The 57,671-nt window shown below is 67.4% G+C and carries 48 protein-coding genes and 2 tRNA genes (2 of these 50 running past the window's edge); 40 read left to right on the forward strand and 10 right to left on the reverse strand.

Features of this window, described 5'->3' with window-relative positions:
- On the reverse strand, window positions 1-768 hold the 5' portion of the coding sequence (gene ccsA, locus Q0863_RS10765) for a cytochrome c biogenesis protein CcsA (protein WP_298577869.1). Its footprint begins 21 nt before the window's first position; the window shows 768 of its 789 coding nt (coding positions 1-768); its start codon is at window positions 766-768; the stop codon falls past the left edge of the window.
- Between the two features lie 112 nt (window positions 769-880).
- On the opposite strand from ccsA, the gene ffh reads away from it, so the two are divergent.
- From ffh to Q0863_RS10800, 7 genes are all read left to right on the forward strand, one after another.
- Window positions 881-2,251: a signal recognition particle protein gene (gene ffh, locus Q0863_RS10770; RefSeq protein WP_298577870.1), complete on the forward strand. Its 1,371-nt coding sequence runs from the start codon at window positions 881-883 to the stop codon at window positions 2,249-2,251.
- A 4-nt stretch (window positions 2,252-2,255) separates the two neighbouring features.
- Entirely contained in the window at window positions 2,256-3,059 is an 804-nt protein-coding gene (locus tag Q0863_RS10775) for an aminotransferase class IV (RefSeq protein WP_298577871.1), read from the forward strand.
- Between the two features lie 94 nt (window positions 3,060-3,153).
- Complete coding sequence (gene rpsP, locus Q0863_RS10780; RefSeq protein ID WP_298577872.1) at window positions 3,154-3,411, forward strand: 30S ribosomal protein S16; 258 nt, start codon at window positions 3,154-3,156, stop codon at window positions 3,409-3,411.
- Between the two features lie 35 nt (window positions 3,412-3,446).
- Window positions 3,447-3,959: a ribosome maturation factor RimM gene (gene rimM, locus Q0863_RS10785; protein ID WP_298577873.1), complete on the forward strand. Its 513-nt coding sequence runs from the start codon at window positions 3,447-3,449 to the stop codon at window positions 3,957-3,959.
- A gap of 217 nt (window positions 3,960-4,176) precedes the next feature.
- Complete coding sequence (gene trmD, locus Q0863_RS10790; RefSeq protein ID WP_298577874.1) at window positions 4,177-4,923, forward strand: tRNA (guanosine(37)-N1)-methyltransferase TrmD; 747 nt, start codon at window positions 4,177-4,179, stop codon at window positions 4,921-4,923.
- 141 nt (window positions 4,924-5,064) lie between these two features.
- Complete coding sequence (rplS, locus tag Q0863_RS10795) at window positions 5,065-5,484, forward strand: 50S ribosomal protein L19 (protein ID WP_298577875.1); 420 nt, start codon at window positions 5,065-5,067, stop codon at window positions 5,482-5,484.
- Between the two features lie 212 nt (window positions 5,485-5,696).
- On the forward strand, window positions 5,697-6,083 hold the full coding sequence (locus Q0863_RS10800; protein ID WP_298578222.1) for an RNA-binding S4 domain-containing protein: 387 nt from the start codon (window positions 5,697-5,699) through the stop codon (window positions 6,081-6,083).
- A gap of 139 nt (window positions 6,084-6,222) precedes the next feature.
- Here Q0863_RS10800 and Q0863_RS10805 read toward each other — a convergent pair whose 3' ends face one another.
- Window positions 6,223-8,877, reverse strand: a complete 2,655-nt coding sequence (locus Q0863_RS10805) for a TonB-dependent receptor (RefSeq protein WP_298577876.1) — start codon at window positions 8,875-8,877, stop codon at window positions 6,223-6,225.
- A 606-nt stretch (window positions 8,878-9,483) separates the two neighbouring features.
- Between Q0863_RS10805 and Q0863_RS10810 the strand changes: the two genes are divergently transcribed.
- The 3 genes from Q0863_RS10810 (at window position 9,484) to Q0863_RS10820 (ending at window position 11,340) form a co-directional block, all read left to right on the forward strand.
- Window positions 9,484-10,173, forward strand: coding sequence for a hypothetical protein (locus tag Q0863_RS10810; protein WP_298577877.1), 690 nt, complete (start codon window positions 9,484-9,486; stop codon window positions 10,171-10,173).
- A 75-nt stretch (window positions 10,174-10,248) separates the two neighbouring features.
- Window positions 10,249-10,818 carry a hypothetical protein gene (locus tag Q0863_RS10815; RefSeq protein ID WP_298577879.1) on the forward strand — a complete coding sequence of 190 codons (570 nt, stop codon included), beginning with the start codon at window positions 10,249-10,251 and terminating at the stop codon, window positions 10,816-10,818.
- Window positions 10,819-10,821: 3 nt separating this feature from the next.
- On the forward strand, window positions 10,822-11,340 hold the full coding sequence (locus Q0863_RS10820; protein WP_298577880.1) for a hypothetical protein: 519 nt from the start codon (window positions 10,822-10,824) through the stop codon (window positions 11,338-11,340).
- 215 nt (window positions 11,341-11,555) lie between these two features.
- On the opposite strand, the gene Q0863_RS10825 is transcribed toward Q0863_RS10820, so the two are convergent.
- Window positions 11,556-12,365, reverse strand: a complete 810-nt coding sequence (locus tag Q0863_RS10825) for a hypothetical protein (protein WP_298577881.1) — start codon at window positions 12,363-12,365, stop codon at window positions 11,556-11,558.
- Between the two features lie 1,270 nt (window positions 12,366-13,635).
- Here Q0863_RS10825 and Q0863_RS10830 point away from each other — a divergent pair.
- From Q0863_RS10830 to Q0863_RS10860, 7 genes are read left to right on the forward strand one after another with little or no spacing between them, the layout of a single operon-like run.
- Window positions 13,636-14,601, forward strand: a complete 966-nt coding sequence (locus Q0863_RS10830) for a site-specific DNA-methyltransferase (protein WP_298577882.1) — start codon at window positions 13,636-13,638, stop codon at window positions 14,599-14,601.
- Window positions 14,598-15,062 (forward strand): hypothetical protein, encoded by a 465-nt coding sequence (locus tag Q0863_RS10835; RefSeq protein WP_298577884.1) that lies wholly within the window; start codon window positions 14,598-14,600, stop codon window positions 15,060-15,062. Before Q0863_RS10830 ends, Q0863_RS10835 begins: the two co-directional genes overlap by 4 nt.
- The gene (locus Q0863_RS10840) at window positions 15,059-16,363 is read left to right on the forward strand and encodes a hypothetical protein (RefSeq protein ID WP_298577885.1); all 1,305 of its coding nucleotides are present in this window, start codon (window positions 15,059-15,061) and stop codon (window positions 16,361-16,363) included. Before Q0863_RS10835 ends, Q0863_RS10840 begins: the two co-directional genes overlap by 4 nt.
- Window positions 16,350-18,176 carry a DEAD/DEAH box helicase gene (locus Q0863_RS10845; RefSeq protein WP_298577886.1) on the forward strand — a complete coding sequence of 609 codons (1,827 nt, stop codon included), beginning with the start codon at window positions 16,350-16,352 and terminating at the stop codon, window positions 18,174-18,176. Before Q0863_RS10840 ends, Q0863_RS10845 begins: the two co-directional genes overlap by 14 nt.
- Window positions 18,173-19,021 carry a DUF3883 domain-containing protein gene (locus Q0863_RS10850; protein WP_298577887.1) on the forward strand — a complete coding sequence of 283 codons (849 nt, stop codon included), beginning with the start codon at window positions 18,173-18,175 and terminating at the stop codon, window positions 19,019-19,021. Before Q0863_RS10845 ends, Q0863_RS10850 begins: the two co-directional genes overlap by 4 nt.
- 9 nt (window positions 19,022-19,030) lie before the next feature.
- Window positions 19,031-19,525, forward strand: coding sequence for a hypothetical protein (locus tag Q0863_RS10855; protein ID WP_298577888.1), 495 nt, complete (start codon window positions 19,031-19,033; stop codon window positions 19,523-19,525).
- A gap of 42 nt (window positions 19,526-19,567) precedes the next feature.
- A complete protein-coding gene (locus Q0863_RS10860) occupies window positions 19,568-19,885 on the forward strand; it encodes a helix-turn-helix transcriptional regulator (RefSeq protein ID WP_298578224.1) in 318 nt (105 codons plus the stop codon).
- A 2-nt stretch (window positions 19,886-19,887) separates the two neighbouring features.
- Here Q0863_RS10860 and mobF read toward each other — a convergent pair whose 3' ends face one another.
- Entirely contained in the window at window positions 19,888-23,721 is a 3,834-nt protein-coding gene (mobF, locus tag Q0863_RS10865) for a MobF family relaxase (protein WP_298577889.1), read from the reverse strand.
- 15 nt (window positions 23,722-23,736) lie between these two features.
- A complete protein-coding gene (locus Q0863_RS10870) occupies window positions 23,737-24,111 on the reverse strand; it encodes a hypothetical protein (protein WP_298577890.1) in 375 nt (124 codons plus the stop codon).
- A gap of 439 nt (window positions 24,112-24,550) precedes the next feature.
- On the opposite strand from Q0863_RS10870, the gene Q0863_RS10875 reads away from it, so the two are divergent.
- Window positions 24,551-25,066, forward strand: coding sequence for a hypothetical protein (locus tag Q0863_RS10875; RefSeq protein WP_298577891.1), 516 nt, complete (start codon window positions 24,551-24,553; stop codon window positions 25,064-25,066).
- Entirely contained in the window at window positions 25,063-25,380 is a 318-nt protein-coding gene (locus tag Q0863_RS10880) for a hypothetical protein (RefSeq protein WP_298577892.1), read from the forward strand. Before Q0863_RS10875 ends, Q0863_RS10880 begins: the two co-directional genes overlap by 4 nt.
- A gap of 459 nt (window positions 25,381-25,839) precedes the next feature.
- Here the strand turns inward: Q0863_RS10880 and Q0863_RS10885 are convergent, their stop codons facing one another.
- Both Q0863_RS10885 and Q0863_RS10890 read right to left on the reverse strand, forming a co-directional pair.
- Window positions 25,840-26,340: a hypothetical protein gene (locus tag Q0863_RS10885; protein WP_298577893.1), complete on the reverse strand. Its 501-nt coding sequence runs from the start codon at window positions 26,338-26,340 to the stop codon at window positions 25,840-25,842.
- Window positions 26,282-28,195, reverse strand: coding sequence for an integrase (locus Q0863_RS10890; RefSeq protein WP_298577894.1), 1,914 nt, complete (start codon window positions 28,193-28,195; stop codon window positions 26,282-26,284). Before Q0863_RS10890 ends, Q0863_RS10885 begins: the two co-directional genes overlap by 59 nt.
- 179 nt (window positions 28,196-28,374) lie before the next feature.
- On the opposite strand from Q0863_RS10890, the gene mutS reads away from it, so the two are divergent.
- The 17 genes from mutS (at window position 28,375) to Q0863_RS10975 (ending at window position 47,679) form a co-directional block, all read left to right on the forward strand.
- A complete protein-coding gene (mutS, locus tag Q0863_RS10895; protein ID WP_298577895.1) occupies window positions 28,375-30,942 on the forward strand; it encodes a DNA mismatch repair protein MutS in 2,568 nt (855 codons plus the stop codon).
- A 31-nt stretch (window positions 30,943-30,973) separates the two neighbouring features.
- Window positions 30,974-31,615, forward strand: coding sequence for a DUF937 domain-containing protein (locus tag Q0863_RS10900; protein ID WP_298577896.1), 642 nt, complete (start codon window positions 30,974-30,976; stop codon window positions 31,613-31,615).
- Window positions 31,616-31,819: 204 nt separating this feature from the next.
- On the forward strand, window positions 31,820-33,037 hold the full coding sequence (locus tag Q0863_RS10905) for an NAD(P)/FAD-dependent oxidoreductase (protein ID WP_298578226.1): 1,218 nt from the start codon (window positions 31,820-31,822) through the stop codon (window positions 33,035-33,037).
- A 106-nt stretch (window positions 33,038-33,143) separates the two neighbouring features.
- Window positions 33,144-35,402, forward strand: a complete 2,259-nt coding sequence (gene katG / locus Q0863_RS10910) for a catalase/peroxidase HPI (protein WP_298577897.1) — start codon at window positions 33,144-33,146, stop codon at window positions 35,400-35,402.
- A gap of 195 nt (window positions 35,403-35,597) precedes the next feature.
- Window positions 35,598-36,101: a CinA family protein gene (locus tag Q0863_RS10915; protein ID WP_298577898.1), complete on the forward strand. Its 504-nt coding sequence runs from the start codon at window positions 35,598-35,600 to the stop codon at window positions 36,099-36,101.
- Between the two features lie 31 nt (window positions 36,102-36,132).
- Complete coding sequence (locus Q0863_RS10920; protein ID WP_298577899.1) at window positions 36,133-37,812, forward strand: AarF/UbiB family protein; 1,680 nt, start codon at window positions 36,133-36,135, stop codon at window positions 37,810-37,812.
- A gap of 76 nt (window positions 37,813-37,888) precedes the next feature.
- Window positions 37,889-38,533 (forward strand): transcriptional repressor LexA, encoded by a 645-nt coding sequence (gene lexA / locus Q0863_RS10925; RefSeq protein ID WP_298577900.1) that lies wholly within the window; start codon window positions 37,889-37,891, stop codon window positions 38,531-38,533.
- Window positions 38,534-38,693: 160 nt separating this feature from the next.
- Window positions 38,694-39,734, forward strand: a complete 1,041-nt coding sequence (gene recA / locus Q0863_RS10930; RefSeq protein WP_298578228.1) for a recombinase RecA — start codon at window positions 38,694-38,696, stop codon at window positions 39,732-39,734.
- Between the two features lie 82 nt (window positions 39,735-39,816).
- On the forward strand, window positions 39,817-40,410 hold the full coding sequence (locus Q0863_RS10935; protein WP_298577901.1) for a DUF3224 domain-containing protein: 594 nt from the start codon (window positions 39,817-39,819) through the stop codon (window positions 40,408-40,410).
- A 13-nt stretch (window positions 40,411-40,423) separates the two neighbouring features.
- Entirely contained in the window at window positions 40,424-40,807 is a 384-nt protein-coding gene (locus tag Q0863_RS10940) for a TfoX/Sxy family protein (protein ID WP_298577902.1), read from the forward strand.
- Window positions 40,804-41,367, forward strand: coding sequence for an O-acetyl-ADP-ribose deacetylase (locus Q0863_RS10945; protein ID WP_298577903.1), 564 nt, complete (start codon window positions 40,804-40,806; stop codon window positions 41,365-41,367). The genes Q0863_RS10940 and Q0863_RS10945 overlap by 4 nt, the downstream gene beginning before the upstream one ends.
- Window positions 41,364-41,855: a recombination regulator RecX gene (gene recX, locus Q0863_RS10950; protein WP_298577904.1), complete on the forward strand. Its 492-nt coding sequence runs from the start codon at window positions 41,364-41,366 to the stop codon at window positions 41,853-41,855. The genes Q0863_RS10945 and recX overlap by 4 nt, the downstream gene beginning before the upstream one ends.
- A 115-nt stretch (window positions 41,856-41,970) precedes the next feature.
- Complete coding sequence (alaS, locus tag Q0863_RS10955) at window positions 41,971-44,622, forward strand: alanine--tRNA ligase (protein ID WP_298577905.1); 2,652 nt, start codon at window positions 41,971-41,973, stop codon at window positions 44,620-44,622.
- 156 nt (window positions 44,623-44,778) lie between these two features.
- Entirely contained in the window at window positions 44,779-44,985 is a 207-nt protein-coding gene (gene csrA, locus Q0863_RS10960) for a carbon storage regulator CsrA (protein WP_298577906.1), read from the forward strand.
- 77 nt (window positions 44,986-45,062) lie between these two features.
- A tRNA-Ser gene (locus tag Q0863_RS10965) sits at window positions 45,063-45,155 on the forward strand.
- Between the two features lie 60 nt (window positions 45,156-45,215).
- Window positions 45,216-45,292: transfer RNA gene (locus Q0863_RS10970), tRNA-Arg, on the forward strand.
- 740 nt (window positions 45,293-46,032) lie between these two features.
- Window positions 46,033-47,679, forward strand: a complete 1,647-nt coding sequence (locus Q0863_RS10975) for a hypothetical protein (protein WP_298577907.1) — start codon at window positions 46,033-46,035, stop codon at window positions 47,677-47,679.
- Between the two features lie 37 nt (window positions 47,680-47,716).
- Here the strand turns inward: Q0863_RS10975 and Q0863_RS10980 are convergent, their stop codons facing one another.
- Window positions 47,717-48,418, reverse strand: a complete 702-nt coding sequence (locus Q0863_RS10980; RefSeq protein WP_298577908.1) for a class I SAM-dependent methyltransferase — start codon at window positions 48,416-48,418, stop codon at window positions 47,717-47,719.
- Between the two features lie 556 nt (window positions 48,419-48,974).
- Here Q0863_RS10980 and Q0863_RS10985 point away from each other — a divergent pair.
- Window positions 48,975-50,087 carry a glycosyltransferase family 4 protein gene (locus tag Q0863_RS10985; RefSeq protein WP_298577909.1) on the forward strand — a complete coding sequence of 371 codons (1,113 nt, stop codon included), beginning with the start codon at window positions 48,975-48,977 and terminating at the stop codon, window positions 50,085-50,087.
- Between the two features lie 13 nt (window positions 50,088-50,100).
- On the opposite strand, the gene Q0863_RS10990 is transcribed toward Q0863_RS10985, so the two are convergent.
- Window positions 50,101-51,360: a pyridoxal-dependent decarboxylase, exosortase A system-associated gene (locus tag Q0863_RS10990; RefSeq protein ID WP_298577910.1), complete on the reverse strand. Its 1,260-nt coding sequence runs from the start codon at window positions 51,358-51,360 to the stop codon at window positions 50,101-50,103.
- 266 nt (window positions 51,361-51,626) lie between these two features.
- Here Q0863_RS10990 and Q0863_RS10995 point away from each other — a divergent pair, with 266 nt between their 5' ends.
- The gene (locus Q0863_RS10995) at window positions 51,627-53,240 is read left to right on the forward strand and encodes a hypothetical protein (RefSeq protein WP_298577911.1); all 1,614 of its coding nucleotides are present in this window, start codon (window positions 51,627-51,629) and stop codon (window positions 53,238-53,240) included.
- The gene (locus tag Q0863_RS11000; protein WP_298577913.1) at window positions 53,237-55,051 is read left to right on the forward strand and encodes a VCBS repeat-containing protein; all 1,815 of its coding nucleotides are present in this window, start codon (window positions 53,237-53,239) and stop codon (window positions 55,049-55,051) included. Before Q0863_RS10995 ends, Q0863_RS11000 begins: the two co-directional genes overlap by 4 nt.
- A gap of 106 nt (window positions 55,052-55,157) precedes the next feature.
- Here the strand turns inward: Q0863_RS11000 and Q0863_RS11005 are convergent, their stop codons facing one another.
- A complete protein-coding gene (locus tag Q0863_RS11005; protein ID WP_298577914.1) occupies window positions 55,158-56,303 on the reverse strand; it encodes a hypothetical protein in 1,146 nt (381 codons plus the stop codon).
- 351 nt (window positions 56,304-56,654) lie between these two features.
- On the opposite strand from Q0863_RS11005, the gene Q0863_RS11010 reads away from it, so the two are divergent.
- Window positions 56,655-57,671 carry the 5' portion of a glycosyltransferase family 2 protein gene (locus Q0863_RS11010; protein WP_298577916.1) on the forward strand. The gene runs 108 nt beyond the window's last position, so the window shows 1,017 of its 1,125 coding nt (coding positions 1-1,017); the start codon lies at window positions 56,655-56,657; its stop codon lies off the right edge, out of view.

Genomic DNA, 57,671 nt, shown 5'->3' on the forward strand with positions numbered 1-57,671 from the left:
CTCCAGCACGAACTTGCTGCCGAAGAACGCCAGGACCAGCAGCGCCATGGCCACCAGGGTCAGGCGCACGGCCTTGGCGCCACGCCAGCCGCGGCGCCAGCGCCCGACCAGCAGCGCGCCGAACACCAGCCACGACAGCATGCTGAGCACAGACTTGTGGATCAGGTGCTGGGCGAAGAAGTCGTGCACGAACAGCACGCCGGTCAGGAGCGTGGCCGTGAGCAGCACGAAGCCAACCCAGATCGTGCGGAACAGCAGCGTTTCCAGTTCGGTCAGCGGCGGCAGCACCCGCAGCCAGGCGTGGAATTCGCGCCGCCGCAGGGCGCGTTCCTGCATCCACAGCATGATCGCCAGCACCGCGGCGATCGCCAGCGTGGCGTAGGCCAGCAGCGCCAGCCAGGCGTGCAGTTCCAGGCGCCAGTCGAGATCGCGCGCGACCCGACCGGCCGCAAGCGTGTAGCCGGCCAGCGACGCCGCCGCCACCGGGAACACCACCACGCCCAGCGCGCCCATGCGCCCGCTCGCCGCATACAGCGTGGTCAGCGCCGCCATGCCCAGCGCGACCAGCGACAGCGCTGAGAAGAAGTGCAGGTCCACGCCGCCGGCGGCCCGCCAGGCCAGGAAATGGACCAGGCCGTGCAGGGCGACCGCACTCACCGCGGTCAGCTGCCAGAAGCCGGTGCCGGCCCCGCGCTGCGCCTGCAGCCGGCGCACCACCAGCCAGGCGGCCAGCAGGTAGAACGCGGCGGCGATGAGAACGATTGGCATCGCGAAAGTGTCGCACGAACCCGTCGCCCCGGGCAGCCGTCGCGACCGCATCGACAGGCCGGCGGCGGCCGCCCGCTATAATCGGCAGCCCTGTTTCCACGATGTTTCCGCCATGTTCGAATCGCTCACCCAGCGCCTGTCCGGCACCATCGACCGCCTGCGCGGCCGCGGCCGGCTGACCGAGGAGAACATCCGCGAGGCCACCCGCGAGGTGCGCATCGCGCTGCTCGAGGCCGACGTCGCCCTGCCGGTGGTGCAGGCCCTGATCGAGCGCATCAAGGTGCGCGCGGTCGGCCAGGAGGTGCTCAAGTCGCTGACCCCGGGCCAGGCGCTGATCAAGGTGGTGCGCGACGAGCTGACCGCGGTGATGGGCGCGCAGGCCAGCGAGCTGAACCTCAACGTGCCCGCACCGGCGGTGATCCTGATGGCCGGTCTGCAGGGCGCCGGCAAGACCACCACGGTCGGCAAGCTGGCCCGCCTGCTCAAGGAAAAGCGCAAGAAGAAGGTGATGGTGGTCAGCGCCGACGTCTACCGGCCGGCCGCGATCGAACAGCTCAGGACGCTGGCCGGGCAGACCGGCGTGCTGTTCTTCCCGTCCGAAGCCGGGCAGAAGCCCGAGGACATCGTCCGCGCCGCGATCGCCGATGCCAAGAAGTCCTTCGCCGACGTGCTGATCGTCGACACCGCCGGCCGCCTCGCCATCGACGAGGCGATGATGGCCGAGATCAAGGCGCTGCACGCCGCGGTCAATCCGGTCGAGACGCTGTTCGTGGTCGACTCGATGACCGGCCAGGACGCGGCCAACACCGCCAAGGCCTTCGGCGAGGCGCTGCCGCTCACCGGCGTGGTGCTGACCAAGACCGACGGCGACGCCCGCGGCGGCGCGGCGCTGAGCGTGCGCTACATCACCGGCCGGCCGATCAAGTTCATCGGTACCAGCGAGAAGACCGACGGCCTGGACGTGTTCCATCCCGAGCGCGTGGCCAGCCGCATCCTCGACATGGGCGACGTGCTGTCGCTGGTCGAGCAGGTCGAGCAGCAGGTCGACAAGGACAAGGCCCAGAAGCTGGCCGAGAAGGTCGCCAAGGGCAAGAAGTTCGACCTCAACGACATGCGCGACCAGCTCGAGCAGATGCAGAGCATGGGCGGCATCGGCAGCCTGATGGAGAAGCTGCCCGGCATGGGCCAGGTGCCCGAGCACCTCAAGCAGCAGGTGCAGCAGAGCAGGGAAGTGCCGCGGATGATCGCCATCATCGGTTCGATGACCAAGAAGGAACGTCGCAACCCGGCCCTGCTCAACGGTTCGCGCCGCGCGCGCATCGCCGCCGGGTCCGGCACCCATCCGTCCGACGTCAACAAGCTGATGAAGCAGTACCAGCAGATGGAAAAGATGATGGGCAAGATGGCTCGCGGCGGCATGAAGGGCATGATGCGCGGCCTGCAGGGGATGATGGGCGGCATGGGGCGGATGCCGTTCCGTTGAGCGCATGAGCCTGGCCTTCCTCGACGGCCGGCCGGCCAGCGCCGACGACCTGCGCGCGCTGGCGCTGGCCAACTACGGCCACTTCACCTCGATGCAGGTGCGCGGGCGTGCGGTGCAAGGACTCGAACTGCACCTGCACCGGCTGAAAGCCGCGACCCGCGAACTGTTCGACGCCCGCCTCGACGACGCCCGCATCCGCGAGGCGATCCTGGCTGCACTGGATGCGGCAGTCGCCGACGACGCCAGCGTGCGCGTCACGGCCTATGCGCGCGACTTCGACTACGCCCGGCCCGACCGGACGCTGCCGGTCGACCTGCTGGTTTCGCTCAACCCGCCGCGCCAGGCGCAGGCCGGGCCCGCCTGGGTCAAGACCTACGCGTTCCAGCGCCCGCTGCCGCATCTCAAGCACGTTGGCACCTTCCCGCTGTTCCAGCACCGGCGGCAGGCACTGCGCGAAGGCGTGGACGACGCGCTGTTCGTCGACGCCAGGGGCCGGATCAGCGAGGGGTCGGTGTGGAACATCGGCTTCTGGGACGGGCGCCAGGTGGTCTGGCCGCAGGCCGAAGCCCTGCGCGGCACCGCCGAGCGCCTGCTGCAGGCCGGCCTGGCGGAAACCGGCGTCGCCCAGCGGCATGCGCCGGTGGAGGCGCGGGCGCTGGCGGGGATGCGCGCGGCGTTCGCGGCCAATGCGACCGGGATCTGGCCCATCGCGGGGATCGACGAGACGACGCTGCGGCCGGATCCGGCCCTGATCGAGGCGCTGGCGGCGGCCCTGCGCACCCAGCCCTGGCGGCCGCTGGCGGGCTGACGGCCGACCCCGGGGTTCCGCGCGCCGGGCCGATGCCCTACAATTGCCGGCTTACCTCGCCATCCTGGCGACTGGGCAATACCGAGAACGCACCATGGTCAAGATCCGCCTTACCCGCGGCGGCGCGAAGAAGCGCCCCTTCTACCACATCATCGTCACCGACTCGCGCAGCGCGCGCGACGGCCGCAACATCGAGCGCGTGGGCTACTACAACCCCGTTGCCCAGGGCGCCGAGCAGCGCGTGGTGCTGGACACCGCCCGCGTCGACCATTGGGTCAAGCAGGGTGCGCAGCTGACCGACAAGGTCCGCAACCTGTACCGCGACGCCGTCAAGGCCGCTCCGGCCGCGTGATGGCCGGATTGCGCGCCGCGCAATCCACGCAAGCAATGAACGACCAGGCGCGCCGCATCCTCATGGGCAGGATCCACGGCGCGTTTGGCGTGCGTGGCGAAATGAAGCTCGAGTCCTTCAGCGAACCGCCCGAGGCGATCTTCCGCTACCTGCCGCTGACCATGCGCACCGCGCAGGGCGTGGAGCGCGAACTCGAGGGCGCCCGCGGCCGCACCACTACCAAGGGCATCGTCATGCGCCTGCCGGAGGTGGAGGACCGCGACGCGGCCGAAGCGCTGCGCGGCGCGGAGATCTTCGTCCCGCGCACCGCGCTGCCGCCGCCCAGCCCCGGCGAGTACTACTGGGTGGACCTGGAAGGCCTGCGCGTGGTGAATACCGACGGCGTCGATTTCGGCGTGGTCTCGCACCTGTTCTCCACCGGCGCCAACGACGTGCTGGTGGCGCGCGGGGATCGCGAACGGATGATCCCCTTCCTCCAGCCCGACTACATCGTCTCGGTCGACTTCGACGCAGGTTGCATCACCGTCGACTGGGACGCGGAATTCTGACATCGCGCCCGCGGCCGGGCGACCGGGCAGGGCTTCGGACCGGGACGACGACTTGCGTCGTGGGCGGGGCGGCGGCCAGGCTGTCACCCGAGCTTCAACCCGGTGCGGTCGACGCGATTGCCGCGACCGGATTGACCGCCGCGGCGGAACGTCGAACTCCGCGTCCGCCTCGACACCTGCCGCGACTCCCGATCCCCCCGATCCAGCCGCCAATCCCATGCGCATCGACCTGATCAGCCTGTTCCCCGAGTTCGTCGCCCAGTGCGCCGGCTTCGGCGTGGTCGGGCGCGCGCAGGAGCGCGGGCTGCTGTCGATCCAGGGCTGGAATCCACGCGACTACGCCGAAGGCAACTACCGCCGCGTCGACGACCGGCCTTTCGGCGGCGGCCCCGGCATGGTGATGCTGATCGACCCGCTGCGCGCCGCGATCCGCGCCGCGCGCGCGGCCGACCCGGCATCGGCCAGGGTCATCTACCTCAGCCCGCAGGGGCGGCCGCTGACCCAGGCGGTGGTCCGGGAACTGGCCGGGCGCGAGCGGCTGATCCTGCTGTGCGGGCGCTACGAGGGCGTGGACGAGCGCCTGGTGGCGGCCGAGGTCGACGAGGAGCTGTCGATCGGCGACTACGTGCTTTCGGGCGGGGAACTGGCCGCCGCCGTTGTCATCGACGCGGTCGCGCGGCTGCAGGAGGGCGCGCTGAACGACGCCGACTCCGCCGCCCAGGACAGCTTCGAGGCCGACGGCCTGCTCGACTGCCCGCACTACACCCGGCCGGTGCAGCATGAGCTGGGCGCCGTGCCGGAGGTACTGCTGTCGGGCAACCACGCCGAGATCGCGCGCTGGCGCCGCCGCCAGTCCCTGCTGCGCACCCGCGAGCGGCGTCCGGACCTGCTTGCCCACGCCGGGCTCAGTGCCGCCGATCGCCGCTGGCTGGACGGGGCCGGGGAGCCGGGCTCGTCCGACTGAACGGCCCCTTGGCCCCGCGCCCGGGAATGCGGCTATAATACGCGGCTGACCCGTCCCAAGGCGGGCAGCCATAGCCAAGAGCGTGCGTCCACGTGCACCACGCCTGACAACGACTCCAACAGGCTTTATCGAGATCCCGCCATGACCACCAAGCCCTCCCTGAATACCCTGCTGCAGCAGTTCGAAACCGAACAGGTGCAGCGCCAGCTTCCCGATTTCGGCCCCGGCGACACCGTCGTCGTCAACGTCAAGGTCAAGGAAGGCAACCGCGAGCGCGTCCAGGCCTATGAAGGCGTGGTCATCGGCAAGAAGAACGCCGGCCTCAACTCCTCGTTCACCGTGCGCAAGATCTCGCACGGCTTCGGCGTGGAGCGCGTGTTCCAGACCCACAGCGCGACCATCGACTCGGTCGAGGTGAAGCGCCGCGGCAAGGTGCGCGCCGGCAAGCTGTACTACCTGCGTGGCCTGGAAGGCAAGAAGGCGCGCATCAAGGAAGACCTGTCGCACCACGCCAAGGCCAAGGCCGCGGCCGCGGCTGCGGCGGCCGAATCCGCCGAGTAACTCCGGCGCTTCGCTTCCGGTTCGCAGACGGCCGCCGCAGGGCGGCCGTTCGCGTTTCCGGGCCGCGGACCGGTATCCCGCGCGCGCGACCGGCCGACGCCGGGCGCGTTCGGGACGAGGCCCTGCGGGTTTTCGCGGCGACGCGGCGTCTTGCCGGCGCCTTCGCGCGCCGCCGATACAATCGCGCCGTGGAACAGACGCACGACGACACGATGCAACCGGTCCGCCTCGATCTGTGGCTGTGGGCCGCGCGCTTCTTCAGGACGCGCGCGCTGGCCAGGCAGGCCATCGACACTGGCAAGGTCCAGCTCGGCGGCCAGCGGGCCAAGGCTTCGCGCGCGGTGCGCGTGGGCGACGCCCTGAGCGTGGAGCGGGCTGGCGAGCTCTTCGAGATCGAGGTCGCCGGGCTGTCGGATACGCGCGGCCCGGCCCCGGTGGCGCAGGCGCTGTATGTCGAACACGAGACCTCGCGCGCCCGGCGCGAGGCGCAGCGCGAACAGGCGCGCGCCGAGCGCAACGGCTACCGTCCGCCGGAGTCCCGCCCCGACAAGCGCGCGCGCCGGCTGATCCGTGCGCTGGGCGACATCGACGCGACCTGAGCCGGGGCTCGCGCCGTGCCGAACCGCGCCAGCCAGGCCCGTGTGGAGGGAAGGGCAGGCGCCGCCGCGCTGCGGCCAACCCGACAGACAAAAAAAGCCCGCGCATCCTGCGATGCGCGGGCCGGTCGCCTGGCGTGGTTCAGTAGCGCACGCGCAGCGTCACCCCGTACATCCGCGGCGCGGCCGGGAAGGCGTTGAAGGTGTTGAGCGGATTGCCCGGATCCGGGAACAGGCCCTGGAGTGGCGCATCGAAGCCCACCTGCACGTACTCGGTGTCGGTGATGTTGGTGCCCCACAGCTCGACCATCCAGCGGCTGTCGCTGGCACCGATGCCGAAGCGGGCGTTGACCACCGTGTAGGACGACTGGTGCTTCTCCACGTCGAGGTCCGAACCGGTGTTGTAGTCGCCCATGTACTTGGCGCCGATGTTGAAGCGGCCGACCATGGCGTTGCTGAAATCCCACTCGTAGGTCACCGCCATCGAGCCGGACCATTCCGGTGCGAACGGCATGGTCGCCCCGGGCAGCTTGTACAGCGCGCCCGACGTGCTCAGCGGGGTGCGCTGCTCGAAGTCCACGCCCGGGATGTCGCTGCCGAACGTGGTGTCGGCATACATCAGGCCGCCCTGCAGCATCAGGCCCTGCACCGCCTGTGGTTGCCACAGGATCTCCGCGTCCAGGCCGGTCGAGGTCACCTTCGGGATCGAGCGCACCACGAAGCTGGTGCCCAGGAAGCTGTTGAGCTGGAAGTCCTCGTATTCCTGGTGGAACACGGTGGCGTTGAGCAGCAGCGAGCCGTCCGCCCAGGTGGTCTTGGCGCCCAGCTCGTAGCTGTCGACGAACTCGGCCGCGAACGAGGTGTCCAGCACCGGCGTGATGCCCGCGCCGCTGGCCGAATCGCCGTCGGCCGACTGCACCCGGTCGAGGTTGAAGCCGCCGCCCTTGTAGCCGCGCGCGGCCGACAGGTAGGTCATGACGTTTTCGTTCCAGCGGTAGGCCGCCTTCAGCGTGCCCGACCACTCCTTCTCCTCGCTTTCCTGGTAGCTGTCGCGGGCCGGCGAGTTGTGCAGCGCATTGGCCCAGGGCAGGCACATGTAGCCGGCGATCTGCGGACCCGCCGAGGCCATGATCGCGTCCTGTACCGGACCGGGCAGCCCGGCGAAGGCGCTGCTGCGCGAACTCAGCGCGGCACGCAGTCGCGCGTAGCGCGCCGGATTGAGCGGATTCTGGTCGGCCAGGGTGCCCGTGCAGGCCAGGCTGCCATTGGGGTTGCTGTAGTTGGAGGTCAGCTCCTTGTCTTCGCGGGTATAGCGCAGGCCCAGGGTGATATCGAGCGCGTCGGTCGCGTGCCAGGTGTTGTTGGTGAACAGCGCCAGGCTCCTGGCGTTCTGCTGGTAGCGGTCGAGCGCGCCCAGGCCGGCGAAACCGGTGCCGTAAGGCGTGCCGCCCACCTGCGACAGGAATGCCGCGGCCGGAATGCCCATCGGGTTGTCCAGCGGCACGCCGGCCGCGGCCAGGCTCTGTCCGACCAGTTGGTAGACCAGGGTGGAGACGTAGGGCTCGTAGTGCGGGCCGATGCGGTAGCTCTCGTTGCGGTCGAGGTCCTCGTCGGAATAGAACATGCCGACCATCCAGTCGAGCCGGTCGGTCGAACCGGTCAGGCGCAGTTCCTGGCTGAAGGTTTCGAAGCCGGTGAACGACTCGTCCTCGTTGGCGTTGCGGTAGATCAGGTCGGCGGTGCTGAAGTCGTAGTCCAGGCCGTTGATGGCCTGCCATTCGCGCGAGGCGGTGATCGAGGTCAGGGTGGCGCCGCCGAAGGCGCCGATGTCCCAGTTGACCTCGGCCGAGACGCCGTTTTCCTTGATGTCCTGGCTGGTCGGGCGGTTGCTGTAGGCGACGCGGTCGAACGGGTCGTCGCCGGGCGCGGCCACGGCCTGGCCGCCGGCCAGCGCGTTGAGGATCGGGGCGGTGCCGCCGACGGTGGTCTGCACCGCCGTGCAGCAGTTCTCCTCGCGGCTGGTGAAGTCGGCCGACAGCAGGATCTCGAGTTCGTCGGACGGCTCGAACAGCAGCTTGCCGCGCACGGTGTGGAAGTTCTGGTCGTAGTCCTCGTCCTCGGTACGCGGGCCGTTGCCCGTTTCCACGTCCATCCAGCCGTCGCGCTTGCGCTTGGCGGCGTAGATGCTGAACGCGGCGCTGTCGCTGAAGGCGTCGTTGTAGCTGCCGGCCACGCCCAGCGCGCCGTAGTTGCCGGCGGTGACCTCGGCCTCGGCGCTCTGCGTGTAGCCCGGGCGGCGGGTGATCACGTTGATCACGCCGGCCGAGGTGTTCTTCCCGAACACCGTGCCCTGCGGACCCTTGAGCACCTCGATGCGCTCGAGCTGGCCCAGGTCGCCGAAGCCGACGCTGTTGCGCGGCCGGTATACGCCGTCGATCACCACGCCGACCGAGGATTCCAGGCCGACGTTGTCGCCCACCGTACCGATGCCGCGGATGCGCGCGGTGGTGATGGCCTCGTTCTGGGTGCTGGTGACCGTGAGGCCCGGCACCAGGATCTGCATGTCCTTGATGTCGCGCACGCTGGCGTCGCGCAGCAGCTGTTCGTCGAGCGCGGTGACCGAGATCGGCACGTCCTGCAGCGCTTCCTCGCGCTTCTGGGCGGTGACGGTGAGGGTGGCCAGCGTCCTGGTTTCCTCGGGCGCGGGCTCCTGGGCGGCCGCCGGCGCGGCCGTGGAAACGATCGCCGAGAACAGGGCGATGGCGAGTGTCGTGCGCTGCGGATGGCGTGCTGCCATGGAACTCCCCCAAATGGATTGAATGGCGATGCGGTGACGCGTAGTGGGTGCTGCGACAACGATGCGCGGCCCGGCGCCGGGAAGCCGGCGGCGGACTCCGGGAGGGGTCGGCCCGCGTGGGGGACTGGCCGAGGTCCGGAAGAGTGGAGCGAACGAAAACCTAACATACTTCGCGGCCTTGGGAAGCCGTCCGTGCTTTTCCGTATGGAGGACGGCGTCCGGGCGGCTTCCCGCCAGGCGGGACCGGAAAGAACATTGCGCCGTCACGGCCCGATCCTGGCCGGCGCGGCGTGCTGGTTCCCTCCGGCGCCGCGTGCTGCGGTACAGGGGGCCGCGCGGGCCCGGATACAATCCGCTGCCGACGCGCCGTCGCGCGTCCCGCTCCGGATCGAATGAAGCTGGACAAGTCCCCCGAACATACCCCGCTCATGAAGCAACAGGCAAGTAAGAACTAATATCGTGTCTAATGTACTGTTTTATATGCTGTTTTCTTCATATTGAACGCGTCCGACACCTCATGGTCCCTCTGTGGTCCATCCCTACCCGGTGCCTGCGTTTCGTTTCGCCCAGTTGGTCGTGGCCATAGCGGCTCGCTATGCTCCGGGCATGACCATGCGCGCTACCAGGGACGAGTACTACCTCGACGGAAAGAAGCAGGCCAAGAAGCTGTTCGACGAGCTGCACCCCCGCCGTAACCATGGCGTGGATCTAACCACCGACACCAAGACAGTCAGCCAGAGGATTGACCCGCTGCCCGGCGACACACTCATGCAGGCTGCCTTGGCGGATCTCTGGCTCCAACTGGACCAGAAGGAAGGCATGGACCGGCGCAAGCTGGCCCCACCTCCCAGCCCGTTTCGAAAGATCGTAGGCCGCGGGAACGCCAAGTGGGCAACCAAGGACGAGATCAAGGACTGGGACGCTGCCTGGCAACTCCGGGACGCAGCCTCAGCCATACGACAGCGAATGATGAGGTCCGGTGCCTCGAAGGTGGCCACGGCCTCGGCGATCCTCCACCGCAAACTTATGTGGCTGGTGGAAAACGGTGATGTGCTGGGCTGGATTGAAGACGTCGACGTGGAGGCTTTCCAGCGGGCCGAGATCGAACACCTGGACATCCAGGCCTGGACCGTCCAGCAAGCGCTCCACCGGCCGTGGAAGGACCCGCAGGAACAGCGCTTGTGGGCCAATCGCTACCGGGCTGGCAACCGCCTGCTGGAAGCTGAGGTCGAGAAGCTCGCACTGACAGCGCTTGCCCGACCCCGCGCGGATGAGACCAAGCTTCCGCCCCTTTAGTAGGGTTCCGGTTACGGGAAAGTCTGCCCTTTCGAAATCCACTGTAGCGGCTCCCAACAACAAAGGAGCTAGCTCATGGGTCTCGATATGTACGCTTTCTCGCTCGAACATTCGCCTGCCTTCACCCGACCGCACGACATCCTCAACTACCGCATCCCGGCCGAAGGCAAGGGATTGCCGGCCGGCAGGATCGTGCTCGGCATGGATGACGAAATGTACGCTCTAATGGCTAGGGCGTTGCCGCCCGAAGCGATCGCCCTGCTCGGTCCGCCGTCTGCCTTTTCGAGCAGTCTCGATGTCGGAAGCCAGTTTCTCGATAGCAAGTTCGTACTGCCTGGCTCGACCCTGATCCACCGCTGGCGTAAGCATCCCAATCTGCACGGCTGGATGGAATGCCGTTGGCGTGGCATGCCCTGGCACAGGGGAGCGAACAAAGCTTTCAACTACGCCACGCGCCTTCCGCTGGATGAGCAGGCTTTGGACGCATTGGAGCATGCGGTCCGGCAAGGACAGCTCCCGCCCACGGCCGGCCCTCAGTTCGGAGAAAGCTGGGCGTCGGAGCAGGAAAGCGACCTGGAATTTATCGCCAAGGCCCGCGAGGCACTGGCAGCTGGCAAGTACGTCTACTACACCAGCTGGTGGTGAGCCATGGGAGCCCAACTGCCAAAACAGGTCCGATGTTTCTTTGCTTACGCCAAGACTCTTCACCCGGGGTCCTACTCATCGCTTACGGACGAGGCTCGCTCCGATCTCACCGATTTGGTGCAAGAGGCTATCAAGGGCACGCTGGCCCATCGCCCTAAGGCCCGTATCAGCACCATCGTCAAGCTCCTGACCGAACAGATCCAGGAGGAAGTGGACGAGATCATGGTTCGGGATCAGGACGGTCAGCACATCGCCAGGATCATCGACGCGGCGATGGCTACGTTTCTGGCTACCTGCAATCTGGCCAACGCGGACGAAGCTACCGTCGACAAAGTTGCCTACGTGGTCCGCGGCCACATGGAAGATGTCGCGCGGGACTGGAACCTCACGGCCTGCACGTCCCAACGATTGGTGCTAGACGACCTCATCCAGGAGGCGTCTCACCGTGCTGAAACGAAGATCGAGGCTCTGCTGCGAGGCGCAGTGGCAAACGAAGACGAGAAGGAGGATTGCGATGCGTAAGCGCAAGAAACGTAGAAGAAGAAGACCAACAGCGCCCAAGGGCGCCGTTGGTCTTCCTTGTGCAGCCTAGTCTTGCTTAGACGGCGAACTTCACGGCACCCCAGACTGACGTCGATGGTGTTGTTCCGATCTGGATTGCAGGCGGCATCGCCATCTTTCCAGTTGCCGCCAAGGGAGACCATCGGAGCGTCATGGCGCTGCTTATAAGACTACCCCTACAAAGCAACCTGGGCCCGCCTGGCAGCCGCCTGAGCAGCCTTGTCTGATACCCCCTTGCGGGCCTTCGCTTCGTTGACGTGTGCGGGAAGCAGCTTCACTTGGGTGGGGATCTTCTTTACGCGGACCATGTCATTGGCGTCGATCTCCCAGTGGGTTAGCAACGGGCGCACGCCGGACTTCAAGCGGTCCAACGCGGTGCGCAACCGCTGCCTAAAGCGAGGAAGATCAAGCTTGGTTCCGCAAAGGCGCTGAAGCTCCTTCACCGAGATGGCCGGAGGAGTCTTATGGCTCGCGTAGTAGTTGTGCAGCCAGATAGCTATCTGGTTCCGGCCCAGTCCCAGCACGCGCAACATGTCGTTCTGCAGGACCTCATCGGAGAGCAACTGGGCCAAGTCCGGGTTCAAACGGAGGGCCATCTTCCCGCTGGCTTCCTCATGCAGGACCGAGAACACTAGTGCGCCCCTGTATCGACTCCGGTTCGAGCTCAGATAAACACTCGCCTGAGAAAGGTCTTCAAGCAGCCGCCAAGCTCGCAGTCGTTGGTCATGGTCCCGATAGGTCTGTCCCATGGCCCGCATGACATCAGTAGCAGAGACCACGAATTGCTCGCCGCTCAAACCATCCTCCTGCTTGGCCAGATGGATGACGGCTTGCCAGGCCTTGAAATGCTCTTGGTTCAAATGTGGCCCGCTGTACTGGACATCGATGCCAAGGGGGCCGTTCTCAACAGCAACCTGTCGGCGGTCGGACCGTTCACCTTTCTCCGCAACGCTGAAAAGGTCGCCTCGGATCATCGCCAGCGGCATGCTGACTTGGATCACAGGGATAGCTGCGGGATTTGTTTTTTTGGGGTGCGATCGACTGGTCATTTACCACGGTACGGGCGGCGTGCGATCTGTCAACTTGAGGCGGTTAGCGGCTACCTATCTAGCGCCCGGCCGCTGATCGAACGGGGCGGTTATCTGCTACGGACGGGGCGGTTAGCTGCTACCAACGGGGCGGTTATCTGCTACCACCGGGGCGGTTAGCTGCTACCGAAAGGGCGGTTATCTGCTACGAAGGGGGCGGTTATCTGCTACCGCCGATCTCCGTAAGTTATTGTTTTCACAATAGAAGCCGCGGGTTTCGCCGCCTACAGGCTTTAGGCTTTAGAGGCTATAGGTTGAGGGCGCTGGCCGCGCCCGATCTTTCGATCTGAGGGAGGAGCAACAGCAACAGCAACAGCGCCGGGGCCGGTGGCCCGCCGGCCTGTCGGGTGAGAGCTTTTCCTGATCTACTCGCGACCTTCGGTCGCGGTGTTTCTGGCCGGAGGCCAGGCTCTGGCCACCTGCGGTGGCCTGCCTATCGGCCAGAAGCCGTCAGGAACGCTCTCCGCGGCCGCACACGGCCCGTTCGCCCCGGAAGCCTGCACCGACTGCCACAGCGCGGAGCGGCGGCGCGACAGCGCCGCATAGCCTGGCCCACGGCCAGAGACACCGGACGCCGCACGGCGTCCGCCCGGCGCGTCAGCGCCGGCCTCTGGTCCAACGCTAGTTCATAACGATGGCACGCCTTCGCCTGGGCCCCGTGCTGGTAGCCGGTTTCGGCTGCGCCCGAAGCGGTGGAGTTGGCGCCTGCGGCTCCAACACCTCGACCAGATCAGGCAGCGGCATCATCCAGCGGCCCAGAACCCGCCTCGCCCCAGGGAGCCTTCCCGCCTTGATCCAATCGCGGATGGTGTCCGGTTGCCGGTTGAGCACCTTGGCGATCTGGGCGACATCCAGACAGACTTGGCCGGGGTACTGCCTCAGCAGTAGATCGAGCATGCGCGCTGACATCGATGGGCCTCGCGGTACATGTACCAAGCCCAGGGCTCGTCGCAGACGTCGAGACTCACCCATGATGGGATAGCCCCGGGGCTGGATCTTCAGATCGGTTAACGATAGGATCAGGCAACTAACGGCTGCCAATGGGCCTTTACAGGCCAATGGCGCCGACTACGCTGCCTTTGTGGAGTCTTACATGTTTCGAGAAAATATTCTGCCGCAAGAAACAGGTGAGGGAGTCTCCGCGCCCCCTATCAACGAGTTCCGAGCAATGCCAACACCGAAGTCCCCCACAGTTCATCGCACCAAGCTTGCAAAGTCGACGAAATCACCCGCCTTGCTGAAACATGATTACGTCATGGTTGAGGGAGATTGTGAGGCATTGCTTGCCAGTCTTCCCAAGGAACCACTGTTCGATCTGATCGTAACCTCGCCCCCCTACAACATTGGCAAGAGCTACGAAAAGAAAACCGGCCTGGATATCTACCTGGGATGGCAGGAGCGCATCATCGCCGAACTAATTCCCAGGCTCAAAGATGGGGGCAGCATCTGCTGGCAGGTGGGCAACTACGTCCACAACAATGAAGTCTTCCCTTTGGATATCGAGTTTGCGCCGATATTCAAGCAGCACGGTTTGCGCCTGCGTAATCGCATCGTTTGGCAGTTCGGCCATGGGCTGCACAACAAGCGCCGCTTCTCGGGTCGGTATGAAGTCGTGATGTGGTACACGAAGTCCGGTGCAAAGGATGAGGTTTACACCTTCAACCTCGACGCAGTGCGGGTGCCGTCCAAGTATCCAGGAAAGCGCCACTTCAAAGGGCCAAACGCCGGCAACCTCTCCGGAAACCCACTAGGGAAGAACCCAGAAGACGTCTGGGGCATTCCGAACGTGAAGAGCAACCACGTTGAGAAGACGGACCACCCTTGCCAGTTCCCGGTGGGGCTGATCGAAAGATTAGTTCTAGCCCTGACCAACCCCGGCGACCTGGTGTTTGACCCCTTCGCTGGCGTAGCGTCGGCAGGCGTTGCAGCCGCCATTCACGGCCGCCGCTTCCTGGGGGCCGAGCTGAACCCTTCTTACGTTCAGACGGGAGTTCAGCGGATCAACGACGCGCTCAATGGCACCGCACGCTACCGGCCCCACGACAAGCCTTTGCACGATCACACGAGCTCGCCACTTGCCGTTGCTCCGAAGGGCTTCAAGCGCGGCCAGTCCATCCAAGGGGAAGATGAGTGATCTTTCTAGGCACTGAACACTGCGAGGGCCGCAAGCTTCTTCCCCCGGCGCATAAAAAGGAGATTGAGGCCGCCATTGCCGCTATCACCCCCCCCACGAGCAAGGGCGGCTCTGCGAAGATGCGCTTTGCTTTTCTCAGCAGCCTGAAAATTTCAGGATGGACCGATGAGCTTATCGTTGCCCCAAACTCGGGCATGACCATCACGTCGTACCGCGATGGGGTGGGCCTGTGCTTCCAGACTGGAAACATGGCACGCATGTATGCAGACCTGATGAAGCTGCAGACAATGTATCTGAATGGCGCCATCAATGTAGCAGCGATCGTCCTTCCCAGCTCCACAACTGCCAAGCTTCTCGGCAGCAACATCGCGGCTGCGGAAAGACTGGAGCGCGAGCTTGTCGTGTTCCGGAAGACGTATCACGTACCAACCGCCATCTACTCACTTGAGGTATCTGAATGACAGTCGCAGCTCCAGCCGCCCAGTCGCGATTTGGCCGCCCGCATCCCACTCGGGTAGCTGAGTTCGACACACTGCTCAAGAAACACGATGGCCGCACTTTTCCCGTCGAGTTCCAAGGTGCCCCAAGGTATCTGAACGTCATCCGCGTGCCTATCGACCTCCCCAAGTATCGCTTAGGCAATGGCAGGACCGTCTCTCTTCAGGAAGAGCATCTGGCGCGCAACACAAGCCTTCGCGGCGACTTGTTCTCGGGCGATCCGGAACTGCTCGACGCACAGGAGGCTCAGCACGAAATTCTCGTGGAGCTCGGAGGATTGTCTGGGCTGCGCAAGCACTTTGAGAACACGCGAAACATCCAGGAAGCGCCCCTCGTTCTCGATGAAAGTGGCTTCGTTATCAATGGAAACCGTCGTCTCTCTACCTGGCGTGATCTGTACGCGTCAGATCAGACGAAGTACGCCCACTTTCGCTACATCGACGTTGTAATTCTGCCGCATTGCGATGAGCGCGAGATCGACCGACTCGAAGCCCGTCTCCAGATTGCCAAGGACATCAAGGCTGACTACAGCTGGGACACGTTTGCCAACATGCTCCACCAGAAGCGTGAGAAAGATGGTTTTTCCAACGCCGATCTTGCCTTGCTGTACGACATCAAGGAGTCCCATGTTACCGAGCTCCTGGACATGCGTCAGAACGCGATTGAGTACCTCAAGTCTCGGGGCAAGGCGAACATGTGGTCCGAGGTTTCTGATAAGGACTTCGCTTTCAGAAAGCTTGTTGGCACGCGCGAGAAGATGCCCGATGTCGGAAGCAAGGCCTTGTTCACAGAGGCGGCCTATGTGCTCATTGAGCGCCCTGAGGACGCGGGCGGCCGGCTCTATGATGCTATTCCTGCAATTGGCGAGTACCTCGATCAAGTGCGCGAGAGGCTGCTATCTGAGTTCCCCGTCGAGGCCCCAAAGGCCGACGATGCACTTGAGGGGCTGTTCGGTGGCGCTCCCGCAAAGGGCGAGGCCCGCGACACACCTTTGGCAGTAGAGATACAGAAGCCGGAGAACGCGGATCGTGCCCGGCAGATCATCGTCGACGTGATTGAGAGCCAGAAGCAGCTCAAGCGAGACAGCAAACAGGCCAACTACCTCCTTGACGCGTGCGCGAAGGCGAACACTCTCCTGGCTGGTGCTGCGAAGGATGGACTGCGCCCAGAGTGCCAGCGCGCCGGCGTTGAAGCCCAACTCAAGGGCATCGAGAGCCAGGTATCCAAGATCAGAAGCTACCTCGAACAACATGCTCAGGATTGACTATCGTCCATCCGACCGTCGCGCAGTGCTTTCCTGGGATAGCCAGGATGCTGAGCTTCCGTGGATCACGCTACTGAATCGGATTGTCTCCGATCACACGGATGACGCTACTCAGGAGATGTCGACAGTTCTTACTTTGCCCTGGTACAACTTTTCCGCCTTGCGCGGCGACGTTCTCAAGCTCCTTTCTGCTCATAGCTTGACGCTCGGCAAAGACGTCGATGTCAGCGCCCCAGCGGCTGCGCTTCTTCGCCAATCACACCAGACTCTCAGCAGCTATCAAAGTGCCGTCGACTCCGTCTCTGTCGACGCAACAGTGTTGCAAAACACCCTCACGGAGCGCGGCTTCCTGCGTACTCTTTCGGATGAGCAGTTGCGCAATGTAGGCCGCATGGCGCCCCTGCCTGCTGCAGCCACCTTCTCCGTACCAGGTGCGGGAAAGACCACTGAGGCGCTGGCGTACTTCATCTATCGCGCGACGGAAGGCGAGCGCTTGCTCGTTATCGCACCAAAAAATGCGTTCGCGTCGTGGGATGAGCAACTGGCCAAGTGCGCTCCGCACTTGGCCGATGAGTTTGTTCGCCTCAAGGGTGGTCGCGACAGGATCGAAGCGCTTCTCCGGCCCGACCCGCGCTGCATGATTATCACTTATCAGCAGCTCGTCCGCGTAACCGATCTAATTGCCGCCCACTGCGCAGAACACCCGTGCTTCATCTATCTCGACGAGAGTCATCGCATCAAGAGCGGCGTAGCAAAGCAGACTGCACGCGCAACGTTGAGTCTGTCGCATCTGCCTACGGGCAAGCTGGTGATGTCGGGCACCCCGATGCCTCAATCCACCGATGACCTCATTCCGCAGTTCGCCTTCTTGTACCCAGAAGTGCCAACTCGCGCTGATAACGTCGTAGACCTAATTCGCCCTGTCTACGTTCGAACGACCAAGGGAGAGCTTGGCTTAAAGCCAGTTGACCGCACGTTTGTTCCGTTGCGGATGGCACCTTTCCAGCACGAGCTGTATCAACTCATGAAACAGGAAGTAGCGCGCGACGCCGCGTCGGCGCTGTCCATCCCAGGCAAGCAAGTATTCCGATCCCTTGGCCGTTCTGTTGCTCGGCTCCTTCAGTTTGTATCCAACCCTGCGCTGCTGGCATCGGAGATCGGCTTCGCCCACGCCGATATGCTTGCAGGCGTACTGGCGGAGGGTGATGGTCCGAAGATCAATTATGTTTTGAGCCGAACAAGGAGTTTGGCACGCGAGGGGAAAAAGGTACTCATCTGGTCATCATTCGTGCGAAACGTCGAATATCTGGCCGATCGGCTTTCCGACGTGGGCGCCGTCTACATTCACGGTGGCGTCGATGCCGGCGACGAAGAAGTCGACGGGACGCGGGAAGCCAAGATCAAGCAATTCAGGGACAACCCGAACACCTGCGTGCTGGTGGCCAATCCTGCTGCTGCCAGTGAGGGTGTCAGCCTTCACGACGTCTGCCACCATGCGATTTACTTGGACCGCACCTTCAACGCAGCCCATTATTTACAGTCAGAAGACCGTATCCACCGCTTCGGATTAGCTGCAGATCAGGATACACGCGTAGAGATAGTCGAGTGTGTCGACACGGTAGACGAGACCGTACGCACGAGGCTGGACTTCAAGATCACCCAGATGGCAGACGCACTGAATGACTCTTCTTTGCGCCCGGATCCGATCGCGCTGGACCCTTCCGACATTGATGACTATGAAGAGTACAGCACGGGCTTGGCCACCGATGACATCCGTGCGCTCCTTTACGATTTTCGGAAATCCTTCGCGTGATTCCGCTATCCCCAGGTCTTCTCATCGGGGCTTTTGATCTGCTGCGCTTGGCAGAACTCACCCCGCTGGCCTTGCGTGAGGTACCAGGTTCATTCGGCAAGCTAGGCGGCATGCCAGTGAAGGACGTTCTCTCTGTCGTTCAAGGATTGAATTGGATCGAAGCCAACCCGTCCGGGGCTGCTGTGCTAACGCTTTCAGGGGCACGGATACGCGGACTGGCCGACCACCAGGCTCGAACGCGTGCGGCAGTCTTGGATTACATCGACATCGTTCGACCAGCTTGGCTGCAGGCCGCGGCGTCGGGTCGAAGCCGCGTTCTGTTGTTTGCTGGATCAGCTATTGCTCAGGTCTTCGATGAAGCCGGTCTTGTGAGTGGAACCGACGGAGCCACCGTGGCGTTCTGGGATGCCCTGGCCGCTCGTGCTCGTGGCCTAAAAGATGACCGTCTTACTGCGATAGGCCGCATCGGCGAACGTGCTTCGATTGAGTTCGAACAGAACAGGACGGGCCACAAGCCCCTGTGGGTGGCGCTAGAGAGCAACGCCGACGGGTACGACGTGTTATCGATTGTAGACAAGACCGATCCACGGCAACTGTCGATTGAGGTGAAAGCAACGACGCAGTCAAACGGTGGGTATTTTTACCTCACCCAGAATGAGTGGCGCCGCGCCCAGGAAACGGACCACCATGTCTTTCACCTGTGGCGGGTGGACGATGAAAGCCCCGTCTATCCCCCCGTCGTGGTAACCACCGCCGCCATGAGCGAACATGTTCCAGCCAATATGGGCGAAGGAGAGTGGCAAGGCGTGATGATCCCATTTGCTGCATTTCCGAACGCGGCTTAGATTGAAAGCATGACCTATACCGAACTCATCACTGCGGCGACGGCCATCTTGGCGCTGATCATCAGTGCTGTCGCACTACGCCGAGCTGGACGGGCCAACGAGATCGCCCAGGAGGCAAACGAGCTTGCGCAAGCGCCGGCCAACTTGGCCAAGTTGCAACTAGAACAGGAGCAGGCGAGGCGCAACAGGACAAGCGTTTCGCTGAGCTTAGTCAAGAAACAGAGCATCGGTGCCAATGGGCGTCCTCAGACGACGTATCGTTTTCGCTTGGTCAACGACGGGGAAACGCCAGCCTGCGATGCCGCGTTCGAAATCTTGACCAACGATAGCCCGCTCATGGAGCAGGACTATCGCTCCAAGTTGCCGGCCACGCTCCGGCCTAAGCAGGCGGTGGAAGTGTTGGCTGCGGTCCATATGGGTACGCCTTCACGACTGGACGCTGTCGTTTCTTGGACGAACGTAGATGGCACCGAGGAGCGCCATGAGTGCGTGGTTACGATGTAGCCCTTGCGCAGCGCCGATCCGTCGCTAACCTGGCTAGGTCGGTTGTGGCCCAGTAGACCTTACACCTCCGACAACGGCGCCCCAGGTGGGCGCCGATTTTTATTTCGTATCGGCTCGCACTGTCAGCAGCCTTCGATTCGACAGTTTCCGTCAGCCGTCCGTATCAGTCGCTACGAGAATGGGCAGCACATGCCCGACGGACCCACAGCCGACGCCTTAGCCAACGCGTTGGGCCTGCCTCAGGCCTGGTTTTTCGCCGAGACAGACGCGATTGCCGAGTCCATCTTGATCTTGTCGAAAATGTCCAAGGTCAGGCAGGAGGCGCTTCTGGTTGCCTTGAAGGCTGCAGCCGGCCGCTGACGCTACATCTCCATATCCCAGCCCTTAGGCCGCGGCGGCCTGGGCATCGTTGGCAGGCCGGGCTGGGTAGGCAGCATGCCCGGTCGGCGACGCGGAGGCGGTGCAGGGTTTCGGCCGGGCGAGCCCATGGCCGCGGGATCAATGCGCGTTGTACGCTCCGGAAAGCGGGATGTCTCCCAGTCGATCTCTTCGGGCGATGTGTCAGTGTCCTGACCCAGAACCACGGTCTTGGCCCGCGCCTTGACCGCCTCCACCAAGGCTAGGTCAGCCTGGACTTGCGCCACCCCTCCTTGGTAGTGCTGCTCGATCCAGGCCAGCTTCTCCTGCCGCTGCTGTGCCCGGTGCGCTGGAGTGGCTCCATCCAGTACGGCCAGCCGTTCGCGGAGCTGCTCCCGACGCTTGCCGCCAACCCGCCCGAGTTCCTGCTGGATCCGCTGCCGCTCCTCCACCAAGGTCATGTTCCACATTTTCGACGCGTCCTCATAGCGACGCTGGGATTCCCGCTCCTGACGCTGCCTGCTGCGCATAGTGATGTTGTCCAGCTCAGCATGTAGCCGGGCCACTCTCTCATCGCGCGACGCGGACGTACCCGCGACAGGGGATTTTTGCGCCTGCTTCCGCTCTCTGATCCTGTTCACCAGCACCTGCTCATCGGATTTTGCGGCGCTTGCGTGGCGGATTCCCACTGGCATTTGTTGACCTTGAGTCTTGGCCAGCGCGGCCTTCCGCCGAGCGAGCATGACCTGGCGGAAGCTGACCACATTGGGCTTCTCATGCCTCAGGTGCCGATCCGTGCGTGCCGCCTGCGCACCACCGACGTAAAAGGTCTCCAGCCAAGCCTCCAGCTCAGCCTTCGCCTTTTTCTTGTCGGCGTCGGTCCTTGGGTTGAGCACCGCCAGCCGTTGCTCGATCTGTTTTTGGCGGCGAACAGCCTTGTCGTGCTTCTTGCCCAAGGCCGCCCGCATGTAGGGATCTTCGTCGTCGGACAGCGCCTGGAAGCGGGCGATATCGCCGTCAGGATGAGTCAGCTGTTCCAGCTGAGACCACGCGACGTTGCGCTCCTCATCGCACTTGGCCTTCCACTGCTCCATGGCCTGGGCGAGATCCTGCCCAGCACGCTTGATCTGCTGTGCCTGAGCTTGTGCCTGAGCCTCCTGCTGCTCTCGCACCTTCTGCGCCTTGTCAGTAGCCAGTGGAGCGTCCGGCCCCGGGGCAACCAGCGGCTGGCCCAGCTTCTTGGCGACAGCGGGCTTGTTCCGCCTCCTGGCCAGCTCCATGACGGTTTCCTTCTTACCCCACTCATCCAGTGCGCTGGCCAGCTTTTCGACTTCCTCAGGGGATGCGAAGGCATGGAAGTTGCTCTTCGTGCGGGTCATGGCCACCAAGCCGGCGTTGCGGTCGATCATCCCGCCCCGGGCCAGCCAGTACACGCTCTCGGCACCTAGGCCTTGGGCACTGTGGGCGGTGCGGGCGTAGGCGTAGCCGAACCGCTGGAACTGTTCGGTATCCACGTCTACGGTTCGCCCATCGTCCAGCTTCACCACCAGCGTCAGGCCGCGCTTGCTCGTGGCCCGCTTGAAGCTGACCACCGTGCCAATATCGTTGTTGTTCCATCGCCGCTTGCCGTCCTTGTCTTTTCGGTCGTTCTTCTGGAAGCGGATCCGCTCGCCGATACAGACCTCCAGCTCACGGCGGTACTCGCCACTGCCCAGGGCCAGAGTCTTCGCTGAGCCTTCGGCTAGCTGACCACGTTCCTTCAAGCCCTTGCGGACGTAGCCATCCACCGCGGAGGCGTCGGCGTGGGTATGGACAACAATGAGCTTGTCCTGGACTGCGCGCTCGTCGTCCAGGTATGCCTTGGCCAGTGCCTTGACCTGGTGTTTCTCTTTCCGAAGCATGCCCTTGGCCAGCATCTCCTCGACGATGTTTGCGCCAGTCTTGTTCTCGTCGTAGAACGCCTCGGCTAGCTCGCGCTCCTGGGCGTTTCTCTGCCTCATGATCTGCGTGATGGAGGCTGCGCCGAACTTCTCGCACAGCTGGGCGAATGGGCCGCCAGCTTCGATTGCTTCCAGCTGTTTGGGGTCGCCTACGGCGATGAGCTTGGCCCCGGCCTTGTCCACATGCTTCTGGATCCGGCGGAAGGTCTTCGCGCCCACCATTCCAGCCTCGTCCAGCACGACGACATCGTTGGCTGTCAGGGTGAGCTTTCCCTTGTCCAGGGCGTACAGCAGCTCGGCCGTGTTTTTTCCCTCGATCTCTGCTTCCTTGCGCAGGTTATCCGTGGCCGCCTGGCTGGTAGAGGTGCCAATGACTCGCCGGCCGGCAGCCTTGAAAGCACGGACATAGGCGCCAGCACTTGCGCTCTTGCCGGTGCCGGCCTGCCCGATGATGCAGGCCAGCCCGCCCGTCTCGCTGGCCACATGGAGCACGCTGGCCTTCTGTTCGTCCGACAGCTGAACCGGCTTGCCCAGCTTTTCCGACATGGCGGCCTCATGCTCCTCAATGGCTTTGAGCACGGCTTCCCGGTCGAGCCGGATGTCCTGCTCCTCGGCCCGCTTCTTCGCCGCGGGCAACACAGTCAGCTCCAGGAACCACTGATCGCGGGAACACCATCGTGCCTGCTTGAGGCTCTCGTCGTCTCGCAGCCGGATGATCGTGCCGTTCTCCTCCCACTCCGCCAGCAGGCGATCTGCTTCGGCAGGGATGTCTATGCCGGTGCCCAACGGCAGCTCACGGGCCAGCTTGGCGATCAACGCAGAGCGGTTCCAGTGGCTGTCCATGGCGTGGAGCTCATCGAACCACGCCAGCGGGCTCTTCTGCTTCTCCAGCTCCACACTGTCCTTGCCCTTCAAGTCTGCGGCCTTCATGAAGTGCCCAGGCGTCAGGGCGGCCAGCTCTTCTAGTCGCTGCCGGGCTTCGACGATGATCTCGCTGGCGCTCATGTGCTTGGCGGCCCGGGTGGCCTTGGCCACGGTGGTGGCGTCTGTGATCCTGCCTTCCGCCTCGGCCTGGGCCATGCCTTCCTTGATCTGTGCTCTGCGCGTGGAGAACGCCTCGCAGGTGGACTGATCTATGCCGGCAATTTTGTTGGCCACCTTGCCCGTGTCGCGCTCGTCCTCGTCCAGCACCCGCTGCCGCTCAATGCCGAATCCCATGGCCATGAAGCCCTCGGCCAACTCGCGGGCGAACACCTCCTGGGCGGCCTCCTGCAGGCTCCCAGTGGTACGCATGAGATCGCGGAAATCCACGCTGCGGAACTGTCCGTCCTTGTCCAAGGCAACGTTGGCCACCACGGCGTGGCAGTGCCATTGCGGGTCCCCAGCCCTGCTGTCGATGTGGTCCACAGACCGCACCAACAATCCCTCGATCCCCACATGCCGCTGACCGCCCTTGCCGGCTCGCGTGTTCAGTCCGCCTGTGATCAGCTCCAGGGCCTTATCCCGGGCGCGGTGAAAGGCTTGGGTCATCTGCTCACGCTCGGCTGGGGAAGCGGCGATGAAGGCCAGGCTGTACTCCTTCCGGGGTGAGAACGTCAGGTCGACGGCCATGCACCGGCCGGCCTCACCAGCGTTTTGCACCAGCGCCTTGCCAGTCTTGGGGTGGTAGCCGGCCAGCAGCTTGGCGAAATCCTCGTCCTGGTTTCGCCCTGGCTTGTTCAAGCCCAGCTTCGCCGCCGCCGGGCTGTCCAGCCATTCGGCGTCGGGCAGGATTGGCTTGCCGTCCAGGCTCAGTCCTTCCTGGGCGTAGTACTCCCGAGTGGTGCTCAAGTACTTGCGGACAGCGTCAACGCTGCCGTCTTTTTTCAGGTGGAGCCGGGTGGATTTCAGGACGGCCATGGCTTCACCGTCCGATTAGTTCGACCTGTCAGGCGGTGCCTGACTGTTCTGCTCCGGCAGCGTTTCAGCGTCCAGCAGGGTCAGTATGGCGTTGAAGCCTCGCATGACTTCCCAGCGGACCTCCCGCACGAGATCGTCAACTTCGATGCCCTGGATCACGGTGGCAGGCGTGGCAGTAGCGCCGGGACGGCTCTCAGCCAGCTCTGTGATTTTGCTCTCCAGCGCTTCCAGTCGCTTATCCAGCTCAGGTGGAATGGTTGCCCCTGGCTCCACCGGTGTCAGCGCCCGGACGCGCGCATAGGCGTCGGCCGACAGCCCAGCGTGGCGTGCGGCAGACAGGAAGGTGGCCTCGTCGTTGCCGCTGAGGCGGAAGCGGATCTGGGTGCTCATTTCGATAGTGCTGAGGACTCTTACTTCAGCATGCGACACGGCCGCATATTGGCAAGCTTTTGGGGGGTGAGCAACGCGAGTTTCCTTTGATTTCGCGGTTTCCGTTCGCAAAACGGAACACGATTGCTCACCTTAGGTGCATTCGTGTATTGCTGCCTGCCAGCAATGACCTAGTCATTGGCTTTAGCGCGCGACAGCTTCATCGTCGCGCGTCCGGCCTGCCGACTGCCTCATCGTTGGCAGGCCGTCGCCGTCAGCGGCTCTATCCTGACGGCCTCGCCAGACAGCTCTTGTCTGGCATATGCGTCGCCGGCCTCGCTGACGCTCGGCCGGATTTTTCGGCCGACTGGCGTCGGCCGGCCTGCCTGGCTCTCGCCCTGGCTCTGGCTGACTCGGCTTCCGCCTCGTCGCTGCCCTTGCGCAATAACGTTTTTCTCACATGCTGCTGGCAGGTCCACTTCATTCCCCTGCCATGTCTTCCGATCCGTTCTCAGACTTCCAGCCGCCCAAGTCCACGACCCCCGCTCAGCCTTTCAGTCCCGGCCTCGCCGCGCAGCCGGCACCGACCACCGCGGCTCCGACGACTGCCCAGACCTCACGCCCGGCCTCGGCCAGGCCTTCTACTGCCAAGGCGGCCAGCAGCCCAGCTCGCAAACGTAGCCAGCGTGCCGAACAACCGAAGATGACGGTGGATCAGGCGATCGCCCGCGGTCTGCCGTCGAAGGAACTCGATGCCCTGGTGAAAGCTTGGACACGGTTCAAGTTGCAGGAAGCCCGCGATGAGGCGAAGGCTGCAGCGCAGAAGATGGCCAAGGCTGCGGAGGCGGGGCGTCGCAAGATCGCCGATGAGCTGTTGCGCCTGGCGGACGGCTACGGCTGTTCGATGGAGGAGGCCAAGGAAATCTACAAGGAAGCCCTGGCCGCAAAGTTCAACGGCAAGGTCAAAGGCAAGTGAGCCAGGGATTCTCCACCCAGCCACGTCTGTCGCTGACCGCCGAGCAGGAGGAAATCATCCTGCAGGTGCTGGAACGCAATCACGCCTACTACATGGCCCAGGGGATGGCCCGGGCACACATGTGGCCAGCCGAGATAATCTCCGAGATAAAGAGCGAGCTGACCCACGCTAAACTACTCCCCACTACTGATAAGGAAGAAGGGGCGACCAGCTCGGAAGGTTTCGCCTATCGCCGCGCCGCCGGGATCATGGATATGTCGGCGCGGATTGAACGTATCGCCCGCTGCCATCGTTCTTCTCCCACGTCGCGCTGACCCCTGTCGGGATGTCCCTCTTGTAGTACCACCAAGTAGGAGATTTCGGCTTGTGGCTGCCAGTCAAGATCGCCGTCGCTGCTTGCTTCATAAGCTCATCTGTTAGACGTGCGTACTCGGGAAAGCATGCTGCCATGTCCAAGGCAAGGATTTCTCTCTCGCTGTGGAATGCCGTGGCACGCACTAGGTCAGCATCGTCAGGGTCAAGCACTATCCCAATCCTCCACTGCGTATGATCCTGGCAGTAGAGGAGATTGCCACATTGCAAGACCCGCCCGCCGAGCTGCTTTGCGACGTCTGTCGGCACTTCCCTTCCATCCAGTAGCCCGTGTCCCGCCGGGTCCTCGTCGGTTGTTAGGGAAACCATATCGCCATTTAGTGGATTTGGTGGCGAACGGCGTATGAGCTGATCCGTGTGGATACGCCAAGCTCCTTCGGAAGTGGTGTAGTGATAAAGCTTCATGGCCGCTCCGTGTGTCTCGTGTTTCCCGCAACCATCAGCAGCCCCTCGCGCCGCCGCTGCGCCTCAAGCTGCCGCTCGGCATGATCGGCCCGTCCTCGCAGCAGCTTGGCGTACAGCCTGGTCCAGACCGCCCGCTGATCCATGTCGGCCCACAGCTGTCCGAACGCCTCCTCCAGGGTCAGGCCATCCAAGCGGCCATCCTCGACAGCGGCCAAGAAGGTTGCGTCATCCACAGTCAGCAGGTGGCCCAGGATCGCCCCGGTCTCGTCCAAAGCCCAGGGCTGGGGTGCGAGCAAGTCGGCCAAGGTGTCGAAGCGCAGGCCGGTGGCCCGGGTCAGGAGGCCTTCCAGAGCCTCGGTCGCAGCCTGGTGCCGTCGCAGGTCGGCGGCAGTCCTCAGGGCCTCGATGGCAGCTTTCGCCCGCGCGTCAGCCTCGGCTCTACGCCGAGCCAAGGCTTCCTTGGCTTGCTGCGGAGTGCGCTTTGCTGCGATGTCCAAGGCTTCGGCGGCTGGGCAGGTTCAAGGGTGGGTCGGACTGTTCGTCAAGGATCTGCTTGTCCGTCCCCCGCAGGATATTCCACACCCGCGGGCTGGTGGAGATGAGCGCTTCCTCGACCTTGGCCATGGCCTCCTGGAGGTGGGGCCATTCCTGCTGACTGTACCGCTCCGTTACCTTGGCCATGCGCCCACCCTCATCCCGGTCGCTATGGTGGTTGAGCAGCTGGCTGACCACATGGCCCGGCAGCAGCCGGCCCGCAAAGCGGCCCAGAGTGCGCCGCAGGTCATGGGGAGTCAGTCCGACGTCGATGCCTCGCTCCGGGTCCAGCAAGCCAGCGTCCAGCCGGATGTTGTGGATGATGGCCTTACTGTCGGTGTGGTGTCCGGCCTTGGACTGAGGGTTTCGGGCCGGGAACACCCAGCGACGTAGGTTCTCCAGGTGCCAGGCGTGGCGTGCAGCTGCGGCTTGGTCGCCTTCCTTCTGCGCCAGGGCCAGCGACTTCTCCCTGACCCGCGTTTTCAAGGCGGTGTCGTCGACTCGCCAGCGCAAGATCCGCTCGGCGAAGTAGGCCACGGGCAACAACTGGAAATCGCCGTTCTTCGTGTCGTGGAAAAACACTTGTGAACCGCGCAGCCCGGTAGTCGGGTTTTTCGCGAAAGGCTCCGGGGCCAGCCAAGCCCAAGAGGCGAGCTGCAGCTCCAATTCCTCAGGAGAGCAGCTGTCGTACCAGCGCAGCTTGGCGGCTTCACTGCGACGGCTTCCCCACAGCAGGGTCAGCAGCAGGTAGTCCACACCCACGGCGTTGTGGCCGTTTTGCATGTCCCTCCGACCCACGAGGGCTTTGAGCACCGCAGGCAAGCTCTGCGTGCCGGTTGCACTGTCATCCGTGCCCAAGGGGTTGCGCACGCGCGCGGCCTCGTAATGCTTGGCCAGATCGCGGCTGGACCGGTAGCGGTCTTCCTCGGTCAGCACATCGAAGGGATTGTGCGCCAGCGCCGGCTGGCGTCCCGCCTGGGCGGCCGCCTTCCGCTCCGCTGAGATGGCCTTTGCCACAGCCCTGGCCGCATTACCCATGGTCTGCTCGGTAGCCGACAGGCCGGCAGCGTGGGCCAAGGCGACTGTCTTGCCAGTCAGGCCCAGCCGGACCAGATCTGCGACAGTGAGCTTCCACCACTCGCCTTGGGCAGTCAGAAGTTCCTTGACCGCGGGTTTCAGGCGGTTCGATTGAAGCATGCAGGAGTGGCGCAGCTTGCTCCACGCCCCAAGGATGTCCTCATCTGTCAGCTCCGCGATGGCCCTGTCAGCAAGCCTGACCTCATCTCGTTCCAATCTGGCCAGGGCGTCCCTGACGCCTTCCACGCCGCCGACCTTGGCCTTTCCGCGGGCGAGGCGATCTTCGAGCTGGGCGATGTAGGTTCGAAGGGCGTCGCCTACCGTTTTTCCGCGGGCCCGCTGCCTGGCCACCTCAACCCGGATCCGCTCTCGTGGATCTTCGCCTGTCTGGCGGATGTGGTGCCGCTGAGCGCCAGCCAGTTCGTGCGCCCGGGCGATCGACAGATCTTGAACCGACCCCAGGGCGATCCGCCGCCTGACTCCCTCGTGCTGGGTTCTCAGCTCATAGAACACGCCCGTGGGACCCACATAGAAGCCAAACCCGACCGGCGCGCCCGGGGTGGCATCGCCGAACCGATAGGACTTGCCCGTTTCGTTGGGCACGAGGATGACCTTGCCGTTGGCATCCAACTCAGGGCGCTGGGCCATGGTCAGAGAACGCAGCTGCGTCTGCGTCAGGCGATACTTGGTTGCCAGTTTTGCCATGGTCCATGTGTCTCCGCGCGACAGTGGATGGTCCATAAGAGACAATCCTCGCCGCCGCTGCTTCGGTTCTGGTCCATCTATGGACCACTCGAATCCCTGAAATTTGATCTTACACCGCTTTTGAGAGCTACATGACAGTCCGCGATACCTCGCAAGCCGTTGAAAAATCTAGCCACCCAGCTGCGAGGGCGGCGGGCCATGAGCATACTCCACTAATGAAGCAGTACTTCGCCGCCAAGGCGGAGCATCCGGACGTGCTGCTGTTCTTCCGGATGGGGGATTTCTACGAGCTGTTCCACGACGACGCGCGCAAGGCCGCGCGGCTGCTGGACATCACCCTCACCCAGCGCGGCAGTTCCGGCGGGCAGCCGATCCCGATGGCGGGCGTGCCGCACCATTCGTCCGAGGGCTATCTGGCGCGGCTGGTGGCGCTGGGCGAATCGGTGGCGATCTGCGAGCAGATCGGCGACCCGGCCGCGAGCAAGGGCCTGGTCGAGCGCAAGGTGGTGCGGATCGTCACGCCGGGCACGGTGACCGACGAGGCCCTGCTCAACGAACGCCGCGACACCCTGCTGCTGGCGCTGGTGCGCGGCAAGGCGGGATTCGGGCTGGCCTGGGCGGACCTGTCGGCCGGGCGTTTCCTGGTCAACGAAGTGGCCAACGAGGACCAGCTGGAAGCCGAACTGGCGCGGCTCGACCCGGCCGAACTGCTGCTGCCCGACGAGGACGGCTGGCCGGCGAGCCTGCACGAGCGCAGCGGCCTGCGCCGGCGCGCGCCCTGGCTGTTCGATCCGGACAGCGGCCGCCGCCAGCTGCTGGGGTTCTTCGGCCTGCACGATCTCACCGGCTTCGGGATCGAGGACCGGCCTCTGGCCATTGCCGCGGCCGGCGCGCTGCTGGGCTACGTGGAGGAGACGCAGAAACAGCGGCTGCCGCACCTGACCTCGATCGCGGTCGAGAGCGGCGACGGCGCGATCGCGATGAACGCCGCCACGCGCCGCCATCTCGAGCTGGACACCCGCGTCGATGGCGACACCCGGCACACCCTGCTGGGCGTGCTCGACAGCACCGTCTCGCCGATGGGCGGACGGCTGTTGCGGCGCTGGCTGCACCGGCCCCTGCGCGAGCAGGACACCGTGCGCCTGCGCCACGATGCGGTGGCCACGCTGATCGACCATCGCTGCGAGGACGGGCTGCGCGAACGTTTCCGCGCGCTTGGCGACCTCGAACGCATCCTCTCGCGCATCGCGCTGCGCTCGGCGCGGCCGCGCGACCTGTCGACCCTGCGCGACGGCCTGGCGATGCTGCCTGCGTTGCGCGAGCTGCTGGCGCCGCTGGATGCGCCGCGCCTGCGCGAACTGTCGCAGCAGCTTGGCGAGCACGCCGCCGAAGCCGAACTGCTGGCACAGGCGCTGGTCGAGCAGCCGCCTGTGCTGGCGCGCGATGGCGGCGTCTTTGCCGACGGCCACGACGCAGAACTCGACGAACTGCGCCGGCTCAGCACCCATGCCGACCAGTTCCTGGTCGACCTGGAAGCGCGCGAGAAGGAGGCGACCGGCATCGCCACGCTCAAGGTCGGCTACAACCGTGTGCACGGCTACTTCATCGAGATCAGCAAGGCGCAGGCGGGCAGGGCGCCGGCGCACTACACCCGGCGGCAGACGCTGACCAACGCCGAGCGCTACATCACCGAGGAACTCAAGACCTTCGAGGACAAGGTGCTGTCGGCGCGCGAACGCGCACTGGCGCGCGAACGGCTGCTGTACGAGCAACTGCTGGACGCGCTCAACGCCCGGCTCGAACCGCTGCGCCAGTGCGCCGCCGCGCTGAGCGAGCTCGACGTGCTCGCCGCCTTCGCCGAGCGCGCGCAGGCGCTGGACTGGTCGCGGCCGCAGCTGGGCTCCGAGCCGTGCCTGTGCATCGAGCGTGGCCGCCATCCGGTGGTCGAGGCGGTGCGCGACCAGCCCTTCGAACCCAACGACCTGGTCCTCGACGGCGGCGCGGAGTGCAACGGCCGCCGCATGCTGGTCATCACCGGTCCGAACATGGGCGGCAAGAGCACCTACATGCGCCAGAACGCGCTGATCGTGCTGCTGGCGCACATCGGCAGCTTCGTGCCGGCCGCGCGCGCGCAGATCGGGCCGATCGACCGCATCCTCACCCGCATCGGCGCCGGCGACGACCTGGCTAAGGGCCAGTCGACCTTCATGGTCGAGATGGCCGAGACCAGCTACATCCTGCACCACGCCACCGAGCAGTCGCTCGTGCTGATGGACGAGATCGGCCGCGGCACCTCGACCTACGACGGACTGGCCCTGGCCGAGGCGTGCGCGCGCCACCTCGCAGCCAGCAACCGCAGCTACACGCTGTTCGCCACCCACTACTTCGAGCTGACCGCGCTCGCCACCCCCGGCAGCGGCATCGCCAACGTGCACCTGGACGCGGTGGAGCACCACGACGGACGCGGCAACGAGACGCTGGTGTTCATGCACGCGGTGAAGGAGGGGCCGGCCAACCGCAGCTTCGGCCTGCAGGTGGCCGCGCTCGCGGGCCTGCCCAGGGCGGTGATCCGCGACGCGCGCGCGCGCCTGGCCGAACTCGAACAGCGCGGGCACGATGCCCCGGCCGCGCCGATGTCGGCCGAGCGCATCGACCAGCCGCAGCAGTTCGGCCTGTTCGCTCCGTCGTCGGCGGCGCTGGAGGCACTGGCCTCGATCGATCCGGACGAGCTCACGCCCAAGCAGGCGCTGGAGGCGCTGTACCGGCTCAAGGGGCTACAGTAGCCGCCCGCGCGCGCTGCGCGCCGTCCCGGAGATGTCCATGTCCCCTTCGCTGACCGACCAGCTGTTCGAACAGCTCCAGGGCGCACCGCTGCGGCAGATCGCGCAGCAACTGGGTGCCGGGCAGGCGCAGACCGCGGGTGCCGTGAGCGCGGCGCTGCCTCTGCTGCTGGGCGCGCTCGGCCGCAACGCCAGCCAGCCGCAGGGCGCGGACGCACTGTACGGCGCGCTGCAGAACGATTTTTCCGGCGCCGGCGACCTCGGCGGGCTGCTGGGGGCGGTGCTCGGCGGCGCGCAGTCGCGCCAGACCAATGGCGCCGGCATCCTCGGCCACGTGCTGGGCGGGCAGCTGCCGCGCGCCGAAGCGGGTCTCGGACAGGCCACCGGCCTGGGCAACGACAAGGCCGGCCAGCTGATGAAGCTGCTCGCGCCGATCGTGCTCGCCTTCCTGGCGCGGCAGCTGTTCCAGAACAAGGGGCAGGGCGCGCTGGCGCAGGGCGAACCCGACGCACGGCTGCTCGGCTCGATCCTCGGCCAGGAGCAGCAGCAGGTGCGCCAGCAGGGCGGCATCGGCGGCGGCCTGCTTGGCGCGGTGCTCGACCAGGATGGCGATGGCCAGTTCGGGCTCGGCGATGTGCTCAGGATCGGCGGCGGGCTGCTGGGCGGCAAGCGCTGAGCGATGCGAAGAGGGCCGGCGGACGGGCGCGCACCTGCGCGGGCGGGAATGCCCCCGCCGCCGGTCGCACGGCTGCGGTGTCGACGATGGATCCGATGACGTGCCCATGTTCCGGCTGACGCGCGCTCCGTCGCCTGCCCGCGCGTCCGCGATGTCGTCCTGCAACCCCCGTTGCCCGCGCCCGACGGAACGCGCGCGATGAGCATGGCCCACGCGGAAGCGGCCACCGGCGCGCCGCGCACCCGCGACGCCGACGTCGTGGTCATCGGCGCCGGCGCCGCCGGCCTGATGTGCGCGATCGTGGCAGGCGCGCGCGGCCGTCGCGTGCGCGTGCTCGACCACGCGAACAAGGTCGGCAAGAAGATCCTGATGTCCGGCGGTGGGCGCTGCAACTTCACCAACACCGGCACCACCCCGCACAACTACCTGTCGGCCAATCCGCACTTCTGCAAGTCGGCGCTGGCGCGCTACACGCCGGCCGACTTCATCGACATGGTCGAGCGCCACCGCATCGCCTGGCACGAGAAGGAGCTCGGCCAGCTGTTCTGCGACGAGTCCTCGAAGCTGATCGTGCGCATGCTGCTGGAGGAGGCGGCCGCGGTGGATGCGCAGGTGCACACGCACTGCGGCGTGGACGCGATCGAACACGTCGGTGAACGCCACTTCCGGCTGCGCACCGCGCTGGGCGTGGTGGAATGCGGCGCGCTGGTGATCGCCACCGGTGGCCTGTCGATCCCCAGCATGGGCGCGAGCGGCTTCGGCTATGCGGTGGCGCGCCAGTTCGGGCACGAGGTGCTGGCCACGCGCGCCGGGCTGGTGCCGCTGACGCTCAGCGGCAAGCACCTGGAGCGGCTGCAGGACCTGTCGGGCGTCGCCTGCGAGGTGGAGGCGCACTGCAACGGCACCAGCTTCCGCAACCGCATGCTGTTCACCCATCGCGGCATCAGCGGGCCGGCGATCCTGCAGATCTCCTCGTACTGGCAGCCGGGTGACGACCTGCGCCTGGACCTGCTGCCGGCGCTCGACGTGCCGGCCTGGCTCGCGCAACAGCAGCGCGGGCGACCCGATGCCGCCCTGCGCAGCGTGCTGGCCGACGTGCTGCCGCGGCGCTTCGCGCAGCGGCTGTGCGAGCTGTGGCTGCCGGACCGGCCGATGAAGCAGCTCTCGCCGGCGCAACTGCGCGAGGTGGCCGCGACGCTGGCGGGCTGGCCGCTGGTGGCCAGCGGCACCGAGGGCTACCGCACCGCCGAAGTCACGATCGGCGGGGTGGATACCGATGGACTGTCGTCCAGCACGATGATGTCGCGGCGGGTGCCGGGCCTGTATTTCGTCGGCGAGGTGGTGGACGTCACCGGCTGGCTGGGCGGCTACAACTTCCAGTGGGCCTGGGCGTCGGGGCATGCGGCGGGCACGGCGGTCTGAGAAGGCAAACTGATAGGCATTGCCTATACCAGCCTTCACATAAATCGATTTCTTATATGTCCTCCGCAGGACTACGGTGGTCTCGACATCCAAGGGGAGACCCGCCATGACCGCATCCGAAGCCAAGTGCCCGTTCCACCAGACCGCCGGTGGCGGCACCAGCAACCGCCACTGGTGGCCCCAGCAGCTGCGCCTGGACCTGCTCAACCAGCATTCCGAACGCTCCCACCCGCTGGGCCCTTCGTTCGACTACGCCGAGGCGTTCGGCAAGCTCGACTACCACGCCCTCAAGGCCGACCTGCGCAAGCTGATGACCGACTCGCAGGACTGGTGGCCGGCCGATTTCGGCCACTACGGCGGCCTGTTCATCCGCATGGCCTGGCACAGCGCCGGCACCTACCGCGTGCAGGACGGCCGCGGCGGCGGCGGACGCGGGCAGCAGCGCTTCGCGCCGCTCAACAGCTGGCCCGACAACGTCAATCTCGACAAGGCCCGGCGCCTGCTGTGGCCGATCAAGCAGAAGTACGGCCAGAAGATTTCCTGGGCCGACCTGATGATCCTCACCGGCAACGTCGCGCTGGAGACGATGGGCTTTCGCACCTTCGGCTTCGGTGCCGGCCGCGAGGACACCTGGGAACCCGACCAGGACGTGTACTGGGGTCGGGAAACGACATGGCTGGGCGGCGACGTGCGCTACGCGCGGGGTTCGGAAGGCGTGGAGAAGCCCGCCGACGAGGCGGTGCTGGTGGCCGACGACGACGCCGACGGCAAGGTCCACACGCGCCGGCTGGAGAACCCGCTGGCCGCGGTGCAGATGGGCCTGATCTACGTGAATCCGGAAGGCCCGGACGGCAATCCCGATCCCCTGCTGGCCGCGCACGACATCCGCGACACCTTCGCGCGCATGGCGATGGACGACGAGGAGACCGTGGCCCTGATCGCCGGCGGCCACACCTTCGGCAAGACCCACGGCGCGGGCCCCGCCGACAACGTCGGCCCGGAGCCCGAGGCGACCGACCTCGACGCCCATGGCCTGGGCTGGCACAACCGTTACGGCAGCGGCAAGGCCGGCGACACCATCACCTCCGGCCTCGAGGTGACCTGGACGCAGACCCCGGCGCAGTGGAGCAACCACTTCTTCGAAAACCTGTTCGGCTTCGAATGGGAGCTGGAGAAGTCGCCCGCCGGCGCCCACCAGTGGGTGGCCAAGGATGCGGGCGAGGTGATCCCGGACGCGCACGACCCGTCGAAGAAGCATCGGCCGCGCATGCTCACCACCGACCTGTCGCTGCGCTTCGACCCGGTCTACGGGCCGATCTCGAAACGTTTCCTCGAGAACCCGCAGGCCTTCGCCGAAGCCTTCGCCCGCGCCTGGTTCAAGCTCACCCACCGCGACATGGGGCCGCGTTCGCGCTACCTCGGCCCGGAAGTGCCGAAGGAAGAGCTGGTGTGGCAGGACCCGGTGCCCGCGGTCGACCATCCGCTGGTCGAGGCGGCGGATATCACGACGCTGAAGCAGAAGATCGCCGCGTCCGGGCTGTCGGTGTCCGAGCTGGTGTCGACGGCATGGGCCTCGGCCTCCACGTTCCGCGGCGGCGACAAGCGCGGCGGCGCCAACGGCGCACGCATCCGTCTTGCGCCGCAGAAGGACTGGGCCGTCAACCAGCCCGAGCAGCTGGGGAAGGTGCTCAAGGCGCTGCAGCGCGTGCAGATGGAGTTCAACCTGGAGGCCGAAGGCGGCAGGCAGGTGTCGCTGGCCGACCTGATCGTGCTCGCCGGCGGCGTCGGCATCGAACAGGCGGCCAGGGCGGCCGGCATCGAAGTCGCCGTCCCGTTCACGCCGGGCCGCAGCGACGCGCGCCATGACCAGACCGATGTCGAGTCGTTCTCGGTGATGGAGCCCTTCGCCGACGGCTTCCGCAACTACGTCAGCGACCCGGCCGCGGTGCCTGCCGAACACCTGCTGATCGACAAGGCGCAGCAGCTCACGCTCACCGCGCCCGAGATGACCGCACTGATCGGCGGCCTGCGCGTGCTGGGCACCAACCATGGCGGCAGCCCGCATGGCGTGTTCACCGCGCGGCCGGGCACGCTGTCCAACGACTTCTTCCGCAACCTCCTCGACATGGGCATCGAATGGAAGGCGACCTCCAAGACCGCCGACCTGTTCGAAGGACGCGATCGCGCAAGCGGCGAAAAGAAGTTCACCGGGACCCGCGTCGACCTGGTGTTCGGTTCCAATTCGGTGCTGCGCGCGCTGGCCGAGGTGTACGCCAGCGAGGACGGCCAGCGCAGGTTTGTCGACGACTTCGTCGCCGCCTGGCACAGGGTGATGGAGCTGGACCGGTTCGACCTGCGCGGCTGACGCCGCAAGGCCGCCGCCCGGACAGGCCCGGCGGATCGGGGCCTGTCCGTTCTTGCGCAGGGCCGCGTGGATCGGCGCTGCAGCATGGCATCCATGCCGCCGGAGCCGGGCGCGCGGTGGCGGCGGTTGCCTCGCCGCCTGCGGTCGCAGGCGGATTGGAGTAAAAAGACAGGCCCGCGACCATCCCGTGTGCCGATGTCCAGCCAAGGCTTTTCCGATAACGACCTGCGCCAGCTCGCCAGCCGCGTGGGCGACACGCTGCGCGATGGCCACCACATGCTGGTCACGGCCGAAAGCTGCACCGGCGGCTGGATCGCCAAGGTCGTGACCGATATCGCCGGCTCTTCGGACTGGTTCGACTGTGGCATGGCCGCCTACAGCTACGAGGCCAAGCAGGCGCTGCTCGGCGTGTCGCCGCAGACGCTGGAAGTGCATGGCGCGGTCAGCCGCGAAACCGCGATCGAAATGGTGTCCGGCGCGCTGGTGCACTCGGGCGCATCGGTCGGTGTCGCGGTGACCGGCATCGCCGGCCCGGGCGGCGGCAGCGGCGACAAGCCGGTGGGCACGGTGTGGATCGCCTGGAAGCGGCGCGGCGGCTATGCGCGCGCGGAGCTGTTCCAGTTCGACGGCGACCGCGAATCGGTGCGCAGGCAGACCGTCGCCGCCGCCCTGCAGGGGATCGAAGGCGCGCTGTCGTGAACCGGCGCCTGCGCGCGGGGCGGGGTGGATGATGTGGGAGACGCTGGGCACCGTCCGCGACCTCGGGCGGCTGCAGGACATCGCCAGGGTCCTGGCCCGCTACGGATTCGGTGACGTCGCCCGCCGCGTCGGCCTGGCCGGGGCGCTGGAGCGGGCCGGGCGCCTGGTGCACTGGCAGGCGGTGGAGGAAGGGCTGCTGCAGCTCGAGGTCCCCGAGCGCGTGCGCGCCGCGCTGCAGGACCTGGGGCCGACCTTCGTCAAGCTCGGCCAGGTGCTGGCCACGCGCGTGGACATGCTGCCGCCGCGCTGGATCGAGGAACTGTCCGAACTCCAGAACGCGGTACCGCCGGTCGATTTCGAACTGGTGCGACCGCAGCTCACCGAGGACCTCGGCGCCGATCCCGACAGCGTGTTCGCCGAGCTCGAACACGTGCCGATGGCCGCCGCCTCGCTGGCGCAGGCGCACCGCGCCACGCTGGCCGACGGCACGCCGGTGATCCTCAAGGTGCGGCGCCCGGGCATCCGCGACGTGGTCGAGGCCGACCTGCGCCTGCTCTCGCACCTGGCGACGATCGTCGAGAAGCAGATGCCGGAGCTGCGCCGCTACCATCCGGCCGACACGCTGCGCCAGTTTGCTGCGTCGCTGCGGCGCGAGCTCGATTTCGCCGCCGAGTGCCGCAACGCCGAGCGCATCGCGCGCAACTTCGAGGGCCGCGACGACATCGTGATCCCGAAGGTCTACTGGCAGTGGACCTGCGAACGGCTCAACGTGCAGGAACGGCTGGAGGGCATTCCCGGCCGCGACCTGGCCGCGCTGGATGCGCTGGGCCTGGACCGCAGGGCGCTGGCGCGCACCGGCGCCGGGCTGGTGCTGAAGATGGTGCTGGAGGACGGCTTCTTCCACGCAGATCCGCACCCGGGCAACATCTTCTACCTGCCGGGCGGGGCGATCGGGGTGATCGACTTCGGTATGGTCGGGCACGTCTCCGAGCAGCGCCGGTTCCAGATCGTGCGCCTGCTGCACGGCCTGGTCGGGCAGGACGCCTCGGCCGTGTCCGAGGTGCTGGTGGACTGGACCGGCGACAGCCCGGACATCGACGAGGGCGGCCTGCAGGAATCGGTGGACCGCTTCGTCGACCAGTACCGCGGCGTCCCGCTCAAGGATCTGCGGATGGGGCAGATGCTCGGCGACGTGGTCGCGATCCTGCGCGGGCACGGGCTGACCCTGCCGCCCGACCTGGCGCTGATGATCAAGACCTTCCTGACCCTGGAAGGCATGGGTCGCCAGCTCGACCCGGACTTCGACATGGCCAGCGCGGCGCGGCCCTTCCTCGAGCGCGCGATGCTGCAGCGCTATGCGCCCGGCGTGCTGGCCAGGCGCGGGCGGCGCGCGCTGGCGGGCCTGCTCGACCTGGTGCGCGACATGCCCCAGGACGTGCACCGGCTGCTGCGCGCGGCACGGCGCGGCAAGCTGCGGGTGCATGTCGACGTCGATTCGCTCAAGGGCTTCGGCGACCAGGTCGACCGTGCCGTCAGCCGGCTGACCATGGGCGTGGTGACCGCGGCGCTGATCGTGGGTTCCTCGATCGTGCTCAACAGCGCCGGCGGGGTCTCCAGCACCGGCCTGCGCATCCTCGGCACGGTGGGCTTCGTGGGCGCCGCCCTGGGCGGGTTCTGGATCCTGTTCTCGATCTGGCGCGGAGGGCGATAGGGCATCGGGGCGATCGCGAAGCTCCCTGTGGCAGTACGGTTGCCTCGCAAATCGATTAGTAGTATTACTACTAACCATGAAGCTCACCGACACCCAGCAGCGCATCCTCGAACTCATCGCCGAGCGCATCGAGGCCGAAGGCGTCCCGCCGTCGCAGGCCGAGATCGCGCGGGCGTTCGGCTTCAGCGGCGTGCGCGCCGCCCAGTACCACCTCGAGGCACTGGAGGCGGCCGGGGCCATCGAGCGCGTGCCGGGCCGCGCGCGCGGGATCCGCCTGGCGCGCCCGGTCGCCATGCCGCAGCACGCGCTGGGGCTGGACGAAGTGCGCGATGGCGAGGCGCTGCACCTGCCGGTGCTGGGCCAGGTCGCGGCCGGCCTGCCCATCGGCGCGGACATCGGCAGCGAGCAGATGGTGCTGATGGACCGCGCCCTGTTTTCCCCCGCGCCCGACTACCTGCTCAAGGTCAAGGGCGACTCGATGATCGACGAGGGCATCTTCGAGGGCGACCTGATCGGCGTGCACCGCACCAGCGACGCGCGCAGCGGCCAGATCGTGGTCGCGCGCGTGGACGACGCGGTCACGGTCAAGCTGCTGAAGATCGGCCGCGACCGCATCCGCCTGCTGCCGCGCAACCCCGACCATGCGCCGATCGAGGTGCAGCCGGACCAGGACTTCGCCATCGAGGGCCTGTACTGCGGCCTGGTGAGGCCCAGCCGGTGAGGGCGGCGCGGGGTTTTCCGACAGCGGCGGCCGCCATCGCCCGGCTGCCGGGCCCCCGGCACACGACCAGCATTGTCCCTGGCGCCTGCGTCGCAGTCCCTGCGATGGGCGCCTGCAAGGATGCACCCAACCCGAATTCACCATGACAAGGACCACCACGATGGACGAGAACAAGAAGCGCGCGCTTTCCGCCGCACTGGGCCAGATCGAGAAGCAGTTCGGCAAGGGCTCGGTGATGCGCATGGGCGACGGCAGCGTCGAGCCGGCCGAGGTGATCGGCACCGGTTCGCTGATGCTGGACATGGCGCTGGGCATCGGCGGCCTGCCCAAGGGCCGCGTGGTCGAGATCTACGGCCCCGAGTCTTCGGGCAAGACCACGCTGACCCTGCAGACCATCGCCGAGTGCCAGAAGGCCGGCGGCACCGCCGCGTTCATCGACGCCGAGCACGCGCTCGACCCGACCTACGCGCAGAAGCTGGGCGTCAACATCGACGACCTGCTGGTGTCCCAGCCCGACACCGGTGAGCAGGCGCTCGAAATCGCCGACATGCTGGTGCGTTCCAACGCGGTCGACGTGGTGGTGGTCGACTCCGTCGCCGCGCTCACCCCGCGCGCCGAGATCGAGGGGGAGATGGGCGACCAGCTGCCGGGCCTGCAGGCGCGCCTGATGAGCCAGGCCCTGCGCAAGCTGACCGGCAACATCAAGCGCAGCAACTGCATGGTGATCTTCATCAACCAGCTGCGCATGAAGATCGGCGTGATGATGCCGGGCCAGAGCCCGGAAACCACCACCGGCGGCAACGCGCTCAAGTTCTACGCGTCCGTGCGCCTGGACATCCGCCGCATCGGCGCGATCAAGAAGGGCGACGAGATCATCGGCAACCAGACCCGCATCAAGGTGGTCAAGAACAAGATGGCGCCCCCGTTCAAGCAGGTCATCACCGAGATCCTGTACGGCGAGGGCATCAGCCGGGAAGGCGAACTGATCGACATGGGCGTGGACGCCAAGCTCGTCGACAAGGCCGGTGCCTGGTACAGCTACGGCAGCGAGCGCATCGGCCAGGGCAAGGAGAACGCCCGCAACTACCTCAAGGAGAACCCGGAGGTGGCCAAGCGGCTCGAGGCCGAGCTGCGTGAGAAGTTCAAGCCCGCCGAGGCCAAGCGTGACGAGGAAGCCGACAAGGCCGAAGCCGAGGGCTGAGCTTCCGGATGATCTTCGCGGCCAGGGACGGCCTTTTTTCCCGGCCTCTTCTCCGTGTGGGGAGGGGGCCATCGCCCGCCGGATGGACACGCCGCAGCACGCCAAGGACCAGCCGATGTCGATCGGACCATCGCCGAATGAACGCTGTGGCTGGCAGGCGGACGCCGGCCGGGTGCGGCCGCGAACCGCCGGCGCCGGATGGCGGCGGCGCAGTTGGATCGCGATCGCGCTGTGGATGCTGGCAGTCGCGCCCGCATGGGCGCTGGAGACGATGATGACGGGGCAGGCCCAGGGCGGGTTCACGGTCGCGATGCGGCCGCTCGAGCTGGAGGGCGCGGACAACGCCAGGCGCGGCCGCATGGTGATCGACAAGCGGATCACCGGCGACCTGGTCGCCACCACGCGGGGCCAGATGCTGACCGCCATGACCGGCGTGGAGGGTTCGGCCGTCTACGTGGCTGTCGAAGAAGTCACCGGGACGCTCGCTGGCCGCAGCGGCTCGTTCATGCTGCACCACCGCGGGGTGATGGCGCGGGGCGCGCAGGAGTTGTCGGTGCTGGTGGTTCCGGATTCGGGCGCCGGCGAACTGACGGGCATCGCGGGCGAGTTCCGGATCCGCGTCGTCGGCGGCAGGCACCATTACACCTTCTCCTACTCGCTGCCGGGCGGGGAGTAGGGCGGCCGACGCGATGGCGACCGACCAGGATTTCATCGCCTACGTGCACGAGCAGGCGGGGCTGGGTGCGCGTCTGGAACACAGGCGCATGTTCGGCGAGTACGCGCTCTATCTGGACGGCAAGGTGGTCGCGTTCGCCTGCGACAACAGCCTGCTGCTCAAGCCCACCGACGCGGGTCGGCAGGTGCTGCCTGCGCTGAGCATGGGCAGGCCGTACCCGGAGGCGAAGGAGTACTACGTCCTCGACGAGTTCCTCGACGATCCGGACCTGCTGCGGCTGGCCCTGTTCGTAACCGCAGGAGCACTGCCTGCGCCTCGGCCCAGGCCCGCGAAACGGGCCGCAACGGGGCAGGCCACGCGCTCTCCGCCGCCTGGGGGCAAGGGGCGGCGTCGATGAAACTGGACGTGGTCCAGGCGGACATCACCACGCTGGCGGTGGACGCCATCGTCAATGCTGCGAACGCTTCGCTGCGGGGCGGCGGTGGGGTCGACGGCGCGATCCATCGCGCGGCCGGGCCCGGCCTGCTGGCCGAATGCCGGACGCTCGGCGGCTGCGTCACCGGCGAGGCGAAGGCGACGGCCGGATACCGGCTGCCGGCACGACATGTGATCCATGTCGCCGGCCCGGTGTGGCAGGGCGGGGGCGCCGGCGAGGCGGAGCTGCTGGCGGCCTGCTATCGCAACGCGCTGCGCGTGGCGCGGGCGCTGGACCTGCGCAGCATTGCCTTCCCGGCCATCAGTACCGGCATCTACGGCTACCCGCTGGAGGCGGCCACCGCGATCGCGGTCGACAGCGTGCTGGCGTGGGGGCCGGAAGCGGTCTCGACGCTCCTGTTCTGCTGCTTTTCCGCGGCCGACGCCGAGGTGTACCGATCGATACTGGCGCAGCGCGGCTGGCGCGCGCCAGCGTCTGGGTTGCCGGATCCTCGCCGGACGCCGCAGGAGCGCGATCGATGAACGACCGGTCCCCGCCGCGACGCAAGCCGCGTCCCCAGCCCACGGCCACCCAGCGCGCCCTGGGCCTGCTGACCCGGCGGGAGCACTCGCGCAAGGAACTCAAGCGCAAGCTGGCCGCGCGCGGCGTCGAGCCGGACGAGGCCGCCGCGGCGATCGGCCGCCTCGCCGAGGCCGGCTGGCAGGACGACACGCGTTTCGCCGAATCCCTGGTCCGCAGCCGCGCAGGCGCCGGCTATGGCCCGCTGCATATCCGCGCCGAGCTGGGCATGCACGGCCTGGAACGGGACGCCATCGTGGCGGCGATGGAGACGTTCGAGGGCGACTGGACCGAGGTGGCGCGGGACCTGGTGCGCCGCCGCTTCGGCGAGGCAGGGCCGGTCGACCTCGCCCAGCGCCGCAAGGCGGCCGAACTGCTCATGCGCCGCGGCTTCGACGGCGAGCGCATCCGCGCGGCCACCCGTTTCGATCCCGACGACGCCGACACCTGAACCGGCCCGTTTGTTATTCTGCGTGCTTCCCCGGGTTGTCCGCCCTGGCCATCGATCCCGTCCGCAGGGGTCGCGTTGGGCCGGTCCGGACGCGCCCGCCTGCAGCCCGCCAGCCATGAACACGCCCAGCCCCTATACCACCGCGCGCATCCGCAGCGATTTCCTTGAATTCTTCCGCGGCAAGGGCCACGAGATCGTGCCCTCGGCACCGCTGGTGCCTGCCAACGACCCGACCCTGCTGTTCACCAACTCGGGCATGGTCCAGTTCAAGGACGTGTTCCTGGGCGCCGAGAAGCGCGCCAATCCGCGCGCGGCCGACGTCCAGCGCTGCCTGCGCGCGGGCGGCAAGCACAACGACCTCGACTCGGTCGGCTACACCGCGCGCCACCACACCTTCTTCGAGATGCTGGGCAACTGGTCGTTCGGCGACTACTTCAAGAAGGAGGCCATCGCCTGGGCCTGGGAACTGCTGACCGGGGTGTGGCAGCTGCCGGCCGAGCGCCTGCTGGTCACCGTCTACCACAATGACGACGAGGCCTACGCGTTGTGGCACGAGATGATCGGCGTGCCCGCCGAGCGCATCGTGCGCATCGGCGACAACAAGGGCGCGCCCTACGCCTCCGACAATTTCTGGCAGATGGCCGATACCGGCCCCTGCGGCCCCTGCACCGAGATCTTCTACGACCACGGCCCCGGCCACTTCGGCGGCCCGCCCGGCTCCCCGGACGAGGACGGCGACCGCTACATCGAGATCTGGAACCTGGTGTTCATGCAGTTCGACAAGCAGCCCGACGGCACGCTGGTCCCGCTGCCGGCGCCTTGCGTGGACACGGGCATGGGCCTGGAGCGGCTGGCCGCGGTGCTCCAGCACGTGCACAGCAACTACGAGATCGACCTGTTCCAGGCGCTGATCCGCCACGCCGCCGAGCTCACCGGCACCGCCGACCTGGAGAACAAGTCGCTGCGCGTGATCGCCGACCACATCCGCGCCTGCAGCTTCCTGATCGTCGACGGCGTGCTGCCCTCGAACGAGGGCCGCGGCTACGTGTTGCGCCGGATCATCCGCCGCGCCCTGCGCCATGGCTGGATGCTGGGCACGCGCGGGCCGTTCTTCCATCGCCTGGTGGGCACCCTCGCCACGCTGATGGGCGAGGCCTATCCGGAACTCGCGGCCAAGCGCGAACTGGTGGAGAAGGCGCTGCTGGCCGAGGAGGAGCGTTTTGCCGAAACGCTCGATGCCGGCATGAAGATCTTCGACGAGGTCGCGGCGAAGTCGGGCGACTCCATTCCCGGCGCCGACGCCTTCCGCCTCTACGACACCTACGGCTTCCCGCTCGACCTGACCCAGGACATCGCGCGCGAGCGCGGCCTGTCGGTGGATACGGCCGGTTTCGACGCGGCGATGGAGAAGCAGCGCGAGACCGCGCGCGCCGCCGGCAAGTTCGGCGGCGGCGTGCAGCTGCCCGCCGACCTGGTCGCGCAGCTGAAGCCGACCCGCTTCCTGGGCTATGACGCGCTGCAGGCCGAGGGCCTCGAGGTCGTGGCGCTGCTGAAGGACGGTCGCCCGGTCGAATCCATCGCTGCCGGCGACGAGGCCATCGTGATCCTCGACGCCACTGCGTTCTACGGCGAGTCCGGCGGCCAGGTGGGCGACACCGGCGAACTGCACGGCCTGGACACGCGCTTTGCCGTCACCGACACCCAGAAGCTGGCGGGTCAGTTCTTCGGCCACTTCGGCAGGCTGGAGGCCGGGATCCTGCGCCGCGGCGACACGCTCGCCGGCACGGTGGACGCCGACCGCCGCGGCAGCATCGTGCTCAACCACAGTGCGACGCACCTGCTGCATGGCGCGCTGCGTGGCCTGCTGGGCACGCACGTCGCGCAGAAGGGCTCGCTGGTCGCGCCCGACCGCCTGCGCTTTGACTTCTCGCACTTCCAGCCGGTGCACGGCGACGAACTCGCCGAGATCGAGCGCCGGGTCAATGTCGAGGTCCGCGCCAACCACCCGGTCGCCATCGACGAGATGGGCATGCAGGAGGCCATGGACGCAGGCGCCATCGCCCTGTTCGGCGAGAAGTACGGCGACCGCGTGCGGGTGGTGCGGATGGGCGAGTCGGTCGAGCTGTGCGGCGGCACCCACGTCGGCCGTACCGGCGAGATCGGCCTGTTCAAGCTGGTCTCCGAGGGCGGCGTCTCGGCGGGCGTGCGCCGTATCGAGGCCCTCACCGGGCAGGCCGCGCTGGACCATGTGCTGGGCGAGGAACGCCGGCTGCGCGAGGCGGCCGGCTTGCTGGGCGGCACCACCGCCGAGGTCGCGGACAAGCTGCGCGGCCTGCTCGAGCGGCAGAAGCGGCTGGAGCGCGAAGTCGAGACGCACAAGGCCAAGGCGGCCAGCGGCGCGACTGCGGACCTGGGCGCGCAGGCCGTCGACGTGGCCGGCATCAAGGTGCTCGCCGCGCGCGTGGAAGGCCTGGATGCCAAGGCACTGCGCGACGCGCTGGACCGGCTGCGCCAGCAGCTGGGCGATGCGGCGATCGTGCTGGCCGGTGCCAGCGAGGGCAGGGCGGCGCTCGTGGCCGGCGTGTCCGGTGCCGCCGCCGGCCGGATCAAGGCGGGGGAACTCGTGGCCTTCGTCGCTGGTCGTACCGGCGGCAAGGGTGGCGGGCGGCCCGACATGGCGCAGGGCGGCGGCGCGGACGGTCCGGAGCTGGTCGCGGTGCTGGCCGAAGTCCCGGCCTGGGCGGCAGCCAAGCTGAGTCCGGGCTGACACTGAGTATTTGCTCCATGACCTCTGTCGGTTGACCGGACGTCCCGTCCCCGACATGCTTCCCGTTTGTTTCAGTTTGAAACGTATGTTGGCATCAGGCGCGCGCGCCGCGGCCGGCGTTTCGGCACAGGCCCCCGGCCTATGGAGATTTCCAAGATGTTGATTCTGACCCGCCGCGTCGGCGAGACCCTGATGATCGGCGATTCGGTCACCGTCACGGTTCTCGGGGTAAAGGGCAACCAGGTGCGTATCGGCATTACCGCGCCGAAGGACGTTGCCGTCCATCGCGAAGAGATCTACCAGCGCATCCGTCGCGGGGACGAGCCCGAATCCGCGCGTGAGGCCGAAACCGACGGCAATTGATTTGCCGCGGCGGCCACGACTCCGGTATCCTTCGCGGCCTGTCGTGCGCGGCCCCGTTGTCGCCACGCGATCTACCCGGAGACTTGCCCGAGAGGCCGAAGGGGCTCCCCTGCTAAGGGAGTATGGGGTCAAAAGCTCCATCGAGGGTTCGAATCCCTCAGTCTCCGCCAGTTACATCGGAACGATTGACGGACGTCCAACGTCGCTTCATAATTCCGCTTCTGCGCAACGCGCCCGTAGCTCAGCTGGATAGAGCACCAGGCTACGAACTTGGGGGTCGGAGGTTCGAATCCTTCCGGGCGCGCCAAAACAACCGGCCACTGGCCGGTTTTTTTGTGCCCGGCGGATTTGCCGGCCCGCCGCGGACGGCGGGCGTTCGCGCCTGCGCGAAGCGATGCTTCGCGAGGGTCGTTGCGCAAGCCGCCGCGCGTAATCGATCGGCCGGTGTCGGCATGGTGGATCTGCCGCCACACGCGCCAGCGCGCGTCGCGTGGAGCAAAGTAGCCGCGCATATCAGGCAGGGCGCTCGCACGGGCGCGGATCCTGGGCAAAACGGCAGAGTCCCCGCGAACGCTGCAATCGAAGGTTTCCACGTGGACCGACGGGATGCACGCCTGCGCATCGTACGGGTCGCCCCTGCGGTCGGGATGGGCAGGCCGCTCCGGGCAACGGGCCGGCATCGTGGTCGGCCCACGGCGCGGAAGGCAGCTCACCGTGACCGATGCCTGCATGCCTTGCCAGGTCTGCGGCTACCGGACAGCCGTCCAAGGGGGCGTGTAATTCGTGCACACAGACCCGGTCGCGCCGGTTGACAGACCGGGCCGCCGCGGTGGGACGCGGCGGCTGCGGGTGTTCTGCGCATCGGGGCGACCGCCGTCACGGCAGGACTTCGACGCGCGTCCGGCCGGGGGCCACATGCCTGCCGCAGGGGCGGGCGTTCACGCCACGGCCGGAGCTCGGGCGACGTGCGGGTTTAAGATGCGCCCACTTGCCGGCCATGGACCGGTGGCAGGACAGGGGGATCATCGACCGACCGGAGTTGCCCGAATGCCTCATGCCCTGATCCGTACCGCGCTCGCCTGCGCCTGCCTGGCCCTGCCTTCCCTCGCCCTGGCGGCGACCTACACCGTCGGCCCGTCGGGCCGGCAGTACACCCAGCTCTCGGCGCTGGTCGACAGCGTCGACCTGGAACCCGGCGATGTCGTCCTGGTCGACGGCGGCGCCACCTATAGCGGCAACATCGTCGTGCGCAGCGGCGATCGTGGCGCGGCCGGCAATCCGGTGACGTTCCGCTGGAACCGTTCGGTCGGGTCGACCCGGCCGGTGCTGAGCGGCGGCTCGCACACCGTCAAGTTCCAGCAGTCCAACCACGTCGTGTTCGAGGGGTTCGACGTGCGCGGCGGCACTTCGTCGTGCGTGTTCAGCGAGGCGCACGACGTCACCGTGCGCGACAGCATCATCCGCGACTGTCCCTCGCACGGCATCCTCGGTGCCGACAACAATTCCGGCTCGTTCACGCTCGAATACAGCGAGGTGTACAACGCCGGCTCGGGCACGCACCGGCATCCGATCTACATGCAGTCCGACCAGGTGGCGTACCCGGGTTCGGTGTTCCTGATGCGCTACAACTACGTGCACGACGGCAACGGCGGCAGCCTGCTCAAGAACCGCCACGAGCGTGCGCTGATCTACTACAACTGGTTCGAGAACTCGGCCTACCAGGAACTCGAGCTGATCGGCCCGGACTGCGAGACCCAGCAGTCGGGCTGGACCCCGAACCTGCGGCGCGAGGATGTCGACCTGGTCGGCAACGTCATCGTCCACACCTCCTCCTGGCGCAACGCGATCCGCACCGGCGGCGACCTCAACGGGCGCAGCCAGGGCCGCCTGCGCATGGTCAACAACACCATCGTGTTCAACCGTTCGGGCATCGCCAACGCGGTGCTGGTGCAGCTGGGCCAGGAATCGGTGGAGATGCACAACAACGTGGTCCACCAGACCGGGTCGGGGGCGGCACCGAACATCCTGCGCGTGCACGAAGCGTCGGAAGTCGAGACGCCCTATTGCGCGCCGACCAGCCGCGAACCCTGGAGCAGCGGGCGCAAGGTGGCCGGAAGCAACAACTGGGTGCAGTCCTCGGCGGCGCTGGTGCCGGCCGAATTGACCGGCACCCTGCGCGGCACCGATCCGGGGCTGTCGAACATCGGCCAGCTCCAGCTGCGTCCGACGGCGAACAGCCCGCTGGTATCGGCCGGCAATCCGCAGCCGCCGACGCCGTCGGCGTTCCCGTTCCCGTCGCCGCTGCTGTTGCCGCAGTTCGATCCGCCGCAGCGGGCGAAGCTGGCGATCGGCGCGCAGGTCGCACGCGTGCCGGGCGCACGCATCGACATCGGCGCGATGGAAGCCGCGGGTGGCGGCGGAGCCCGCCTGCGTCGCAACGGTTCGCAGCCGCTGGCGCCGCTGCGCACCTCAGGCGCGCGCGCGCCGGCCGCCAGCGCGTCGCAGGCCCGAGCGGCCGCGGCGCACGACGCGCCGGCAGCAGGCGCCGTCGCCCCGCCGGCGTCATCGGCCGGGCAGGTGCTGCGTGCACAATCGACCGACGTCCGGATCACGCCTCCGGTCGTCGCGCTCTGGCGACGCTGGCTGCACTGGCTGGCCAGCGACCCGTTCGGCCGGCAGACCGTCCGGCACTGATCCGGCATGTGGCGTCGGTGACGAGGCCGGTACTGCTTCAGTCGTCGCGCCGCGCCAGGAACAGCGGATAGGGCGCAAGATCGACCAGTCCGAGCGCGTCACCGGCGACTTCGAAGACGCCGTTGACCAGGTCGGCGACGTTGCGCCGGGCTTCGAACGGCGGATCGTAGAACGCCTCCCGGCGCAGGATCGTGAAACCGTGCCGGCCCAGCAGCGCTGCAGCATCGGCGGCATCGTGGTGGCGGATGCCGGGTGCGGGATTGCGGTCGCGCTCGCGCTGTCCGCTCAGCCGCATCCACACGCGCGGCAGGAACTGCGAGGTCTTGGTGGCGATGACCAGATGGCCGCCGGGGCGCAGCACGCGGCGCAGTTCGGCGACGTAGGCTTCGTCGTCGGGCACGAACGGCAGGACCACGATCGACAGCACGATGTCGAAACTGGCGTCGGCGAAATCCACGCCATCCGGCCGGCACCGGTCGAACGGAATGGGCGCGTACTGCTGGCGCGCAAATTCGACGCGACGCTGTTCCACGTCCACCGCATGGATGTCCGGATGCGTGCGGGAGGCCGCCCAGGCGATGTCGCCCCAGCCGAAGCCGTAGTCGAGCACGCGTCCCAGCGGCAGCTCATGCAGCAGCGACAGCACCGCCTGGTGGCGCCGGCGCTGGTGGGGATCCTGCGGCGCGTCCCGGTAGAAGTGCCGGGGAATGTCGCTGCTCACGCGGGAAGGTTCGATCACTGCATCCATCGGGGCTCGATTCGTTTGGTTCCGCGCGGCTGCGCCGGTTTGGGCTGGCGGCGTCGGGCAGGGCTGGCGTCAGCAGCTTGATACGGCAGGAGCGCCCGGATTCGGCCAGCGGGCCCGTGCGCGTGGCGGCTCCCGGCGCCGCGACCGCAGCGCAGCGTGCATGCCGTCGCGTGGGTGGCACGCTGGCGTTCCGCGTCCATGCCGGTGGCCGATCGTGGGCCGATCCGCCGTTTCAGGTTCTGTCCGCCACGCCGGCCCGCATCCGCCGCAGGCCGACGACGTCCCTCCTCTGGATCCGTCCGAATGAGCGTCGCTGCTGCAGCTTCTCCCGGTCCGCTCGTGGACCCGACCAGGTCGATCGTCGATGGACTGGACAGGACGTGATACCGGCACGGCAGTCTCCAAGGCCGGACCGGGGGTTCCGCGGCCCGACGACGGTCGCGCGCCCGCCGGCATCGACCGGAGAACCGTGGCCGCTCGCGCGGGCGGGCGCGGCGGTGCTGCGCCGCATGCCGCCCGAGTCCCGCGAACCCGTGTGGGCGCGGGCATGAAGGTCCTGCACCTGACCCTGTCCTACAGCCACGGCGGCCGTCGCGAAGCGATCGCCGCACTGGCCTCCGGCTTGCGCGAACTCGGTGTCGACAGCCATCTGGGCTGCCTGGACGCGTTCGGTTCGGACGCCCCCGACCGCGCCCTGTTCGACGAAACCTTCAACCTCGACCGTCGCGGCCTGTTCGACGGCGCGGCGCTGAAGCGCCTGCGCGATCACTGCCGCGAACACGCGATCGACGTGGTGCACGCGCACGATGCCGCGAGCGAGGCGATGGCCGCGCTGGCGATGCCGGGCAGGGGGCCTGCGCTGCTGATGAGCTTCCACCGCACGCGCGCGCTGGAAACGGCGCGGTTCCGCGACCGGCTGCGCAATGCGCTGGTCGGCCTGCGGGTCGGGGCGGTGGTGACCGCGTCGCAGGAGCGGCTGCGGCACTACATCGACAACAACTACATGAGCGCGGCGAAGATCTCCTGCATTCCGCTGGGCATCGACCTGGACCGGTTCCGGCCCGACCCGGCGATCCGTGCCGGCGTGCGCCGCCACATCGGCGCGACCGAGGACACCCTGGTCGTCGGCACGGTCGGCCACTTCGGACCGGAGAAGGGCGTCGACCTCGCCATCGGCGCGTTCCAGGACTTCGCGCGCCGCCAGCCGGCGCGCGATGCGCGGCTGCTGGTGCTGGGCCGGGGCGACGCCGCGCAGGAAGCGAGGATGCGCGCATTGGCCAACGGCAGTCTCGGCGACCGCATCCACTTCTGCGGCTTCCAGCCCGACCCGGAACACTGGTTTCCCGGCTTCGACGTCCTGCTGCACGGCGCCCGCGACGAAGCCTTCGGCCTGGTGCTGGCCGAAGCGCAGGCCTGCGGGGTGCCCGTCGTGGCCGCGCGGGTCGGCGGCATTCCCGAGGTGGTGCTGGACCGGCAGACCGGGCGCCTGGCGCCGGTGGCCGAGCGCGATGCGCTGGCCGACGCGCTGCAGCAGCTGAGCGCCAGCGCCGCGTATCGCAGCGACCTCGCGCGGCAGGCGGTCGAACACGCGCGCCACCAGTTCAGCCGGCGGCGCTATGCGGGCGCGTACCTAGAGATCTACCGCCGCCTGCTGCACTAGGCGGCGAGGGGCGTCAGACGAGGGCTTCGGCCACGTCCGGGTGTCCGAGGAACTGGCGCGGGCTGGCCGAACGTCCGTAGGCGCCGGACTGGAACACCACGACCAGGTCGCCAGGCTCCGCGTGGCCGAGTTCGACGTCGTCGCCGAGCAGGTCCAGCGGCGTGCACAGCGGTCCGACGACGGTGGCCTTCTCCGGTTCGCGTGCGGCGCCGTTGACCGCGATCGGATAGTTGCGGCGCATCACCTGCCCGAAGTTGCCCGAGGCCGAAAGGTGCTGGTGCATGCCGCCGTCGGCGACCAGGAACACCTTGCCGCGCGAGATCTTGCGGTCGAGCACGCGGCACACGTAGAGGCCGGCCTCGCCGACGAGGTAGCGGCCCAGTTCCACCACCAGCCGCGACTGCGGCCCGAAGTCCGCGGCCGCGCGCGCGGCGAGCCGGTGCAGGGAGTCGGCGACGGGCGCGAGCTCGAGCGGCTTGTCGCGCTCGCTGTAGGGAATGCCGAAGCCGCCGCCGAGGTTGAGCCAGCGCAGCGGAGCGGGGAATGCGTCCAGCCAGGTCCTGGCCAGCTCGTAGCTGCGCTGCTGCGCCTCGACGATCGCCTCGGCGCGCAGGTTCTGCGAGCCGGCGAAACAATGGAAACCCTCGAACGCCAGCCCGGCCTCGGCGATCCGCCGCAGCAGCGCCGGCACCTGGTCGTCGTCCACGCCGAACTGCTTGGCGCCGCCGCTCATCTTCATGCCCGAGGCCTTGAGCTCGAACGGCAGGTTGACCCGCACCGCCACGCGCGCCGGCGTGCCGTTGCGTTCGGAGGCGCGCGCGAGGAGGTCGATCTCGCGGAATGATTCGAGGTTGACCAGGATCCCGGCGGCCTGCGCACGCTGCAGCTCCGCCTCCTGCTTGCCCGGGCCGGCGAAGCTCACGTGCTCGCGGTCCATGCCTGCGTCCAGCGCGACGCGCAGTTCGCCGGCCGAGGCCACGTCGAAGCCGTCGACATGGGCGCGCATGAAGCCCGCCAGCGCCGGCATCGGGTTGGCCTTGATCGCGTAGTGCAGCAGCACGTCGCGCGGGAACAGCGCGCGCAGGCTACGTGCGCGGGCCTCCAGCTGGCCGCGGTCGTACAGGTAGCAGGGCGTCCCGCCGACCTCGTCGACCACCTGCGACAGCGGCCGGCCGGACACCAGCAGCTCGCCGTCCGCGGCCCTGGGCCAGCGCTCGGCCGGACCTGCGTCACTTTTTGCCGGAATTGGCGCCTGCGGACCCAGATTTGCCATGTCTTCAACAAGCCATTGATTTGCAATAGGATACGCCGATTCCGGAGTGGCCAGATCGGCGCCGGCGCACGCCACCCTGTCGGCTCGCTGACGCCAGGATGTGACGCGCAGCCCAGTGCTGTCAGCCGCCACAGGGGGCCGGGAACGCAACCCTATACTCCTGCCGCCAAAAACGGGCCTCGCCCGTGGCTGGACGACAGGGCGCCCCAACACGCCCTCCGGAGACGCGCCCCATGCCTGCGATCGCTGCTGTCCGCCGCTGCTGCATGCCCTTGCTGCATGTGCTGGCGCTGTGCGCGCTGCCCGCGCTTGCCGGCTGTTCCGAGCGCGCGCCCGCCGCGACGCTGGGCGGCCAGGCAACGCCTGCGAGCGCTGCGCGAGCCGCCCCGCCCACGACGATCACCCTGACGCCCAACGGCGAGGTCGGCGATCGCGAACTGGTGAACCTGGGCATCCCCTTTCCCGAGGGCGCGCTGACCGATGCCGCGCGCGTGCGCATCCTCGACGCCGCGGGCGCCGAAGTGCCGGCCTACGTCCGGCCGAGCCTGCGCTGGCACTGGAAGGACGACAGCATCCGCGCGGTCAAGGTACAGTTCGTCGCCGATCCACGCGCGGCCTACCGCTTCGACATCACGCAGCCGCGCACGCGCTCGATCGACGAAGTGCCCTACGACGAGGGCACGCGCCCGGGCAAGATGGACGCGCCCGTGCCGCGCGTGCTCGCGACGCTCGATGCGGCGTGGCTGGTGGCGTCGGGCATCGCCGGTCCGCAGCTGGTGCACGACCGCGCACGCGCCTACGACCGCTACATCGACGGCCAATGGGCCTGGGCGGAGGATGCGCCGTATTCGGGCGTGCATGCCTTCCTGTTCGACCGGGCGTCGGTGATCGGACTGCAGTACGTGCGCAGCGGCCGTCCGGACCGGTTTGCCGAGTTCTACAACTCGGCCACCTTCTATCTGTCCAGGATCAAGCGCGAGGGCAGCGGCGGCGGCTGGCCGGACTGCACCGGCGGCTGGGAGTTCGACGGCGTCAACGCCTGCGATCCCAAGTACAGCTACGTCACCCCGCACCTGATGCTGGTGGCGCTGGCCGGGGACGACACTCGGCTGGACACGGCGACTGTCGCGCAGATGGCGGACAACCAGTTCAAGGGCGGCTGGAGCACGCCGATGGGACCCTACGCGGGCGGGGCGCAGGCGTGGACCGAACGTCAAGTGGGCCTGGCGCTGGAACACCTGGTGTCGTCTTACGAGCTGACCGGCTCGCCGCAGACCCGTCGCCAGATCGAGGACATGATCGGGTGGCTGCACGACCACCAGCAGGCTCCGCCCGGCGGCGACGCGGTCACCGGCGCCTGGACCCATTCGTGGCAGGCGCACGAAGGCGGCGACTACGACCCGGCCACCGACGTGCGCGGCGCCTCGCCGTGGATGAGCGCCAACCTGGTCGGCGGGCTGTGGCGCGCCTGGCTGGTCACTGGCGACGAGCGTATCCCGGTGATGCTGCGCGACTTCGGCCGCTACCTCGAGCAGCACGGATTCGTCCCCGACGACATCGCCGGCAACTGGCGCTCGACCTGCAACGCCGGCGGCACGATCGGCTGGTATTTCTCCTCGGGACTCGCGCCGCGCGAGCAGGTCGTGCGGATCCAGGACAGCGAAGGCTGGGGCTCGGATGCGCACAACCCCGAGTTGCTGATGGTGGTCGCCGCGGCGCGCCACTTCGAGACCGATCCGGCATGGCGCGAGAAGTTCTCTCGGCGCGCCGACAGGCTCGCCCAATACCTCAATCGCGAATGCGCTGCGGTCTCGCACACCCCACGCGCCTTCAATTGGCAGAACCGGAACCCGGAGTTGACATGGTTGCTCGCGCAATGACCCGCCCCCGCGCCCTGGCGCTGGCCCTGCTGTGCACCTTCGCGGGCGCCTGCCTTGCCGACCAGGGCGAAGCGCCCGTCGCACGTGCACTCGCCTCGGGCGCTGCGAAGGCGGCCGGCCCGCTGAGCTTCGTCAACGAAGCCGCGCAGCGCGTCGACACGATTCCGGATTCGCAGTACCGCTTCGATGCGCTGTTCGTGGACTTCAACAGCGACGGCTGCCCGGACGCCTTCGTCGTCTCGCACAGCGACTGGGGCGCGACCTCGCGCCTGTGGAACAACCGCTGCGACGGCAGCGGCACCTTCCAGCACGTGCCCAGCAGCCAGACCAGCCATTACATCGCAGGCAGTCCGCTGATCTCGGGCTGGGTCACGCGCCTGGACTTCAACGGCGACGGCAAGCAGGACTTCTGGGGCCGCCACGGCAACGCGATGGGCGCGCGCTACCGCAACGGCTCCAGCAACGGCGCGCACATCCCGCGCTTCGCCGCCAAGGAGAACGGCTGCGAAGGCTACTGCGCCTTCGGCGACATCACCGGCAGCGGCAATCTCGAGGTGGTGACCGACACCCGCCAGGTCCTGAGCATGTCGGGACAGCAGCTGCGGCCGGCATCCGGCGGCGCCGCGCAGCAGGTCGTCGGCGACGTGACCGGCGACGGCTGGCCGGACATCGTCCAGCCCGCACGCGGCGGCTACTGGCGCAACGACCGCGGCACGCTGGCCTGGGTGGCGGTGCCGGCGTTCGCCGGCGGCAGCTTCATGCAGATGCTGCTGGCCGACTTCGACAACGATGGCGACCTGGACCTGTTCTACCTGGACGGCAGCCAGTTCAGCGCCAGCGATCGAGGGTTGCTCTACCGCAACAACGGCTCGGGCGGGTTCACGGACGTGTCGTCGTCCTCCGGACTGTCCAGCATCGCCGTCAGCGACTACGGCAACATCGTCGCCGCCGACTTCGACAACGACGGCTGGCAGGACCTGATGGCCGCCGGCGTCGGCGATTCGGTGCGGATCTACCGCAACAACGGCAACATGACCTTCACCGCGTCCACCTCGACCAGTTTCGGCCAGGCTTCGGGTGACGGGCCCAATGGCTGGGAATCGGGCAAGCCGCGCGCGGACGTGGCCGATTTCGACAACGACGGCCGGCTGGATATCGTCAAGACCCAGTTCCAGAGCAACCTGGGCCTGTGGCGCAACACCACCAACACCGACGGCAACCGCTGGATGAAGGTGCGCGTGCGCGGTACCGCCGGCAACAGCGACGGCGTCGGCGCCAGCGTGCGCTGGTACCGGCCGGGCACTAGCCAGCTGATCGCGCACATGCCGGTGCTGGCGGGCGAGCAGCATCCGCAGACGCACCTGCACACCGGGCTGGCCAGCCATGCGACCGTCGACCTGGAGGTGCGCTTCCCCAACGGCGGGCCGACGCACCGCTTCGCGAACGTCGCCAGCAACCAGGAGCTCATCGTCTACCGCAACGGCTGCAAGCTCGACAACTGGCGTCCCGGCAACGGCTGGCCGCTCGCCGCACCGTCGAACTGCTCCTTTGCCAGCGCGCCGATCCGCCGCACCGGCGGCGCGCCCTTGATTGCTTCGGGCAATCGCCCCGCCGCCTCGACGCCGACCGCGGCGCCTGCGCTGCCGCGCCAGCACGCCGCGCCGGCGATCGCGCCAGTGGCGGTCGGTGCCGATGATGCTGTGGCCACGTCCTCGCAGACCACGCGGCAGCTACGCATCACGCCGGCGGCGCTGCTGCTGTGGCGGCGCTTCCAGGGCTGGCTGCGGGTGGCGCTGGCTGAACTCCAGTAGGCGACCGCAACGGGACGATGGCCGTCGCGAGGGCGGCGACGTGTCGAAGCGCCGGGACGTGCCGAGGTCCGGGCGCAACCACCGCCCGCGAGCGCAACCGGCGGAATCAGGGGGCCGTCCTGCGCCCGAGCCTGCGCAGGATGCCGCCGAACCACAGTTCATCGGCCTGCTTGATCAGCTGCCTGCTGCGATAGCGTCGCAGCCGTCGTTCCAGCTCGCGTGAGGCGGCCTCGTTGCCCATGACGCGCGCCAGCCGCAGGTTGTCTTCCCAGTCCAGGTAGTGGGTGGGACTGTCGATGGGGGCCTTGTCCAGCTCGGCGTAATCGGTGAGCGGCTCGAAGTTGCGGCTGCGCAGGCCGGCCAGGGTCAGGGCCATGCGGAAGCGCAGGCACTTCTCGCACTCGCCGCAGTTCAGGCCGCGGTCCTGCCAGCACACGCGGATGCGCTGCAGCAGGAAGTCGTCCGCGGCGACTTCGAGCAGCTTCTCGTGCCGGCGCGACTCGCAGCCGACGTGCTCGATGCGCACCCGGTCCGACGAGCACAGCGGATCGGTCAGCGGGTGCGAACCCTGCGGCGCGAGATCGTCGTAGGCGGCGCTGGAACTGATCGAGATCACCGGCAGGCCCAGCGCGTTGGCCAGGCTGCCCAGGCCGCAGCCTTGCGCCACGCCCCAGCCGATGCCGTCGCGCGACAGCTTGCGGATGAAGAAGCGCACGTTGCTTTCGATCGCCAGCAGCGACTTGCCGCAGGCTTCGGCGATCTCGATGTTGCCTTCCAGGCACTGCCGGTAGAGCGCGTCGTCGTCGAGCTGCATGTCGATACCGCGGACGTAGACCAGCGTGTCGATCGAGGCGCCGTACTTCTGCAGGCTGTGGCAGGCATCGAGTCCGCCCGAGAAGAACAGCCCGCGTCCGCGTTCGTCGGCCGGCGCTTCGTCCGGCCGGATCCGGACGTCGATGGCGATCTTGCGGAAGGCGGGATACCAGACCGTGTAGACGTCCTGCAGCCGGTCCAGGTTGGCCAGGAACCGCGCCGAGGCGGTGAGGGTCGCGGGAATCACGATGTCGCGCGCCTGCTCCATCGCGGGCAGCAGCATGGCGCACAGGAACGGTTCCGCGCCGAAGGCGAGCCCGTGTCCGGCGTCGGTGCGGAAGTACAGTTCGTGGCCGTCCACGCGGCCCGACAGCGTGGTGCGCGACGCGTCCCGCACGAGGACGGGATCCTGCAGCTCCAGCGGCCCGGTGGCGGTCATGCGTGGCTGCTTCCTCGCGGGCGGTCGCCGGAGTATTGCATGGCGCGATGGTGCACGACCGGCGCAAGCATGCGTGGCGCGCGCCACCCCACGATGGCCGGATCGGCCGCGTGCCCGCGTTTCCAGTACCGGGGCAGGGAAGGGACGCTCGCCTGGTTGTCGCGCGCGCTGCCGGCCCGATCGGTCCCGTGGGACTACACCGCAAAGCCGCCGCGTCCGCCGTGCCTCTTCGGCTTCGGCATCGGCGAGATTCTTGCGGGGATCGCGCGGCCGGGCTGAGCCGGGCATGTCGACCGCCGGCAGCGGCGGCCTGTGTTCATTGTTCAGCGCGGCGCTGCCGCGTGGAGGTCCATGGTCGCCATCGTCGTGTTCTGGTTCGCCGCCGGGCTGCTCGCCTACACCTATGCCGCCTATCCGCTGCTGGTGATCGCCCGCGCCCGGTTGCGCCCGCGTCCGGTGCGCCGCGGCGAGCGCCTGCCCACCGTGACTGCGGTGATGACCGTGTACAACGGCGCCGCCGACCTGGCGGCCAAGCTCGACAACCTCGCGGTGCTGGACTACCCGCAGGATCTGCTGGACATCGTGGTGGCCTGCGACGGCAGCAGCGACGCTTCGGCCGCCGTGGCGCGCGCCCACCGGGGGCGGCCGGTCACGGTGCTCGAATACGACCGGCGCCGCGGCAAGGCCGCCTGCCTCAACGACGCGGTGGCGGCGGCCCGCGGCGAAGTGCTGCTGATGCTCGACGTTCGCCAGCGCGTGGAACCCGATGCGCTGCGGCGGCTGGTGGCTTGCCTGGACGACCCGGCGGTCGGCGTTGCCGCCGGCGAGCTGCGTTTCGAGGATCCCGACACCGGCTTTGCCGCGAGCGTCGATGCGTACTGGCGCTACGAGAAGGCGATCCGCCTGGCCGAGAGCGCCAGCGGTTCGGCGATCGGGGTCAGCGGCGCGCTGTATGCGGTGCGTCGCGCGCTGTTCCCGGTCCTGCCCGAGGGCACGGTGCTGGACGATGTGTTCGTGCCGATGCAGGTGCTGCGTGGCGGCCATCGCGTGGTGCTGGAGGAGGGCGCGGTGGCCTGGGACCGTCCGTCGCGCAGCAGCGCGCAGGAGCGTGTCCGCAAGCTGCGCACGCTGGCGGGCAATTTCCAGCTGGTGTCGCTGGCGCCATGGCTGCTGGTTCCCGGCGCCAACCCGGCCTGGCTGCGCTTCGTCAGCCACAAGCTGCTGCGCCTGCTCTCGCCCTGGCTGCTGCTGCTGCTGGCCGGCGCGAGCATCGCGCTGGCCGGGCGGCACGGGTTCTACCTGCTCGCCGTCGCGGGTCTGGGGGCCTTCGTGGCGCTGGTGCTGCTGGCGGGCGTGGCGCCGCCGCTG

Source organism: uncultured Luteimonas sp., from assembly GCF_947492465.1.
GTDB lineage: Bacteria > Pseudomonadota > Gammaproteobacteria > Xanthomonadales > Xanthomonadaceae > Luteimonas.

What these genes read in the sequence shown, in the direction of transcription:
- ffh (WP_298577870.1), top strand. Translation starts at nt 881, where the DNA reads ATGTTCGAATCGCTCACCCAGCGCCTGTCCGGCACCATCGACCGCCTG.
- Q0863_RS10775 (WP_298577871.1), top strand. Translation starts at nt 2,256, where the DNA reads ATGAGCCTGGCCTTCCTCGACGGCCGGCCGGCCAGCGCCGACGACCTG.
- rpsP (WP_298577872.1), top strand. Translation starts at nt 3,154, where the DNA reads ATGGTCAAGATCCGCCTTACCCGCGGCGGCGCGAAGAAGCGCCCCTTC.
- rimM (WP_298577873.1), top strand. Translation starts at nt 3,447, where the DNA reads ATGAACGACCAGGCGCGCCGCATCCTCATGGGCAGGATCCACGGCGCG.
- trmD (WP_298577874.1), top strand. Translation starts at nt 4,177, where the DNA reads ATGCGCATCGACCTGATCAGCCTGTTCCCCGAGTTCGTCGCCCAGTGC.
- rplS (WP_298577875.1), top strand. Translation starts at nt 5,065, where the DNA reads ATGACCACCAAGCCCTCCCTGAATACCCTGCTGCAGCAGTTCGAAACC.
- Q0863_RS10800 (WP_298578222.1), top strand. Translation starts at nt 5,697, where the DNA reads ATGCAACCGGTCCGCCTCGATCTGTGGCTGTGGGCCGCGCGCTTCTTC.
- Q0863_RS10805 (WP_298577876.1), bottom strand. Translation starts at nt 8,877, where the DNA reads ATGGCAGCACGCCATCCGCAGCGCACGACACTCGCCATCGCCCTGTTC.
- Q0863_RS10810 (WP_298577877.1), top strand. Translation starts at nt 9,484, where the DNA reads ATGACCATGCGCGCTACCAGGGACGAGTACTACCTCGACGGAAAGAAG.
- Q0863_RS10815 (WP_298577879.1), top strand. Translation starts at nt 10,249, where the DNA reads ATGGGTCTCGATATGTACGCTTTCTCGCTCGAACATTCGCCTGCCTTC.
- Q0863_RS10820 (WP_298577880.1), top strand. Translation starts at nt 10,822, where the DNA reads ATGGGAGCCCAACTGCCAAAACAGGTCCGATGTTTCTTTGCTTACGCC.
- Q0863_RS10825 (WP_298577881.1), bottom strand. Translation starts at nt 12,365, where the DNA reads ATGCCGCTGGCGATGATCCGAGGCGACCTTTTCAGCGTTGCGGAGAAA.
- Q0863_RS10830 (WP_298577882.1), top strand. Translation starts at nt 13,636, where the DNA reads ATGCCAACACCGAAGTCCCCCACAGTTCATCGCACCAAGCTTGCAAAG.
- Q0863_RS10840 (WP_298577885.1), top strand. Translation starts at nt 15,059, where the DNA reads ATGACAGTCGCAGCTCCAGCCGCCCAGTCGCGATTTGGCCGCCCGCAT.
- Q0863_RS10845 (WP_298577886.1), top strand. Translation starts at nt 16,350, where the DNA reads ATGCTCAGGATTGACTATCGTCCATCCGACCGTCGCGCAGTGCTTTCC.
- Q0863_RS10855 (WP_298577888.1), top strand. Translation starts at nt 19,031, where the DNA reads ATGACCTATACCGAACTCATCACTGCGGCGACGGCCATCTTGGCGCTG.
- mobF (WP_298577889.1), bottom strand. Translation starts at nt 23,721, where the DNA reads ATGGCCGTCCTGAAATCCACCCGGCTCCACCTGAAAAAAGACGGCAGC.
- Q0863_RS10870 (WP_298577890.1), bottom strand. Translation starts at nt 24,111, where the DNA reads ATGAGCACCCAGATCCGCTTCCGCCTCAGCGGCAACGACGAGGCCACC.
- Q0863_RS10875 (WP_298577891.1), top strand. Translation starts at nt 24,551, where the DNA reads ATGCTGCTGGCAGGTCCACTTCATTCCCCTGCCATGTCTTCCGATCCG.
- Q0863_RS10890 (WP_298577894.1), bottom strand. Translation starts at nt 28,195, where the DNA reads ATGGACCATCCACTGTCGCGCGGAGACACATGGACCATGGCAAAACTG.
- mutS (WP_298577895.1), top strand. Translation starts at nt 28,375, where the DNA reads ATGAAGCAGTACTTCGCCGCCAAGGCGGAGCATCCGGACGTGCTGCTG.
- Q0863_RS10900 (WP_298577896.1), top strand. Translation starts at nt 30,974, where the DNA reads ATGTCCATGTCCCCTTCGCTGACCGACCAGCTGTTCGAACAGCTCCAG.
- Q0863_RS10905 (WP_298578226.1), top strand. Translation starts at nt 31,820, where the DNA reads ATGGCCCACGCGGAAGCGGCCACCGGCGCGCCGCGCACCCGCGACGCC.
- katG (WP_298577897.1), top strand. Translation starts at nt 33,144, where the DNA reads ATGACCGCATCCGAAGCCAAGTGCCCGTTCCACCAGACCGCCGGTGGC.
- Q0863_RS10915 (WP_298577898.1), top strand. Translation starts at nt 35,598, where the DNA reads ATGTCCAGCCAAGGCTTTTCCGATAACGACCTGCGCCAGCTCGCCAGC.
- Q0863_RS10920 (WP_298577899.1), top strand. Translation starts at nt 36,133, where the DNA reads ATGTGGGAGACGCTGGGCACCGTCCGCGACCTCGGGCGGCTGCAGGAC.
- lexA (WP_298577900.1), top strand. Translation starts at nt 37,889, where the DNA reads ATGAAGCTCACCGACACCCAGCAGCGCATCCTCGAACTCATCGCCGAG.
- recA (WP_298578228.1), top strand. Translation starts at nt 38,694, where the DNA reads ATGGACGAGAACAAGAAGCGCGCGCTTTCCGCCGCACTGGGCCAGATC.
- Q0863_RS10935 (WP_298577901.1), top strand. Translation starts at nt 39,817, where the DNA reads ATGGACACGCCGCAGCACGCCAAGGACCAGCCGATGTCGATCGGACCA.
- Q0863_RS10940 (WP_298577902.1), top strand. Translation starts at nt 40,424, where the DNA reads ATGGCGACCGACCAGGATTTCATCGCCTACGTGCACGAGCAGGCGGGG.
- Q0863_RS10945 (WP_298577903.1), top strand. Translation starts at nt 40,804, where the DNA reads ATGAAACTGGACGTGGTCCAGGCGGACATCACCACGCTGGCGGTGGAC.
- recX (WP_298577904.1), top strand. Translation starts at nt 41,364, where the DNA reads ATGAACGACCGGTCCCCGCCGCGACGCAAGCCGCGTCCCCAGCCCACG.
- alaS (WP_298577905.1), top strand. Translation starts at nt 41,971, where the DNA reads ATGAACACGCCCAGCCCCTATACCACCGCGCGCATCCGCAGCGATTTC.
- csrA (WP_298577906.1), top strand. Translation starts at nt 44,779, where the DNA reads ATGTTGATTCTGACCCGCCGCGTCGGCGAGACCCTGATGATCGGCGAT.
- Q0863_RS10975 (WP_298577907.1), top strand. Translation starts at nt 46,033, where the DNA reads ATGCCTCATGCCCTGATCCGTACCGCGCTCGCCTGCGCCTGCCTGGCC.
- Q0863_RS10985 (WP_298577909.1), top strand. Translation starts at nt 48,975, where the DNA reads ATGAAGGTCCTGCACCTGACCCTGTCCTACAGCCACGGCGGCCGTCGC.
- Q0863_RS10990 (WP_298577910.1), bottom strand. Translation starts at nt 51,360, where the DNA reads ATGGCAAATCTGGGTCCGCAGGCGCCAATTCCGGCAAAAAGTGACGCA.
- Q0863_RS10995 (WP_298577911.1), top strand. Translation starts at nt 51,627, where the DNA reads ATGCCCTTGCTGCATGTGCTGGCGCTGTGCGCGCTGCCCGCGCTTGCC.
- Q0863_RS11000 (WP_298577913.1), top strand. Translation starts at nt 53,237, where the DNA reads ATGACCCGCCCCCGCGCCCTGGCGCTGGCCCTGCTGTGCACCTTCGCG.
- Q0863_RS11005 (WP_298577914.1), bottom strand. Translation starts at nt 56,303, where the DNA reads ATGACCGCCACCGGGCCGCTGGAGCTGCAGGATCCCGTCCTCGTGCGG.